Source organism: Solidesulfovibrio sp. C21 (assembly GCF_047785625.1).
Classification (GTDB): domain Bacteria; phylum Desulfobacterota; class Desulfovibrionia; order Desulfovibrionales; family Desulfovibrionaceae; genus Solidesulfovibrio.
The window spans coordinates 1-55,690 of sequence record NZ_JBLODY010000008.1 but is presented as its reverse complement, the minus strand read 5'-3'; the positions used below and the strand labels follow the sequence as shown (position 1 = coordinate 55,690).

The window sequence follows — 55,690 nt, the reverse complement described above, 5'->3', positions numbered from 1 at the left end:
CCAACATCTAGGAAAGGTCGATCTGTGTGGTCCTTGGAAGGGACGCCTGCGACAAGAGGCGGGAAGGCTACCGTGGCTATATCATTTCCCAAAAGGGGCTTGCTGTTGTGATAGATGAATTGCTCCTTGAGGGGCAAGGTGACAACCCAAGAGGGGGGCTTTACTGGCCCATGAAGATGGACCTCTGAGATCCCCTTGGAAAGATAATGAGTGTAGCCTTGTAACTCGAGTGCTGTCCTGCCGCCGACAACGAGGGCGTACCCGAGGAGCGTCTGGAGGGACGTGACGACCTGCTGCCAGCTCAATTGGCCGCGTGGTCGTCGGTAGACGCGTCTCGCGGGCTGCTCCAGCCAGCCTGCGACCACGTATTTGGCGCGCAGGGAGGAGGAATAGCCAGCGGCTGAGAGCCAAGCCGAGTCGACCAGAAGCCCTTCCGGAAGCTGCCGTTCGAGCTGGTTTAATTTTTTCGTTATTTGCGTCGCCATAATACCCAATCTACCCCCATTCCAAACCAAAGACCAGTTTGCGAAAGGATGTTTTTGCACACTAACAAGACGCAAAAATGGTACGAAGCGAACCACGAGTAAGCGAAATTGGGCTAGGGCTGATCGGCCTAATCATGATTGTAAATTCCTTTGAAAGTAGTAGCTCCTGTAGTATCCGCATTCTTTATCTATTCGTAATTAATCGTCCTAGTTAGATTGACCAGGCATTATTTAGGATTAAGGCTAGTGATGTCATGAATAAATTATACAAATAAAATTAATATATTGAGAAAGCATACGATGCCTCCAGTCGGCCGCTCTCTTTTTTTTGAGGTTGATTAAAAAAGGAATTTCTTGCATATAAACCACGTCGTCCCTGAAACTCCCCGCTGTTTCCCGGATGGAACATTGGGGAGTGAAAAACCAACACAGGAGATCAGACCGCCATGCGGACACCGCGAAAACTGACCCCCGAAGAGGAGGAATTCATGAACACGCTCATTTCGAACCTGCCGCCGGTCATAGCCCGCAAGGAAGTCAGCCGATTTCTCGGAGGCGTAGTGGCCACTCAAACCCTGTCCAATGCCGATTCTGCCGGGATGGGGCCCGAGATCGCTTATCGCGTTGGGCGGGTGGTCACCTATAGAACCGAGTCATTGGCCCGGTGGATCGTGGATCGTTTCGGCGTGGTCCGCATCGCCAACCTCAAAACCCTGTAGCCCCATTTGAAGGACGCAGGTTATGCACGGCAGCTCGCGTCGCATCAGGAATCAGGTGGGCATAGCGCATGGTCACGGCCCTGGGCTTCGAGGAGCACCAGCGGCATTGCGGGGTGCACAAGAACACGGCCAACCTGCACATGCACGTGGCCTACAACATAATCCACCCGGAGCGGCTGACCCGGCATGAACCGTTTCGGGATTACCACACACGGGACCGAGTTTGTCGTGAACTTGAAAAGCGTTTCAGCCTGATGATTGATAACGGTCGAGGTCAAGGCGGTGCGCAACTCCTGTGCGACAGCGCCGCCACCATGGAGGCGCATACCCCATGATGGTGACGCTCAAGGTGCGGCAGGTCTTCCAGGGAGGCGACGTCAAGGCCCAGGCACTCGCCCAGACCGTGAACTTCGCCGTCATCCCCTTCCTTGCCTGGGGCATCGGTCAGGTCTTCTTCGCGCAACGGCCGTTTATGGCGCTCGGCCTGTTACTGGCCGGGCTTTTGCCCACTAGCGGCATGACCATTTCCTGGACCGGCTTTGCCAAGGGAAACGTCGCCGCCGCCGTGAAGATGACGGTCATCGGCCTTGTCGTGGGTTCGCTGGCCACGCCACTTTATGTGCGGGCGCTGATGGGAACGGCCATTGAGGTCGATATGGCGGCGGTGTTCCTGCAGATAGGCATCATCGTGTTTTTGCCCATGGCCCTGGGCTACGTGACCCAGCGTCTGCTCGTGCGCAAGTATGGCCAGGAGACGTTTCAGAAACGGTTCGGACCACGTTTTCCCCCCTCGGGGTTCTTGGCATCGTGTTCGTGGCCCTGGCGCTCAAGGCCAGGACCATCATGCAGTCCCCGGAAGTGTTGCTGACCATCCTCGCCCCGCTCGTGCTGCTGTACGCCGTCAATTTCACCTTGAGCACCTTGGTGGGCAGGCGCTTTCTGGCTCGCGGCGACGCCATCGCCATGGTGTACGGTTCCGTGATGCGCAACCTCTCCATCGCGCTTGCCGTCGCCATGAACGCTTTCGGGGAGCAGGGGGCTGACGCCGCCCTCGTGGTGGCGGCGGCCTACATCATTCAGGTGCAGTCCGCAGCCTGGTATGTGCGTTTAACCGACCGGTTTTTCGGCGCGTCCGCCGGGAAGCCCGTGACCGCCTAACACATCAATCCGTATGGAGGAAGCCATGCTGCCGCAATACCGAAAAATATTGTATGCGACGGATTTGTCCGCAACGGCCCGCCAGGCGTTGCGCCACGTGGCGGCGCTCGAGGAGTGCTTCGACGCCGCCGTGACCGTGTTGCATGTGCTGCCCGACCCGCTGGAGCTTTTCAGCGAACAGGCGGGCATGGATCTCGAGCAGGCCTTCGGCGAAGACGGCGCGCATTGGATTGGCCAGGGCGAGTACGTCCGCGCGGGCAAGGCCATGCGCCAGCGCCTGGCGGCGATCGCGGCCGAGGATTTTCCCACCGGCCCCCCAGCGCGCCATTTCGCCGAGGCAGAAGTGCGAATCGTCTGCGGCGATCCGGCAGAGCAGATCATTCAGGAAGCCCGGAAAGGCGGCTATGACCTCATCGTCATGGGGACCCACGGCCATGGCCGGTTGTTCGGCATGGTCCTCGGCAGTGTCGCCCAGCAGACGATCAGGGAGAGTCGGATTCCGGTTCTCGTGGTCCCATTGCCTGATGAATGATCGCGACGAGTGGCCTCACGCAAGAAAAGGGCATCCGGGGTTCCGGATGCCCTTTCCCATGGCGCGGCCACGCCTCTCCGGCCAGGGCCCGGAGCGCGCGTCAGGCCTTGCTGCCGGCCGGACCTTCCGCCTGGATCGCGGGCCGGACCGTGGGCCGGGCCGGGAGCAACGCGGCCAGGCCAAGGGCCACGGCCAGGGCGAGATGGCTCCAATCCAGGTAACGCACGGTATGCGGACCGAAAAGCGGCCAGACGCCGTTTTGCAGCTCCCGCAGGAGGCCGCTGGCGAGGACCCCGGCGAAAATAACGACCCGCAGGGCCCGGATGCCGGACAGACGCGGCCGGTTCCGGCCCCAGCCGAGCCAGGAAACGGCAAGGCTTGCCGTCAGGACAAGCAGGATGGCGGCCAGGGCCAGATGCAACGCGGCCGTCATCCGGTAATCGCCCAGCCAGTGCAGGCCCGGCAGGGAGGCGATGCCGTAGCGCGCGAAAATGGGCATCTGCCCCATGCCGGTCAGGGCCAGCCCCAGGGCCAGCCACAGGATCAGGCGTTTTTGCCACCGGGGCAACAGCGTATCGCGATTAGTCATGGTCGTTCTCCGTCCTGGCGGCGCTGCCAGTGTCGGGCTTTTGGGCCTTGCCGCGGCCGAGCAGGCGCAGCAGGCCGGCTGCCACGCCGGCAACCGGCGCCCACAGCACGGTCGTCGCCAGATTGGCCTGCTCGCCCATGACGTCCGGCACCTGCCCCAGACCCGGTTTGCCCGGCCCCTTGGCCACGGCCTTGTCCAGCTCCGCGAAGGGCACGGGCGAGACGTAGATGGTGTTGGTGCCGCCGTTTTCCGTTTCACCGTAAAGAAAGCCGCCGATCTTACCGGCCAGGGCATGGGCCTCGGCCACGATCATGGAACGCGGCCCGATGGTCTGCACCGCGTTGGGACAGACTTCGATGCAGGCGGGCTTTTCGCCGGTCGCCATGCGCGCCTGGCAGCGGTCGCACTTGTACATGACGCCGTTGCCGGCAAACGACGGGGCCAGGTCGAGATAGAGCCCGACGCCGGTCTGCCGCTGGGGAATGTGCCAGGGGCACACCGTGCGGCATTTGGCCCCGCCCAGACAGATCGAGTCGTCGATGCGCACGGCCCCGTCCGGGAAAGCCGCGGCCGCCCCCCAGGGGCACAGTTCGGCGCAGGGCGGATGGGCGCAGTGCATGCATCGCCGGGGGATATTGACGGTCAGGTCCCGGCCGTCCTTGCGCACGACGGCGGTCTGGATGAACAACCAGTTGTACGGCGTCAGCCGGTCATCCACATCCCGCTTGTCGGAAAAATCCTCGACCTTGACCCGCGACGGATACATCGTCGGAAACGGCTTGACCGGATGGGGATAATCCTTTTGATGCGCCTCGCGGCAGGCCTCCACGCAGGCACCGCAGCCCACGCACTTTGTCAAATCGATCATGGTGGCCAGGGGTTCCTGCGAAGCCTCGGCATCCCTGGCCATAAGCCGTCCCGCCGGTCCTGGAGCGGCCATGGCCGCGCCAGCCGTGCCTAACGTAAAAAGAAAATGACGTCTGTTCATTGGGGCGATGCGGCCTCCTCACCGCGAATGGTTCCACATGGGCCGTTGGGGACGGGTCCCCCCCCGCCAATGATCCTTTATACACGGCCGCGCATGAATTGGCATTGATCCAGATCAATGCCGGGAACGTCCCAGGAAGGGGGCGTAGGACGCGCAGGGGAGGGAAGTCCGGGGAAGGGGTTGGTCCTGGCGGTGGGGCTGCTAGGGCTGGATCAGTTCGAGAAGAACTTACTGATATTTTAGTGTATTACCTGATGCAGCTTGCTTCACTTTTCCATTCGCAGCATATTCGCCTCCAAAAAAAGGCCTGTAACGAAAACTGTGTAAACCTCCATTAACTGCGTGTGTTCCCTATAAAAAATTGTTCAGGACGGTATTCGCCTGGGAGGTGCGCCGTGCCTTTTACACAAGGGATACCGGCTTCGCGGGAGATGTGAGACAGCAAATCGTCTATGTTGTCACAATAACCATTTCGGTTGACCCATTTCCCTTCTTCCTTGTGCGCAAACGTACATGTACACCAATGAAGAACTTCCGCGCCTTTTGATTTCAATATTTTTGCCAACGCGACAGAACGATCCCCGGGGCAGTGACAAGTCATGACGCCGACAAGTTCAGGATGGTCGATCCCCGCAAAACCTTGGGAACCACTGGCAAGGCAGGAAAGACAGCCGGTGGGGGCACGTCGTTTCATTCTTCTCGCAACGGATCAATCCAATTTTGGTCATGCCACACTCCTTGCGACAATCATCGATTGTCGATGCAATGCTCCAGGGTCATTGTTGGTGTTTGAAAATAGTCAGCCGCTTGACGCCTCGTATCTGTCTGTAATTTCCACCCTGGCTGACGCAGCGAAGCACCTTGTCTGGTTCAGAAACCACGGTGCCGCACAAGGCATCGACCCTGTGATCGAACAGCAACGGCGTGAACGGCACCGAATCTCCCAGCATGAGTACGAATGCGTCGGGCCGGCACAGGTGGATGAGCCCGTCAAACGTATGGTTGGTGATGGAGGTGCCGGTGATGGCAACGACATCGGCCTGTGGCAGGAACTCTTCAGCCTGTTCGGGGCCGAAATCGCCTTCATGAGGATTGTTTTCCAGAACCCAGAGGTTGGCGGCCTGTTGTCGGACCTTGGGAAGGAAGGGAAAATGGCCGATGACCGCCACGTTTTTTTCGGTCCCCTTTTCCAGGAGGATGTCTCCGGCATTACGCTCCACCATGACGGATTCGTCCACGGGCAAGAGGGAATTGATGGTGGCCATCCCAATGGCCGCTTCCAACAGGCTTTGCGAATGCACCAAGGAGACAAGTTCCTCGGCGTTTTTTTCCAGAAGGATACCTGGTTCCGCCACGAGGGGCGGCTCTTGGCGCAAGGCATCCTTGGGCAACGTCGCGGCCAGCCCGCAACGCCGGGTGACCACTGCGGTATGAAATACGCCCTGGCGAATATCCATGACCGGACAATCGTAGTCGAGCACGCATGTGAGTTCTTCAAGCAATGTCATGAACGTTCCTTGTGCTTGTTTGTTCCCGGAGGGGGGCAAAACTCAAAGGGCCTTGGCGCAAAACCGTTCCCAGCCCATGAGTGCCGCCGCGCCGGCGATGGTCGTGTCGTAAAAGATGATCGGGCGGTCATCGAGAAATGCGCCCACGGTATCGTTGGCCAGGGTGGACCCCGTAACCACGAGCAGATCGGCCCGAGCCAAGGCATCGTCCTTCGAATCCGCCGGCCGGGGGTTCGAATCCCTCCGGGCGCACCAAAAAAGTTCAAAAATCACAAAGCTTGAAGGCGACTTGTCGAAGACGACAGGTCGCCTTCCTGTTTTTTTGCGCCACGTGCTCCAACAAAGAGGCGCAACGATGGCCACCGGTTGCGAGTAGGGCGATCGCCGGGTCAGCGCCGCAGACGGCGTATGTCTTTTTGCGAAAGGATGTGCCTGACGACGAAATCTTTTCCATTGGGAATGTAGTCCGTGACCCACCGCATTGCGCCCCGCACGTCGCCGGCCATGACCATCCGCGTCATCGCGCGGTGATTGGCGATTTCGTTTTGCGTGTCATCCCGGTCGTTCTCGATGCAGGCAATAATGACCTGCAAGGTCCGCATCAGGCTCTCTTCCAGTTCGGCCAGCTTCAAACTGCCCGTAAGCCCGACCAGCGCCTTGTGATAGTTGATATGGGCATTGGCTATGGCGACCGGATCATCCAGGTCGGCCTGGGCTTCGTAGACGACCGTGCACTCTTCCAGGGCGCGCAACAGGCGTCCCGGCGTCGTGGGGATGCATTCGCAGGCCTTGAGCTCCAGAATCTGACGCGTCAGAAAGATATCGTCTATTTCCTCGAGTGTCAGCTTGCGCACGGACGCCCCCTTGTTCGGCAGGTGCGCCACGAGCTCTTCGGTCGCCAGAATGCGCAGGGCCTCCCGCACCGAACTGCGGGAAACGCCGAGCGAATGCGACAACGTCATTTCCTTGAGCTGGTCGCCGGGCAGAAAGGTCCCGTCGAAAATGGCGCGCCGCAAGGTCTCCGCAATCATGGCCACGCTGCTGGACTTCGCCCCTTCGGTCTCGCGGATCGTCATCAATATCCCTGAAGGTTATTTTCCCGCTTTCCAAACGACGCGGCCCCGGGAAAGGGACACGTCCACAAGTGGGGCGCCGATGGCCGTAGCCAACTGGCCCGGATGCTCGCAATCGAAAATGGTCACATCGCCGCGCTTGCCCACGTCCAGGGAACCCCGGTCATGGCTTTTCCCCAGGGCGTAGGCGGCGTTGAGGGTCGCGCCGACAATGGCCTCGGCCGGGGTGAGCCTGAACCACGAACAGGCCAGGGCCATGGTCAAGGGCAATGACGTGGCCTGAAACGACGAACAATAGTCCGTGGCCACGGCGACGGGCACGTTGTTCTTGATGAAAAGCCTTGCGTTGGCCTTTTTAGCGTCAAGATAGAACTGTTCCGCCACCGGCAAGAGCACGGCGACGGTCGTGGTGGCGCCCACGCCATTGATTTCGGCATCCGGCGTATACGTGAGATGGTCGGCGGAAAGCGCCCCGCCCTCGACCGCCGTACGCCATCCCCGCGAATCGGAGGACGCATCCGCATGGATGCGGACAGGTAATCCCAAAGAGGCTGAAGTATCAATCAGTTCTCTTGCCTGCGCCGCCGAGAAGTCGCCATTTTCACATGAGATGTCCTGGGACTGGGCAATGCCTTGCGCAAGCACCGCCGGCAGCATCTCGTTTTTGACCACAGCGACGTACTCTGCCGCGCTCCGTCCGTCCTGGGGCGCGATATGCGCGCCGAGAAACGTGCAGACGATATCCATGGGCGTGTGCGCGGCGGCCTGACGCAGCAGCCGCAGCAGCCGCAGTTCCCCCGGCGTATCCAGGCCGTAGCCGGACTTGACCTCGAGGGTGGTCACGCCCCCCGCCGCGATCTGCTCAAAGGCCCGCGCGACGTTGCGCAAAAGCTCGTCGTCGCCGGCCTGGCGCGTCTTTACGATGGTGGACCAGATGCCGCCGCCTTCGGCGCGAATCGCCCGGCCGTCGGCGCCTTCGAGCCGGCGCACGTACTCCCAGTGCCGGTTGCCCGCGAAAATGGGGTGCGAATGGCATTCCACAAGTCCGGGCAGAACCGTTTTTCCAGAGGCGTCCAGCACCGGGGCGTCGTCCCCGTAGGCGCGCAACACCTCTTGCGAATCGCCCACGGCCACGATGACGCCGCCGCGAATGGCCAGCGCGCCGTCGGCAACGATGTCGAGCTCTCCCTGGGCCCGGCCCGCCCTGGGCCGTTTCCCGTCCGTAACCCGCACGAGGCTGGCCGCGTGCGCAATGGTGATATCGCCGTTCACTGCATCCTCTTTGCCGCGTAGAGCGGCGCCGGGCGCCGGTCCTCGTGTCGCAGGCGCTTGCGCGCCCCGACGAGAACGCGCCGGCTCAGACGAGTTCCTGGAGAATGCGCGCCGTAATGCTCGTGGCGCTCAGGGTCGGCAGTCCGGACGTGTCGCGCACCGTCCGGCGCTGCAGCTCCGTAAACCCCATGTCGTCCAGTAGAATATAGTCCGCGCCGACCGTCTTCGCGCGAAAGGCCGCCCGGACCAGGGCCTCCTGTCCGTCGTAGGGCGAAGCCGCCGCCGTGGAAACCCGGGCCGCATAGGATTGCCACTGCGTCGGCGCCGCCTCCATGTCGGATTCCGGTCCGATGACGCACAGATGCCCGTGGCCCGCCAGGGCGGCGACCACGGAGCGGATGACCGTTATCGGTTCGATGAGCCTGGGAATGGCGCGTTTGAGCATCGGAAAACGCCCCGAGCAAAGCAGCAGCAGGGCATCGCACTCCGCTTCGAGCTTCCGTCCGGCGGCGATAAGGCGGGGCAGCAGCAGACGCTTGGCGACAAGCACGCCCCTGACGACGCCATCCTGCTTGCGCAGGCAGGTCTCGATGCCGGATTCTCCCTGCTCTGGGGCCAGCCGCGCCCAGTCGGCAGCACCCAGGCCGTCCAGGGCGCCGCGTTGCGTGAAGGCGATGCGATCCCCCAGGATGGCGCGAAACGTGGGTTCGATATCCGTGCGGGGCGCTTGGCCCAGGGTGAGTATGCCAAGAGTGACCATATGCGTCTTGCGTGGGAGGCCAGGACAAAGCGGAGCCACTCCCTGCGGGGGGAGTGGCTTCTTTCCGCGATGGCCGAGGCCCTAGTTCACGGCTTCGCCATTGAGGAGAGGCCGCTTAAGCGCGCCGGTCTCGGCGCCCCATTTCTTGAGGATCTTAAGGTAAGTACCGTCGGCGAAAACCTTTTGCAGCGCGGCGTACACCGCATCGCGGAGCTTGGCGTTCTCCTTGCTGAAGGCGATGCCGTAGGGATTGGATTCCAGCAGCGGCCCCACGGCCACAAAGGCGCTCTTTTGCTGCACATTGGCCCAGCCCAGGGCCTCGGGGCTGAGGGCGGAAGCCTGGGCCCGGCCCTGGAGCATCTGCATGCGCGCGGACGCCGCGGAATCCACCGCCATGATATTGATGCCGGGCTTGCCCTTGTCGACCAGATTTTCCTTGCTCCACTTCTGCATGGTGGTCAGGTAGTCCGTGGACGCGGAGACCGCCAGGGTCTTGCCGCTCAGGTCTTCCAGGCTCTTGATTTTTTCGGCCAGCGCCTTGGTGGTGAAACACTGGGTGCCGGAGTTGAAATAGTCTATGAAATCCATAGATTTGCGACGTTCCGCGCTGTCGGACATGCCGGAAAGAACCATGTCCACGCGCTTGGTGTTGATAGAATTGATCAACTGGTCGAAATTCTGGTCGTCAAATTCGATTTTGATGCCCAATTCCTTGGCAATGGCCTGGGCCAGTTCCACGTCGATGCCGTCCAGGGTGTCGGAGCCGGGGGCCTTGAATTCCATGGGGGGGAATATGCCGTTGACGCCGATGATGATCTTGCCGCTTTTCTGGATGGCATCGGGCAACATGTCGTGCAGCGATGCGGCAAGGGCCGTTCCGGAAAACAGCAGGGCAAAACCACACAACAACGAGGCGAGCTTTCTTTTCAGCAACGTCTTTTCCTCCAAATGATTCATGCCGCGCCCCGCATGCGCCATACTGTGAACCGGGCGGACGAGGCACGGTATCGACCGTCTCCGCCTTTTGCCCTCGGTACGCCGGATGCCCACGGCAGCCTACGTGAAAAAAAACCGCAACAGCCTAGGCTATGGTTCCAAGGAACGCCTTGGTGCGTTCGTGCCGGGGATTTTCAAAAACCTCCGACGGCGTTCCCTCTTCCACCACGGAGCCATGGTCCATAAGCGCCACCTTATGGGCCACGTTTTTCGCGAATTCCATTTCGTGGGTGACGATGACCATGGTCATGCCGCTCTCGGCCAGGTCGCGCATGACGGTCAGCACCTCGCCCACAAGCTCGGGGTCGAGCGCGCTCGTCGGTTCGTCAAAGAGCATCAGGTCGGGCTCCATGGCCAACGACCGCGCAATGGCGACGCGCTGCTGCTGTCCGCCGGAAAGTTGTTTGGGAAAACGATCCGCCCAATCCCGCAGCCCGACCTGCGTCAGGAGCGCATAGGCGCGCCGCTTCATCTTCCGGGGATCTTCCTTTTTGACGGTGACGGGGCCTTCGATGATGTTTTCCAGAACAGTCATATGCGGGAACAGGTTGAAGTTCTGGAAAACCATGCCGATCCGGGTGCGTATTTTGCAGAGCTCTTTTTCGCTCTGCTCGTACAACCGCCCTTTGCGTTCATCGAATCCGATCAGCGATCCGTCGACGTAGATCCGCCCGGCATTGATCGTTTCCAGATGATTGATGCAGCGCAGAAAGGTGCTTTTTCCGGAGCCCGAGGGGCCGAGCAGGCACAGCACCTCGCCCCTGTGCACCTTGAGGCTGATGCCTTTGAGGATTTCGTGGTCGCCGTACGATTTGTGGACATTGACCGTACGCAGCATGGGGACATCCTGTCGCATGGCTAGGCTCCGCACCGTTGTCTTTTGCCAATGGTGTTCGCCCTGAGGGTCCCCAGGAAGCTGCGTTGCGTGGCAAAGGCATGGCCGCGGGCGAAGCGCCGCTCGATACCGACCTGCACGACGCTGAGGATGGTTACGACAATCAGGTACCAGCCGGTGGCGACGATAAGCAGCTCCATGACCTTGGCATTGACGAAATAGATGATCTGGGCCTTGTGCAACAGCTCGGTGTAGGCGATGGCGCTGGCCATGGAGGACGTTTTGAGCAGGCCGATGAATTCGTTGCCGATGGGCGGCACGATGACGCGCATGGCCTGCGGCAGGATGATGCGGCGCATGGCCGTAAGGCGCGACATGCCGAGGGCGGTGGCGGCGTCTATCTGCCCCTTGTCGACGGACAGAATGCCGCCGCGCACGATTTCCGTCAGATAGGCGCCTTCGTTGAGGCCCAGCCCGAGCAGGGCGGCCATGAAGGGCGTCATCACGTCCACCATGCGGTATTGTGCGAAACCCAGATTCACCACGGGAAAGATGAGCGCCAGATTGAACCAGATCAGCAGTTGCAGATAGACGGGGGCCCCCCGGAACAGCCAGATGTACAACCTTGAAAACATGTTGGAGACGGGATTTTGGGAAAGGCGCATGATGGCGAAGGCCACCCCCAGCACCAGGCCCATGAGCATGGAGCAGGCCGTGATGAGGATGGTGCTGGCCAGTCCCTTGAGCAGCGCGGTCGAAAAAAAGAACTCCTCCACCACGGCCCAGTCGATCTGGCCCACCCTGAAAGCATTCACGATAAGCCCCAGCAGGCCTATGAGAAGAATGCCGGAAACCCACCGCCCGTAGTGGCGAAGCGGAATGATTCTGTCGTTGGTCGCCATTTCCTTTCCCAGGTCCGAAAGTCACGAAAATCGTTTGCCGCCTGGTCGCCGAGCGGAAACCGTAAAAATGTCCGACAATTTTTGTCAGACAACTTTTGCCCCGGGACGTTGTTGCCGTCAAGCCAAATTACGGAGTGATGACAAATATGACAAAACGGGACGGCTCCTTCCGGCGACACCCCGGTTCCCTGCCGCGCCCTCGCGTTTCCCGATCAGACCCGGCCAGGCCCGACCAGACCACGGCGCGGGCCGCCCATGTCGTCGGTCCTGTGAAAGACGATGTCCCGGCAGCCTTCTGGGACGTGGCAGCACATGCGCTCCAGGCACAATCCGGCCTGGGGGTGGCGTGGGTGCCGCGGCGGCCCTTGGCCGGCGTCAAAGAAGCAAAAGGAATATCTATAAACAGAAAAATGAAGGAAAACCGGTATGTTGTAAAGCAGGAACCCGCCCGTCGCCCACGACCGGGGCGTACACGCGGCCGCAACCGGTTCCTTGTACCGCGCCTCTTTCATCATTGCTGGTCTTAAGATATCAGTGCATTATCCGAAATGGCTGGGCAACAGTGACGTATTCGCCCCGTATGTCTTAACTAACATATTTTCAACCGAGCCGTTTGGCCCTCGGAGGGTGTCCCCGTCTGCCGTCGTTTTCCGCCTTTGCCGCGAGACATGGGCGCTCCACGGGATAGACAACCAGATTCCATATCAAGATACACATTCCGTACGCCTGCCAAGGCCGACAGGAGGGAGTAGTGAACGCCAAAACCGATCTTTGGGTCGACACCGACGTGTCCATCGGGTTGGAGCATTTCCCCGGTTTCTACCGGGACATCGACGACGCCCTGGCCCTGATCCTCCTTTTTAACAGCCCCCTGGTCACTCTTCGCGGCATAAGCTCCACCTTCGGCAATACCGACGCCAGACACGCCCACGCCATCGCCGCCAGGCTGACGGCACAATTCGGCCCCAAGGGCCTGCCCGTCCGACAAGGCGCGGCCGGGCCCATCAAAAAGGGCGCCCCCCTGCCGGCCTCCGACGCCTCCTGGGCCATGGCCGACGCCCTGCGCCAGGCCCCCATGACCATCGTGAGCCTTGGCGCGGCCACCAACATCGCCGTGCTCATCGCCTCCCACCCGGAACTGGTCGACAACATCGCGGGCATTGTGGCCATGGCCGGCTCGCGCTGCATGCCGGGGGAGGAATTCGTTGTCGGCCCCCGGCAGGTGAAGCCCTTTTGCGCCCTGAACTTCGAGGCCGACGTGGAGGCCTGGCGCATCATCCTCGAAAGCAACGTGCCGCTGACCTTCGCCCCCTTCGAACTGAGCCGCCAGGTCTGGATCACCGAGGAGGACGCGCGCGACCTGGAAAACACCGGCGATACGGGGTCCTACCTCGCGCCCCACATGTACAAGTGGGCCAGGGAATGGACGATGCTTTACGGCAGTCCGGGATTCAACCCCTTCGACGCGCTGGCGGCCGGCTATTTCCTGGCCCCGGAATTTTTCGGCGGCGAGGAGCTGCCCGTGGGCATCCTGGAACCCGGCGAGCAGGGGAACCACCGCGACGTGCCCTGCCTGGTCGTTTCGGACTCCATGGGCAACCACCGCCGGGCCACCTCGCTTCGCACCATAAATCAGGGCTTCAAGCCATTTTTCCTGGAGGCGCTTAGGGGCGGGCTTAGCATGGCCACATTGGTGATGGGCTTTTCCCATATCAATATCGTGGTCGACGACATGGACAAGGCCACGGAATTCTACGGTCGCGCCCTGGGCTTCCAGATGGCCTACAACGACGCCGGGGCCATCGACTTTCCAAACTACACGTCCCCGGCCTTTGCCCGCGACGCCGGGTTTCTGGACGGCAAGGTGGACGTGGACGTGCGCTTCCTGCGCCACCCCCAGGCCGGATTGTGCCTGGAGCTCATGTGCTACCACGTCCCCGAAGGTTGCCGGGACATCGTCTGTCACAGGACCGACGACATGGGCGGCCCGCGCCATGTGGCCCTGGAAGTGGCGGACATCGCCGCGGTCTTCGCGCATATCAAAAAACAGCCGGAGGTGCGGATGATAAACCCGTCCCCGGAGTACGGGCCGCCGGAAAACCTCGGCACATCGACCATTTCCTTTTTTTACTGGCTTGACCCGTATGGGGTGCAATGGGAGATGGAACAGGGGCGGCCACTGGGATTCGGCCGGGAAATAAGCGGCTAGGGTCGTGTTTCTGAAAAAAGCCCACGCGCCGTAGGCGACCGCGGCCTGCGCGACGGCCACGGATAAACCGTGATTCCCGGGGAGGGCACGGCCCGGGACGGCGGCGGGGAGGAGCATTGATGATCGGCCTACCTGGCTATTCCAGGTTCGAAACCATTCACACCGGCCGCAAGCATCGGGTGGTGTGCGCCGTGGAAGACGCCACCGGCCGACCGGTGGCGCTCAAGATGCCGGCCATGCTTTTGCCTTCGGGCAAGGCCCTGACCGTTCTGGAAAAGGAATACGAATATCTGGTCCGGCTGGACCTGCCGGATATCCCCCATGCCGGGCGTCTCATCCATACCGGGCGCTCCATCGTCGTGGTCATGGAGTGCTTCGAGTTCCCCACCCTGAAGCGGGCGGCCGAGGACCGCGCCCTGCGTCTGGCCGAACTGACGGACGTCTTGGAAAAGCTGGCCCGCATCCTGGTCCAGCTCCATGCCCGGGGCATCATCCACCGCGACATCACCCCGGCCAACATCCTCTACGGCCGCGCCGCCGGGCGGGTGGTGCTCATCGACTTCGGCTCGGCCATCGACATGCCCCAGCAGTCCTCGGCCGGGCTTCGGCCCGAGACCGTGGAGGGCACGGTGGCCTATATGTCCCCGGAGCAGACCGGACGCATCAACCGTCCCGTGGATTTTCGCTCCGACTTCTACTCGTTCGGCGTCACGTTCTACGAGATGCTGGCCGGGCGGCGGCCGTTTACCGGCGATGACGCCGGGGCGCTGATCCACAGCCACCTGGCCGTGATCCCGCCCGCCCCGCACACCCTCGATCCGGCCATTCCCCAGGCCCTGTCCGACATCGCCATGAAGTGCCTGGCCAAGGATGCCGGCGACCGCTACCAGAGCGCCGTGGGCCTGCACGCGGACCTGCACCGCTGCCGCGCGGACCTGGAGCGGCGTGGCGAGATCGCGCCCTTTCCCCTGGGCGAGGCCGATGCGCGCGACCGTTTCCAGTTTCCCGAGCGCATTGTCGGACGGAGCCGGGAGCTTGCCGCGCTGCAGGACCTCTACGAGCATGTCGGCCGGGGCCAAAGCGGCGTGGTCATGGTCCGGGGCGTCTCCGGCGTGGGCAAGACCTCCCTGGTCCAGGAGCTGAGCCGGGCCGTGGCCGCGAAAAAAGGCTACGTGGCCTACGGCAAGTACGACCAGTACAACCGGGCCGTGCCCTTTTCCGGGCTCATCCAGGCATTATCCTTGCTGATCCGTCAGATTTTAAGCGAAGGCGAGGCGCGCATCGCCTCGTGGAAGCGGCGCATCCTGGCCGCCCTCGGCCAAAACGGCCGGGTGCTGTGCGAGGTCATTCCGGACCTGGAAACGCTTATCGGCGAGCAGCCGCCGGTACATGCCCTGGATCCGGTGGAGGCCCGCACCCGCCAGGGCACGCTCTTTCGGCGGTTCATGGAAGCCCTTGGCCGGTGCAGCCATCCGCTGCTGCTTTTCCTCGACGACCTGCAATGGATCGACGCGGCCAGCCTGTCGCTTCTGGAACTCATGGGCAGCCTGCGCGGGGAAGGGGCCATCCTGTGCATCGGGGCCTACCGCAGCAACGAGGTGGCCGAGACGCATCCCCTGGCCGTGACCCTGGCCGCCATGCGCAAGCGGCAGGCCACCATCGCCGAGGTCCTCGTCGGGCCGCTGACGGAAGCCAACCTGCGCGGCTACCTGGCCGAGATGTTTCACCTGCAAACCGCCGAGGTCGCGTCCCTGGCCAGGGTCCTGCACGGCAAGACCGACGGCAATCCGCTCTTTTTCCGCACCCTTCTGACCTCGCTCTACCAGGATGGCCATCTGCGCTTCGACGCGGAGGTCCGGCATTGGGTCTGGGACGCCCCCGCGATCGCGGCCATGCCCTATGCCGACAATGTGGTGGAGGCGCTGCGGGCGCGTCTGGCCACCTTGCCGGCCGGCTGCCTGGAGCTTTTGCCCCTTGGCGCGCTGATCGGCAATCCGTTCTCCCTGGATGCGCTGGGGAGCTTAAGCGGCCGCGTCCGCAGCGATCTGGCCCGGAATCTGGCCCCGGCCCTGGCGCAAGGGCTCCTCACCTCGCCGCGCCGGGATGTGGAGCTTTACATCCAGCACTCGGCCGATCGCCTGGAGGACGTCACCTTCACCTTCTGCCACGACCGCATCCAGCAGGCCGCCTATGCCCTGCTGGCGGAGGAACGCAAACCCGGCCTGCATCTGGCGGCGGGACGACTGCTTTGGCGGTCGTTGCCGCCGGGAAAGGACGACAGCCGGCTTTTCGACGTGCTGGAGCACATGCGCAAGGGCGTGGCCCTGCTGACCGACCCCGGGGAGCGCCTTCGGGTGGCGGAGCTGGCCCTTGGGGCCGGGCGCAAGGCCAAGACGTCCACGGCCTTCGCCGACGCCGCCGAAATGCTGGACTTCGCCCGCTCCCTGTTGCCCGAATCGCCCTGGGACAGCGACTACGCCCTGTGGCGCGAAATTTCCCTGGATTTGGCCCAGAGCCTGTACCTGGCCGGCCGCTACGACGCAGCCGAGGATCGTTGCGCCGAGATCCGCGCCCATGCCGTCACGGACCGCGACCGGCTCCGGCTCTGTAACGTCCAGGCCAAGCAATACCATCATCAGGCCCGCTACGCGGAAGCCGTGGAGCTGGAATACCGGGCCCTAGTCCTGCTCGGGTTCGCGATCCCCCGCGAGGACGAAGCCTTGCTCTCCCTGTTCCAGGCGGAAAAGGCCCGCATCGAGCTATTGATCGACCGCAAGGCCGACGGCGATCCGGCCGCCCTCTACGACCAGCCCGAAGCCGTCGATCCCGACCATATCCTGGCCCAGGAGATGTTTTTCGACCTGTATGCCGACTCCTACCTCATCGGGCGGGGCCTGGTCTGTGCCGCGGTCTCGGCGGTCATGGCCCGTCTGGCCATGGAAGAGGGCAAAAGCCCGATGGCCTCGGTGGCCTACATCCATTACGCCTCAACCCTGTGCGCCATGGGCCTTTGCGCCCACGACTACCGCACCGGCCATGCCCTCGGCAGCCTGGCCGCCCGGCTGGCCGAGCATTACGCCGTCCCGGCCCTGCAAAACTATACCTACCACGTCTTTTCCCTGGCCGTGAACCACTGGCTCAATCCCCTGGGCACAAGCCACGGCTACTGGCTTTCGGCCTCACGGCTGGCCCTGGCCTCGGGCTCGCCGTACTCGGGCTACGTCCACCTGCAACTGGCCCACGTCCAGCTGGCCGCCGGCGTGCCCCTGGGCGAGGTCGAGGTGCAAGCCGCGCGCAGCCTGGAATTTCTGCGCGCCTCGGGCATGGACGGCATCGTCACCCTGCTGCGGCTTATCGTCGGGCAGCCGCTCAAGCACCTTCGGGGCAAGACGCGCTCCATCGCCAGCCTGGACGACGAGGCTTTCGACGGCGCGGCCCTGGCCGGGCAGTTCAAGTCCCTGCCGTTTTTCCTCGGCTCCCTGCGCTATTCCCAATTGCGGGTGGCCTGCCTGGCCGCCCCCGAGGAGGTCCTGCCTTCCCCCGAAACCCTGCGCCAGTGGATCGACGTGGTGGATGCGACCCAGCAGGGCCAGATCATGCTGGCGGACAGCTGGTTTTTCTACACGCTGCTGCTGTTGGAGCACGGCCGTCGGGCCGTCGGGAAACCCGAAGGCGGGTTGGCCGCGCGCATCGCCCTGGGGTGCGACAAGCTGCGCCTCTGGGCCGGGCTTTGCCCGGCCAACTTCCGCCACAAGCATCTGCTGGCGGTGGCGGAGCGGATGGCCGGCCCGGCCGGCCCGGCCGGAGAGACCCCGGAACTGGCGCTCATCCTCGACACCTACGACCAGGCCATCGACGCGGCCCTGCAATCGGCCTTCATCCAGGACGCCGCCCTGGCCGCGGAAAAGGCCGGCCGGTTTTGGCGCCGGCGCGGCAAGCCCCATCTGGCCAAGGCCTATTTCGAACAGGCCCTGGCCTTTTACGGCCGCTGGGGCGCCACGGGCATGGTGCGGCACCTGCGCCAGACCCACGACTCCCCTCTGGCCGCCGTCGCGGTCCGCGACAGCGTGCCGCACCTCGCCTCGGCGGGACTCGGCCTGGAAACGTCCAGCGGCACCTTTTCGGAAACCTTTTCCGAAGGCCTGGACCTGCTTGCGGTCATCAAGGCCACCCAGGCCATCTCCCGGCACATGGTCATGAACGACCTGGGCCGCGAACTCACGGCCATCGCCACGGAAAACGCCGGCGCGACCAAGGGCGTGCTCATCCGCAACAAGGAAGGCCGATTCGTCGTCACCAACGTGGTCATGGCCGACGCACCGGACCGGACGCCGGATGCGGCGGCGGAGGGGGAAATCCCCGTGGAGCTCTCGCCGGACATCTCCCCGGCGGTGGTCAATTTCGTGGCGCGCACCCGCAACTGGGTCATTCTCAACGGTCTCGACGAGGCGACCACGCCCGGCCAGGGCGCTTCGGCCGGGAGCGGGGAACAGGCCGCGCTTTTTTACCAATGCCCCTACATCGCGGCAAAAAAGCCCGCCTCGCTGTGCTGCCTGCCCATCATTTTGCAAAACGAGGTGCGCGGACTGCTGTATCTGGAAAACGCCGCAACCCGGGGAGCCTTTCGCAAGGACCGCCTCCAATTGCTCAATATCCTGGCCGGCCAGGCGGCCATATCCATGGAAAATGCCAGAGTCTACAATGAACTCAACGAGATGAACTGCAACCTGGAATCCCTGGTCCGGGCCCGCACCGCCGAGCTGCACGAGAAGAACAAGGAGCTCAACAAGAAAAACCTGGACCTCCAGCGCCTTTCCACCACGGATCAACTCACCGGCGTCTACAATAGGCGTTCCATCGAGGACCGGCTCGGCCACGAAATCGAACGCAGCCGCAACAACGAAAGCTCGCTGGCCATCATTCTTCTGGACGTGGACTCTTTCAAGGACGTCAACGATACCTTCGGCCACAACGTGGGCGACACGGTGCTTGTCGCAATCGCCAGGACCATCGGCAGCAATGTCCGCAGCACGGATTTCTTCGGCCGCTGGGGCGGCGAGGAGTTCCTGGTGGTGGTCTCGGAGTTCGTGAGCAACGTGCTGCCGTTTGCCGAACGGCTGCGCAAGGTGCTGGCGGAAAAACGGCATCCGGTGGCCGGCAAGGTCACCGCCAGCCTTGGCGTGGCCCTGTACCTCCCCGGCGAGACGACCTCCCAGCTGGTCAGCCGGGCGGACGACGCCCTGTACCGGGCCAAGGAAAACGGCCGCAACCGGGTGGAACTGGCGGTATAGAGGGAAGGGAATGGAGGGGAGGGGAGGAACCGGGGGGAAACCTTTCTTGCAGAAAGGTTCTCCCCCCGGGCCCCCTTTCCAAAGACTCCCAATAGGACGGGGTGTTATCGGTAATGCACCAATATTATTAAAAGATTTAGGAAGGGGAGAGCGCGAGAGGGGAGAACCCTTTGCAAAAGGGTTTCCCCTCTCGCATCTTCCTCTCCCGCATCCTTAGGAGATTTGTCATGGTCAAGCGTATCCTGTTCGTGCTCTCCGGCCATGCCGCCATGGGCGGCGGCAAGCCCGCCGGCTGTTATTTTCCGGAGCTGGTGCATCCCTATTATGTCATGGTCGAACGGGGCATCGAGCTGGATTTCACCACCCCGGGGCCGGACGGCCCGGTGCTGGCCCAGACCGACTTCAACGACCCGGCCCAGATACGGCTTCTCATGGACCGGCAGGCCATGGACCGCATCCTGGCCGCGCCCCGGCCGGACACGGTGGACGCCGCCAAATACGACGCCATCTTTTATACCGGCGGCCATGGCGGGCTCTACGATTTTCCCGACGATCCGTCCCTGATCGCCATCGCCGAAAACATCTGGTCCCGGGGCGGCGTTGTCTCGGGCATGTGCCACGGCCCGGCCGGGTTGCTCAATCTCAAGGACTCTTCGGGCGACTTCCTGATCAAGGGTCGCAAGGTGACGGGTTTTTCCCGGGCCGAGGAGGTGACCTTCGGCGTGCTCATGGACATCCCCTATGTCCTCGAGGACAGCCTTGTCTCCCGGGGGGCGCGCTATTGCTGCTACGGCGTCAATCAGGGGTTCGTGGTCCGCGACGGCCGGCTCATCACCGGCCAGAACTGGTATTCCTCCCAGCTCGTGGCCGAGGCCGTGGCCGACGCGCTGGAGGCCTGACGCCGCGTCAGCGTGTTCCGGGCTCCTTGGGCGTGTCCTGGTCCGCCCCTTGCGCGACCTTGGGCTTGTCCACGCCGAGCACCCGTTCCGCGAAGCCCTGCACCAGCACGTAAAAGACCGGCACGACCAGCACGGCCAGGATGGTGGAGGCGAGCATGCCGCCGAAGACCGCCGTGCCCACGGCCCGCTGGCTGGCCGCGCCGGCTCCCGAGGCGGTCAGCAGCGGCACCACGCCGAGGATGAAGGCGAACGAGGTCATGATGATGGGGCGAAAGCGCAATCGCGCCGCTTCCACCGCCGCCTGGGCGATGTCCATGCCCCGGGCGCGCCGTTCACGGGCGAATTCCACGATCAGGATGGCGTTTTTGCTGGCCAGGGCGATGAGGAGCACCACGCCGATTTGCGTGTAGACGTTGTTGTCCATGTGCCGGATCATCAGCGCCACCATGGTGCCGAGCAGGGCCAGCGGCACGACCAGGATGACGGCCGTCGGCGTGCACCAGCTTTCGTACTGGGCCGCCAGGACCAGGTAGACCAGCACCACGGCCAGGGCGAAGATCAGGTAGGCCTGGTTGCCGACTTTTTTCTCCTGGTACGACATGTTGGTCCACTCGGTGGCCATGGACGTGGGCAGGTTGGCCTTGGCCATCTGCTCCATGAGGGTGAGCGCCTGGCCGGAGCTGAAGCCCGTGGCGGCGGAACCGTAGACCGAGGCCGCGGTGTAGAGGTTGTAGCGGGTCAGCACCGTGGGCCCCAGGATGTCCTTGATGGTGGTGACCGCCGATAGGGGCATCATCTCGCCCTTGTTGTTGCGGACCTCGAGCTGCATCACGTCCTCGGCCTTGAGCCGGAAACGCGGCTCGGCCTGGGCCCGGACCTGATAGACCCGGCCGAATTTGTTGAAGTCGTTGATGTAGGTCGAGCCCATGTAGGTCGACAGGGTGCTGAAGAGGTTATTGAACGTCACGCCCTTGTACTGGACCTGGGTGCGGTCGATGTCGGCGTAAATCTGGGGCGTCGACGCGTTGTAGGTGACGTTGAGCGGGGTGAGCCCGGTCTGGGTGCGCCCGACGCCGATCAGCCCGTAACAGGCGTTTTGCAGGGCCACGGGCCCGAGGTTGCCCCGGTCCTCCACCATCATCTGGAAGCCGCCGGCCTGCCCAAGGCCCTGGATGGCCGGCGGGATCATGACGAAGGCCACGGCGTCCTGGAGCGTGGCCAGCCGCGCCTGGAGGTAGCGGACGATGGTGGTCTGGTCCACGCCCTTGGGCCGTTTGTCCCAGTCGGTGTAGGTGACGAAGACGGCGGCCATGTTGGGCTGGTTCAGGGAATCGAGGATGGACATGCCGCCGAAGGTGATCCAGTCGGCCACGCCGGGCGCGTCCTTCAGGAATCCGTCGATCTGCTTGATGACCGCGGCCGTGCGCGAAAGCGACGCCGCCGGCGGCAGCTGGACGCTCACGATGGCGTAGCCCTGGTCCTCTTCCGGCAAAAAGCCGGTGGGCAGGGAGGAGAAGCCGATAAACGTCACCGCGATGAGGACGACGTAGCCGATCATGGCCGTCTTGGCGTGGTGGACCATGAAGCCGACGATGGCGGCGTAGACGTTTTCACAGCGCTGGTAGACGGCGTTGAATCCCCGGAAGAAGGCGTTGGGCTCCTTGGTGTGCGGCTTCATCCACAGGGCGCACTGGGTGGGCTTGAGGGTCGCGGCGTTGAGCGCGCTGATGACGGCCGTCGCGGCGATGACCAGCGAGAACTGGCGGTAGAGCTGGCCGGTGATGCCGGGCATGAACGAGGCCGGCAAAAAGACCGAGATCAGCACCAGGGTGATGCCGATGATCGGGCCGAAGAGCTCCTTCATGGTGAGAATCGCCGCGTCGTGGGGGGTGCTCCCCTGTTCGATATGGTGGGCCGTGCCTTCCACGATGATGATGGCGTCGTCCACCACGATGCCGATGGCCAGGATGATGCCGAAAAGGGTCACCAGGTTGACGGAGAATCCCAGCATGGCCATGGCGATGAACGCGCCGAGGATGGTGACCGGCACGGTGGTGGCCGGCACGAGCATGGCCTTGAAATCCTGGAGAAAGAGCATGATGACCAGAAGCACCAGGATGCCGGCCTCGATAAGGGTCTTGTAGACGTCGTGGATGGACTGCTTGACGAAGCGCGTGGTGTCGAAAGGAATGTTGTAGACGAGCCCGGGCGGGAAATCCGCCGCGATTTTCTTCATGGTCGACTTGATGAGGTCGGCCGTCTGCAGGGCGTTGGCCCCGGGCAGCAGGTAGATGGCGATGATGCTGGCCGGCTTGCCGTCCTTTTCGGCGAACAGGTCGTAGGTCTTGCTGCCGAGCTCCACCCGGGCCACGTCTTTTAAGCGCAGGACCTGCCCGGTCTGGTTGAAGTCGGTCTTGAGGATGATGTTTCCGAACTGTTCGGCGTCCTCCAGGCGGCCCTGGGTCTGGATCATGTACTGGAAGTGCATGTCCTTGGGGGCGGGCTGCTGGCCGATCTGGCCGGCGGCTACCTGGACGTTCTGCTGGGAGACGGCGTTGACCACGTCCTGGGCCGTGAGCCCGTAGGTCTTGACCTTGTCCGGGTCGAGCCAGATGCGCATGCCGTATTCGTCGCTGCCGTTGACCGTGACCGAGCCCACGCCGGGGATGCGCGAGAGTTCGTCGCGCACGCGCAGGTAGCCGTAGTTGGACAGGAACAGGCTGTCGTAGGTGTTGTCCGGCGACTCCAGGGTGACGCACATCAGGATGGCCGTGGACTTCTTCTGCACCGTGACGCCCTGGGCCTGCACCTGCTGGGGCAGGCGGGCCAGGGCCTGATTGACGCGGTTCTGGACGAGCACGGTGGCCATGTCCACGTCGGTGCCCACCTCGAAGGTCACGGTCAGGGTGTAGGAGCCGTCCGAGGCGCTGTTGGAGCTCATGTAGAGCATGTTTTCCACGCCGTTGACCTGCTGCTCGATGGGCGCGGCCACGGAATCGATGATCACCTGCGGACTGGCGCCGGGAAAGCTGGTCGTGACCTGGACCGTCGACGGCGTGATGTTCGGGTACTGGGCCACGGGCAGCCCGAGCAGCGTGACCACGCCGAGCAGCATGATCAGCACGGCGAGCACGTTGGCCAGGACCGGCCGTTCGATGAAGAATTTGGAGAACATGGCGCGCGGCCCTTATTTTTTGGCCCCGGCGGGCGGCGTCTTGGCCGCGTCGGGCGCGGCCTGGGGCGATTTGGGCGCGTCCGGCATCGGCTCGGCCTTGCCGCCCGCCCGGACCCGTTGCAGGTCGCTGACGATGACCCGCTCGTTGCCGGTCAGGCCCTTTTCCACCACGAGCATGTCGTTTACGGAAAAGCCGATGGTCACGGGCCGTTGTTCGACCACGTTCTTGTCGTTTAAGAGCAGGACGAACCGGCCGAGCTGGTCCTGGCCGACGGCTGTATCCGGCACGAGCAGAGCCTCGCGTTCCTGAAGCGGAATGCGCACCCGGGCGAAAAGGCCCGGGGCGATCTTGCCGTTGGGATTGGGCAGCTCGCCGCGCAGCAAAATGGTGCCGGTCTTGGGGTCGATGCCGAGGCCATAGTAGTCCATCGCGCCTTTGTAGGGATAGTCGGTCGAGCCGCTGAAACCCATTTCCAGGGGAATGTTGACGTGGCTGCCCGGCGCGACCTTCTCGTTGCGGCTGGCTTGCAAGCGCAGCATGTCGCGTTCGCCCATGGTGAAGTAGACGTACATGGGGTCGTAGCTGATGATGGTGGCGAGCAGGGTCTTTTCCCCGCCGCCGACCAGGTTGCCCACGTCCACATCGCGCCGGCTGACCCGGCCGTTAAAGGGCGCCGTGACCCGGGTGTAGGAGAGGTTTATCTCGGCCAGCTCGATTTGCGCCTTGGCGTTTTCCACGCCGGCCTTATACTGCTCGCGCTGGGCGTCCCATTTGACCACGTCCGTGTCCGGGCCGGCCTTTTCGCGCAGCAGGTTTTTGGCCCGCACGTACTCGATTTCGGCCTGATGGAGTCCGGCCAGCTGGCTTTGCAGCCCGGCCTTGGCCTCCAGGACCTTGGCTTCGTAGGGCTCGGGCTGGATGACGAACAGCAGTTGCCCTTTTTTGACGAAGGCGCCGTCCGTATAGGCCTGCTTGACCAGGAAGCCCTCGATGCGGGCGCGCAGATCGACGGAATTGACGGCCTGGGTGTTGCCGGTGAACTGCAAGTATTCCGTAACCTTTCGGCGCTCGGGCGGGGCCACCTTGACCTTGGGCGGGGGCGGCGCCACGTATTCGTTGCCGCCCTTGCAGCTGGCAAGGGAAAAAAGCGTGGCCACGACAGCGACCAGGGCGACCAGGGCCGGAACGATTCGTTTGTGGTGCATGGGCATGGGCAGTCCACCGCGGTGATGGTTAGGATTCACTACATGTCCGGCGCATACCAGAGCATGTTGCGCTTTTTCGGGTCTGTGATCTTGGCCGGATCTTCCCGTATCTGCCGGCCCCACCAGGTGCGCTTTTCCATCTCGTGGCGCACGGCCTCGGGCACGTAGGGCAGGCCTTGGCGCACCTGCCAGCCGCCGCCAAGGGCCCGGTAGAGGCTGACCAGGGAGAGCACGACCTGCCCCTGCATCTGCACGAGGTCATCCTGCTGCTTGAGCAGCTGCTGCTGGGCCACCAGCACGGTGGTGTAGTCGGTCTTGCCTTCGCTGTACTGGATAAAGGCCAGCTCGGCCGAGCGCTTGGCCGCATCGGCCGCCTTGGCCAGGGACACCACCTGGGCGCTGGCGCCGATGTAGGCGGCCAGGGCGTCCTCCACCTCGCGCAGGGCGGTCAGCACGGTCTGCCGGTACTGGATGAGCAGGGCCTGGAACTTGGCGTCCTGCACCCGCACATTGTCGATGATGCGGCCGTAGTTGAAAAGATTCCAGCCGAACTGGGGCGAGAACTGGGCCGTGAAGCCGTTGTTGGAAAGCAGGTCGGACAGCTTGAACACGCCGATGTTGCTGGCCAGGAAACCGATGCTGCCGGTCAGCGAAAACGAGGGGAACAGATCGGCCTTGGCCACGCCGATCTGGGCGCATTGGGCCATGGCCGCGTACTCGGCCGCGCGCACGTCCGGACGCCGGCGCAGCAGGTCGGCCGGCACGCCCACGGCGATTTCCCAGGGCGGGGCGGGGATGCCCTTGGAGTCGCCGAGGCCCTCCGGGGCCTTGTCCGGGGGCAGGCCGAGCAGCACGGACAGGGCGTGCCGGTTTTTCTTGATGGCGCTTTGAAACCCGGGGATGGTGGCTTCTGTCGAGAGCAGCATGGTTTTGGCCTGCTGCACGTCGCGTTCGCTGGTGGCCCCGTAGCGAAAGCGGGCCTCGGCGATCTTGAGGCCTTCCGTTTCCAGGACCACGTTTTCCCGGGCGATTTGCAGCTGCGCCTGATTGACGCGCAAATCCAGGTAGGTCCGGGCCACGTCGCCGGCCAGGCTCACCAGGGCATTGTCGTAATCGGCGGCGGAGGCGCGCATGGCGGCGTCGGCCGATTCGATGCCACGGCGGTACTTGCCCCAGAAGTCCAGCTCCCAGGCGGCGCTTAAGGCCACGGTGTTCTGCCAGATCTGGTCGGGCGAGGTGGACTTGGATTCGGTGCTCGGCTGGGGCCAGCTGGGGCCGAGGTGGCTTTCCCGGGAGTAGGCGTAGCTGCCGGAGGCGGCCTGGGATTGCGGATAGAGTTCGCCCACGGCGATGCCGAGTTGGGCCCGGCCCTGGATGACCCGCAGCCCGGCCACGCGCAGGGGCAGGTTCTGGTCGAAGGCGGTCCGGACGAGTTTGGACAGCTCCGGGTCGCCGAAGACGTCCCACCATTCCTTTTGCACGGCAAGCCCCTGTTTGACGGCGGCGTCACCCTCGGTCCAGGTGTCGTAGACCGTTGCGTCGGGGCGCTTGAAGTCGGGGCCGAGCTTCATGCAGCCGCAAAGGCAGAGCGCCAGGAAAAATGCCGCGCACAGCCAGAGCCTGGTGAGGGTTACGTACATCGATGCAGGACCTATGGCCTCGAAGGCAGGGTTGTCTGGAATGTCCCGGTGTCGCCGAACAGATGCCGTCTCGCCACTCCCCGAGCAACCCGTTTTCCGGGGAGGACAAAAAACGGTCACGGTCTGAGGGTATATTTCGATAACAACGTATATGTGTTATCGTCAAGACGGGGTATGGAAAATTCAGGTCTTTCGATGAAGTATCGCCGAGGTGTCCGCCGTGAAGCGTCCCGGGCCATTTTATCCGCGACCAGGCGGGGCCGTGGCTGCTTTCCCTGTGCCCCTGTCGACCGGCCTGTTACTATGTTGCCGACGGACGCTGCCTTGCCGCACCGCTGCCTGCCGGCGGGCTACCTCCCGCGCGGGCCGGCGTTATTTTCCTTGTATGCGCCGCATTGGGCCACGCCGTCCGGGATATGCGGCGATCCGACGACATGTTCCGATGCAGCGACATCGCCCGCGAGCCGCGTTGCAGCGGCTTCATGATAGGTCTCGCTCCATGCGCAGCGCGATGGTTGCACGGAGCAGGGCCTCCAGGCCGAGTTCGGCCCTGTCGAGGCGGACGCAATGGGCCGCTTCGGGAAGCATAACGGTCCGCAGCCGGTTGGTGCGCAGGGCGGTCATGCCCACGACCACGCACAAGGAGCGCCACAATGCAGGTTCGAGACCAACGACCCGATGACCTGCCGGCCGGGGCTGGTCCCTGCTCGAGCGTCCCCAGGGCCCGGGCCGTTTCGTCAGGGCCCCCTATCCCTACGACGGCAGGGCCGTGATCTGGATCATGGACCCCGCCGGGCTTGACGCGGACGGCAACCTGCCCCGCATATCCCCCCCCTTCCTAAAATAATCTCCCCACCGCGACGATGGCCATGCCGAGGGCCACCGGTCCGAAGAAACCGCGCGTTTTGATGGCCAGGGCCAGGGCGGCCAGTCCCGCCCACAGAGTCAGGTTTTCCAGGCCCAGTTGGAGGTGGTTTTCCTGGAGGAAGAGGGCCGGCGCGGCGAGCGCCGCCAGCACCGCCGCCGGCACGTGGGAGAGAAAACGGATGACCGGGGCCGGCAGCGTGCGCCCGGAGAGGACGAGCAGCGGCGCGCAGCGTGTGGCGTAGGTCACCGCCGCCATGGCGCAGATGATGCAGAAGATGCCTATTTGTCCGTCCATGCCGCCACCGCCGTGCCGCAAGCCGCGCCGGCGAGTCCTGCCGCGAGTGTTCCGAATCCCGAAGCCCCGTGAAGGGCTGCCACAAGCGAAAATCCCGCCCCGGCCAGGGCCGCCGCCACATGGGAAAGCCCCTTGAGCTGGCCGGCCAGAAGCGCCACGAACATCCCGGGCAGCGCGAAGTCCAGGGCGAAGGCCCGGCCGTCGCCAAGCGCGTCGCCGACGATCACGCCGAGCGCCGTGCCGAGGACCCAGGCGGACTGGGCCAGCACGTTGATGGCCAGGGTGCGTTTCTTGTCCGTATCGCCCCGGCCGAAGCGCGCCGCGTGCAGGGCGAAGCTTTCGTCGGTCAGCTCGAAGGAAAAAGCGGCCAGCTCCCGCTTGCGCCAGCCGGATAAAAGCGGGGCCATGGCCGCCGAAAAGAGTACGTGGCGCAAATTGACGGCCAGGGTGGTGATGACGATGGAAAGTCCCGAGGCCCCGGCCGCGAAAAGTCCTACCGCCACGAGCTGGGCCGAGCCGGCGTAGACCAGAAGCGACATGGCCAGGACGTTTATCGCGTCAAGTCCGGCCTTGCCGGCGAGCACCCCATAGGCCATACCAACCGGAATGTATCCCAGGGCGATGGGCAGGGTCTGGCCCACGGCCGCGCGCCACACCGTCTCGGGGGCACCGGCATGTTCTCCGCTATACGACATACAATCCTCTTTTCGGGAGAGAAACGTCACACGCCATGAAAGTTGTCGCCTTCGTTCTTACGGCCCTGGGCCTGGCCTACTGCGGTTACCTCGTCTCCATGTATATCGCCCAGGACGGCATGGTCTTTCCCGGCCGGGCGGCCGATGCGGCCCGGGAACAGGAACTCGGCCGCTACTACGCCGGGTTGCAGCCTTTCGACGTCACGGCCGCCGACGGTACGAAGCTGACGGGTTATTATCTGCCTCGTACGCGGGACGGCCAACCGGCTCCGGCTGTGCTGTATTTTTGCGGCAACGCCGAGCAGCAGTCCGGATTTTTCCTGTGGTCTCCAAACGAGTTGCAGCCCTACGGCGTGGCCGGCGTGGACTACCGGGGCTACGGCCATTCGGCCGGGAAATCAACGGAAAAGGCTCTCAAGTCCGACGCCCTGGCCGTGTACGATGCCCTGGCCAAAAAGCTTGGCGACAATCCCCGGATCCTGGTCATGGGCCGAAGCCTGGGCACGGCCCTGGCCGCCTGGGTGGCGGCGCGGCGTCCGGTGGCCGGGGTGATCCTGGTCACGCCCTTCGATTCGTTGGTGTCCGTGGGCCAGCAGTCCCACCCCTTCGCGCCGGTGCGGCTGCTCATGAAATACCCGTTCAACGTGCTGCCGGACGCGGCCAAGGTGCGCGCTCCCACGCTTTTCCTCGTGGCCGGAGAGGACACCTTTGTTCCGCCCGTCCATGCCGAACGTCTGGCCGCGGCCTGGAAAGGCCCCAAGGAGGTACGCGTCATCGACGGCGCGACCCACGGCAACATCGTGGATACCCCGGAATATTGGGCGAACGTGCGCGATTTCGTCAAGGAACGCTTGCACTAGGAAAGGGCGCGGGGCCCCTTACGCCCCTGCGTCCCGTGGCCCTGTCGGCCGTATTCCCGCCCGGACCAAACCGCATACGAAGGAGGACACAACATGGCGCTGCCGGTATCCGACCAATTGCTCGAACGATTGATGGAAGAGGATGTCCCTTACGGCGACCTGACGACGAAGATACTCGGCATCGGGCACAAGCCGGGAAAAATCGTTTTTTCGACGCGGGAGCCCACGGTGCTGTGCGCCACCGAAGAGGCCGCCGGGATATTGCAGAAATTCGGAGCCGAAATACGGCTGGCCAAGCCGAGCGGGGAATATCTCCCGGAAGGCGTCGTCTTTCTCGAAGCGCAGGGCACCGCCGCCGCGCTGCACGCGGGCTGGCGTCTGGCTTTAAACCTCCTCGAATACGTGTCGGGCATCGCCACGCGCACCCGAAGAATCGTCGACATCGCGAAGAAGATCAATCCGGACATCTCGATCGCCCCGACCCGCAAGTCCTTTCCGGGGACGAAAAAACTGGCGATCAAGGCGGTGGAATGCGCCGGCGCGCGCCCGCACCGCCTGGGGTTGTCCGAGTCCATTTTGATTTTCAAGCACCACATGGCCTTCCTGGGCGGTCTGGAAAGCCTGTGCGCGGACATCAAGCGGCTTCGGGTCGAAGCGCCGAGCATGAAGCTGGCCATCGAGGTCGAGGACGAAGCCGGGGCGGTGTCCGCGGCAAATGCCGGCTTCGACATCATCCAGGTCGACAAGATGACCAGCGCCGGCCTCATCGAACTGATCGGCAAGGTGCGCGCCATAAATCCGGCGATACTGATCGCCGCCGCCGGAGGCGTCAACGAGGCCAACACCGCGGAATACGCCGCGACCGGAGCGGACATTCTTGTGCTCTCGTCGGTCTTTTTCGGCAAGACCAGCGACATAGGAGCCCGCATCGTTCCTCTGCCGTGAGGGGGGCCGCGACTTGACGGTCAAGGTTCGCTCCTGGTAGCGGATGATCCGCTTTGTCGGAGCATCCATGTCCGCGGAAAGGGCTGCGCCCACGACATACTGATCGTATCCCCGATCCGTCCCTCCCTTTTTTGTCTGCAGCGGGCACAGACAACGAAAAAGGGAGTCCTCCATGCCGCAATCGCTCGACCGGACCCGAAAGGCTTTTCAACTCAATCTCGAACAACAGCGCAAACGCGCCAAGGACCTTTGCCGGGCGGTAAAAAGTGGCGACCCCGCTGCCCTTGCCCGCATTGCAAAGTGCCTGGCCGGCGCGGGCAAAGCGCCTCTCGCCGCCGTGCAAGCGTTCAAGCTTGCGGACGCCCAGCGGGTGATCGCCCGCGAACTCGGGCTCGGCGGTTGGCCGCAGCTCAAAGAGCACCTCGCCGCCATGGCAAGGGAACGGGCGGCCATGGGCATACGCGACGCGCCCGACCACGGTCCCAAAACGCTGCATATCCGCTGCGGCGGCGACATTGCCGAAGGGCTCCGCCAGGCCGGTTTCACCGGGGATTACCTGGAGTACGCCAATCCCTTTTGCCAGGGCCCGGTGACCGGGGAGCCCGACGACCCGGAGCGGCTTCTCGAGCGGGCCCGTTTTTTGGCGCAAAGCTACGGGGACCATCTCGGCATTGACCTGTCCCAATGCGCGGCGCGCCTCAGGCGTGAGGAGGACCGGCTCACCGCCGCCCCCCGCGACTACGAACGCGTCGTGTTGTGGTTCGAGCACGACAGCTTCGACCAGCTCATTTTGATCCGCTGCCTTTCCTTGTTCGCGGCGCATCGACCGCCTCTTTTGGATCTGGTTTCGGTAAACCGGTTTCCCGGATCGCGCCGCTTCCTCGGTCTCGGCCAATTGCCGCCGGAAGGGCTACGGCTTTTATGGGCGGGTCGGAACCCCGTATCGGCGCAACAAACAGCTCTCGGCCGCAAAGCCTGGAAAGCCCTGCAATCGCCCGATCCGACAGGGCTCGCCGCTCTCGCGGGCGAGGGCTCCGGCGTCCTGCCCGATCTTTCCCCGGCCCTGCGCCGTCATTTGCGGGAACTGCCCTCGGTCAAAAACGGCCTCGGCCTGACCGAAGAGCTCGTTCTCGCCGGTCTCGCCCAGGGCAGCCAAACCATAGGGGACCTCTTCCATGGCCTTCTGACGGATCGCGAGCCTCTGCCCTGGCTTGGGGACATCATGTTTGCGCATATCGTCGAAGCAATGGGAAAGGCGCTTAAGCCGCCGTACGCCATTTCGCCGGAAACGGCGTCGGAGCCCTGGCAGCGCCGTCTCCTGACGATCACCCCGATCGGATCGCAGGTGCTTTCGGGCGAAAGGGACTGGTTGACGCTCATGCCGCCAGAGCGATGGGTCGGCGGGGTCCGCATCACGCCCGGGGCGGACGCCTGGCGGTGGGACGAGGGCAAGCATTGGCCGGTCTTCGTCCGGCAGCCCACGGCAGCCTCCCCCCGGCTTCATTTGTAACATGCGCGGGCTTGCCAAAGCGCCGGGTTCATGTACCTCCTGGTATAGGAAAGACGAATCGCCGTTTTCCCTTTAGCCCGGAGGTCCGCCATGCGCGTTGACGACCATGCCCATGTCTTCACCTTCAAGACGTTTCTGACCCGTGCGGCCGAAGCCGATCTCAAAGTCCGCCTCATGGCCTGGCACCTGTCCGAGGCGGCAGCCAATGATGCGATCAAGCTGGCCAAGGCGGTGCTGTTCGGCGATGCCGCCGAGGCCCGTCTGGCCGTGTTCGCGGCGACGTGGGGTCTTGCCGGCAATCCCGTCCTGGAATTTTTGCGCCGGGGCTGTCTGCCGGATATCGACGACGTGACGGATGCGCTCATGGCCGATACGACGGCAGCGGCGGGGGAGGACGACGCCCTGGCCGTGCTGCTCATGATGGACGTGGTGGACGGCGACTCCACGCCGGAGGAACTGGCCCTCTACGAAACCCAGTTCACGGAAACGGTCGCCCAGGCCGAGCGCTACCCCGGCCGGGCGTTGCCCTTTGTGATGATCAATCCCCTGCGCGGCAACGCCGCCCTGGACTACCTGCGGCGCGGCCTCGACGAGGGGCGCTGCGTCGGGGTCAAGCTCTACCCGTCCCTCGGCTACACCGTCACCGACCCGATGATCCCGAAGATCCTGCGCGCCTGCCAGGACGCCGCCGCGCCGATCATCATGCACTGCAACGACGCCGGGTTTTGCGGCCCGGGCTACGACTGCACCTATTGCTCGCCCATGGCCTGGCAGGACGTGATCGCGGACTACGACGTGCGCTTCGATTTCGCCCACTTCGGCGACCACACCGAAGGCAAAGCGGCCAGCGACACCCATCCGTCCTGGCGCGATTTCATCACCACGCTCATGGATCGATTCCCCGGCCGGGTCTACGCCGACGTGTCCTACCAGTCCGGTCCACTTGGCACGCCGGAGGAGCAGGAAGCCTATGTCGCCTGGCTCAAAGGCCAGTTGGCCGACGAGACGCGGGGCAGGCACATCCTGTTCGGCACTGACAGCTTTCTCATTTTTCTGGCGACGACAGCCAGGCACTATTGGGATTTCTTCAAGACCGCCCTGGGCGACGATTTTGGGCGCATCGCCGTGGAAAATCCGGCCCGGTTCCTGGGCCTGCCGACGGCGGGGACGGCCCCGGACCCGAATACGGCCCTCGGCCGGCATGTGGCTTATCTGCAGGAGCGCAAAAACGCCCCGGACAGCCGCTTCGGCCAGGGGGCGGCCCCGGCCGGCTGGTTGGCCGGCCTGCTATGAGGCTTCGACCGGGGCGTCGCAGGAGGAGGGCAGGGGGCCGGAATCGCGCACGCCCGGCCCCGGGCGTACTTTGGACAGGATGGCGTCGGTCAGGTAGCCGAGCCCTTCGCGGCTGCGGGCCGATACCGTGATGGCCTCGGGGAAGGCGTTTTTGAGCGTCGTCTTGAGGTCGTTCGGCACGGCGTCCCATTTGTTGAGCACGAAAATCCGGGGGATGTCGGCAAGGTCCATCTCGCGCAGGATTTCGGCCACGGCCGTGGCCTGGTTTTCCACCTCCGGGTGGGAGGCGTCGGCCACGGCCACGAGCAGGTCCGCCGCTTCCAGCTCTTCCAGGGTGGCCCGGAAGGCTTCCTTGAGCTCCTTGGGCAGTTCGCGGATGAACCCCACCGTGTCGGTCAGGATGATCTCGCGGTCGCAGGGAAAGCGCAGCCGCCGGCTGGTCGGGTCCAGTGTGGCGAAAAGCCGGTTCTCGGCCAGCACGGCGCTGCCGGTCAGCGTATTTAAAAGCGTGGACTTGCCGGCGTTGGTGTAGCCGACGAGGGACACGATCGGCAGCCCCGCCCTGGCCCGGCCGGCCCGGGCCGCGGCCCGGCGCTTGCGCAGGTTTTTGAGCTCGTCCTTGATGCGGCCGATGCGTTCGCGGATGCGCCGCCGGTCCACCTCGAGCTTGGTTTCGCCCGGGCCCCGGCCGCCGATGCCGCCCATAAGCCGCGACATGGCCCTGTCCTGGCGCACCAGGCGCGGTTGCAGGTATTTGAGCTGGGCCATCTCCACTTGGAGCTTGCCCGAACGCGTGGCCGCGTGCTGGGCGAAAATGTCCAGGATCAGCTGGGTGCGGTCGATGACCCGCAGCTGGGTCACCTCGGTGAGGTTGCGGATCTGGGACGGGGACAGCTCGCCGTCGAAGACGAGCAGCGAAGCGCCGCAGCGAAGCGCCGCCACCTCGATCTCGGCCAGCTTGCCCTTGCCCAGGATGAATTTCGGATTGACCGTCGCCACCCGCTGCACCACGGTCTCGGCCACGTCCAGGCCGGCCGTGTCGGCCAGGGCGGCCAGCTCGTCAAGCGAGGCTTCCTGGACGGGGCGCGGGCTGCTGGCGACGCTGACCAGCACCGCCTTCTCCCGTCCGGACGGAGCCGTGCCCGGGGCGGCGAGCTTTCCGCCCTCGCGGGCCAGTTCCTCTTCCAGGGCCGTGGCCAGGGCGTTGAAATCCTCCTCCACCTTGTCGAAGGGCAGGGGCGGCAGGATGTCGTAGGGCGCGTCCCCGGCTCCGGGCGGCAGCAGATGGGCGATGTGGAGCTTCACCGGCTGGGCGAGCTGGTTGACGGTCAGGGCGGCCACGCTGTCCAGGCGCAGGAAGAGCATGTCCGTCAGGTCCTCTTCGGTGAGGCCTTCGTCCGTCAGATGCACATGGAGCAGGCGCAGGCCGCGCAGGCGTCCGGCGCCGAGGCGGGCGCGGTCGAGTTCCGGGATGAGGATGCCCTTGGGCGTGCCGACCAGGATCAGCGCCGGCCGGCCCTTGCGGTCGAGGAGCAGTCCCACCTGCCGGCCGATGCCATAGGCGATGGCGGCCAGCTCCCGGGCCTGGTCCGGGGTGTAGCCGCCGACGGACGGGTAGCGGCGGGTGCCCAGGCGCTCCAGCGCCCGCATCTGGCTGGGCTTGAGGCCGACGGTGTTGCCTTGGACCTTGGCGGCGATGATGATCCCCTTTGGAAAAATGTTGGTTGGCCGGCGGTGGCGGTTGGTTGGTTGGCCGGTTGGTTGGTTGGCCGGCGGGGGTGATGGCCGTTTTCGATTCTTTGCAGCCACCAGCGTCCCCACCCGACCCATGCGCGGGAGCGATGGCGTCACTCGGCGCGTCCCAGGTGACCTTCGGGGGCATCCGCCCCTTGTGCGGGAGCGATTTCCAGCCGGGCGGGCGCTGTGCCCGGACAGGCATAACCCTAGTATTTCGTCCTCAAAGAAAGCGCGTCCATCGTTGGAGGACAACGCATTTGAAATCTCTTTTCCTTTAAAATACGTCAGTATTTGAAGGGATGCCCCCGGGTGAAAGTTTTTGAAGGGGGTCCAGGGGGAAACTTTTTCCAAAAAGTTTCCCCCTGGCCGCCGGAGGCAGCTTCTCTTCTCTTCTCTTTATTCTTAAACAATAGTCGCGTTGCCGTCGCGCAGCTTGCCGACCAGAAAGCCGATGGCGATGCCGAGGATACAGCTGCCGATGCAGCTGATGCCGAAGATGGACACCAGGTCGTTGACGTTGCCGATGATCTTGCGACCGAACAGGATGTGGAAAAATCCGTAGCAGATCCAGATGATCATACCGCCGTGGAAGCCGAAAAAGAGCCCGTCCATCATGCGGTCGTGCACTTCCACGGATTCGATGTATTTGTAGCAGATGATCTGGGCCACCACGCCGAAGAGGGTGATGGAGCCGAACGAGGCCAGCAGCTGGATGACCATGACCACGATGGTGGCGTGCCAGGGGTCGCCTTTGCGGATCGAGACGATGACGCCCGGCATGAGGCTGATGAGCCAGAGGATCGGAACACCGATCTCCTGGTAGCGTTTTTTTATGTATTCCGACATATTGGCAATAAAATGTCCCATGCTTGGTCCCATGCCCGTCCGGCCCCGGCGTAGCTGGTGCAGGACCGGGGTGATCCGAGTTGCCGACACGGCCTCGTTGTGGCGCGTCGAACCGTTTTGAAAAAGCAACACGTTTTTCCGCATGCGTCTCCGAAACCCCGTCCAGCGGGGCCGCATATGGAAAAATTACGTCCGCCCGCGTTGTCAAGCGCTTCGGAAAACGTCATACTGACAGCCTGTGCCGAATGCAACGCGTTTCCCGAACCCCGGCGTGCCGCGACCTCCGGCCGCCCGGCAACCCCGGCCGACAGCATGGAATATCCCACCACAGGCCGCGAGGGCGACAAATCCCGCCCGCCGCGTATCCTCATCGTCGACGACGAGGCCATAAACCTCGAGACGTTGGCCTGGATACTGCGCGAGGCCGGCTTCGAGCCGCTTCGGGCCGACAGTGGCCCAAAAGGCCGGGAGATGGCCAGCCGGGAACAGCCCGACCTCATCATCCTCGACATCATGATGCCCGGCGAATCGGGCTTCGAAACGTGCGGCAAGCTCACCGCCGATCCGGTCACCGCCGACATTCCCATTATTTTCATCTCGGGCCTTAACGACGTGGACAACAAGGTCAAGGGCCTGCGCATGGGGGCCGTGGACTACGTGCCCAAGCCCTTTGCCCGGGAAGAGGTCCTGGCCCGGGTGAAGGTCCACATCCGGCTGCGCCAGGGCATGCGGGCCCTGCTCGCCCAGCAGGCGGCCAAGCTGGCCCAGATCCGCGACGCCCAGCAGGCCATCCTGGTGGCCCCGGACGACCTGCCCGAGGCCCGATTCGCCGTGCGCTACGTGCCGGCGCTGGAGGCGGGCGGCGACTTCTACGACGTGTTTCCCTGGACGGCCACGGTCATGGGGTATTTCGTGGCCGACATCGCGGGGCATGACCTCGGCGCGTCGTTCGTCACCTCGTCGCTCAAGGTCCTGTTGCGCCAGAACACGGGGCCGCTGTTCACCCCGGTGGAGACGCTCAAAAACATCAACAGCGTGCTGGCCTCGCTGCTGCGCGACGGCAAGCATCTCACCGCCGCCCTGGTCTGCCTCAACCGCGTCCGCGGGAAGCTCACCCTGGTAAACGGCGGCCATCCGCCCCCCATCCTGGTCCCAGCCGGTGGGAGCCCCGCCAGCCTGCTGGCTGCCGACGGCGATGTGCTCGGGGCCTTCGCCACCGTGCAGTTCGGCCGGATCGAGCGGCGGGTCGCGGCCGGGGACCGGATCTATCTTTACACCGACGGTCTGATCGAACGGTTCGGCCCGGAGGCCAAGGCGCGCGAGCAGGGTCTGGCCGATCTCCTGGCCGCTTGCGTCGCCGTTGCCGGCCAGCCCCTCGAAGCGGCCGTGGACACGGTGATGCGGGGCATCCTGGACGCCGGCCGGCCGGCCGACGACATGGTTTTCATGGGGATCGAGGTGTGACGGCCATGTTTGAGATGGAGTCTTTCCCCGGCGGCATGCGCATCCGCTTTGCGGCCACCTTGCCCCTGCTCGACCGGGCCGTGGCCGAGACGGTGCGGTTCGTGGCCGGGCAAAACGCCAGCGGGAGCCTTTTCGACGTCAAGCTGCTGTTGCGCGAAGCGCTTTTAAACGCCGTGGTCCACGGAAACCGAAGCGACCCCATGCTCCAGGTGGACCTCGAGGCCCGGGCCTGCGAAGGGCGGCTGACCCTTGTCGTCGCCGACCAGGGGCCGGGCTTCGACTGGCGCGCGGGGCTGGCCAGCATGGCCCCGCCCGAGGCCACCAGCGGCCGGGGACTCACCATCCTCACCCTCTACGCCGACGACGTGCGCTACAACGCCGCCGGCAATGCCGTAACACTGACCAAGGCCGTACCCGGTCTGCACGGTCCGGCCGTTCCCCCGGAAGAGGGGGGCAACATCCAGCGGAGCATCACTATGGACGACATTCGCATCGAGGACGGCAAGGCTGTCCTCTCCCCGGCGGGAGACATCGTCGCCTCCGTGGCCGACGCGCTTCGAGCCAGACTCAAGGAGGTCCTGCAGGAAAATCCCGGCGGCCTCGTCATCGACCTGGCCAAGGTGGAACTGATCGATTCCGTGGGCATCGGCCTTCTTATCGCCGTGCACAACACGCTCGGCAAAAAAGGCGGCCGGCTGGTCCTTCGCAACGTCAACCCCGATCTGGCGGCGCTTTTGCGCACCATGCGGCTGGACAAGCATTTTCAAATCGAAGCCCCCTCGTGACGCGTCCTTGAAGACGCGGGCGGTATTATGCGATGATGCCAATCATATCTCTCTGCACCTTTTCCGAATAACAGGGATTTCCGGACGTCGAGGACACGACCCCAGCCGGAAGCGAGGCAGCCGTGGACGCAGTGGACGACGAAATCATGGCCATGTTCGTGGAGGATACCCGCGAACACCTGGCCGACATCGAATTGGCGCTCATGGACATGGAGCGCGGCGGGGCGGACATCGACGAGGAGCTCGTCAACAAGGTTTTCCGGGCGGCCCATTCCATCAAGGGCGGAGCGAGCTTTTTAAACCTCAACAACACCCGCGACCTTGCCCACAAGCTGGAAAACATCCTGCACATGGTGCGTAGCCGCGAAATGGTGCCCGACACCAGGGTGATAAACCGCCTGTTGGCCGGCTTCGACCGGCTGCTCGGACTGGTGGAGAACGCCGCCGGGAGCGACGCCGAGGACATCTCCGACATGCTCGCCGACCTGTCCGGGCTTACGACCGAGCACCTGCCCTCCGAGGCCCGGGCCGAGGCCGCCGCCGCCATCCCCATCGCCCTGCCCGGGGGCACGGTCGTTTTTACCGAGGACCAGCTCAGCCTGCGCCAGGCCACGGCCGGCGGCAAGAACCTGTACCTCGTGGAGTACGACCTCATCCACGACGTCCAGGCCCGGGGCAAGACGCCGCTTGACATCATCACCACCATGGAGTCGAGCGGGCTGATCGTCGACTGCCGCATGGAGCTGGCCGCCGTGGGCGACCTGGACGCCCCGCCGGTCAACCGTATCCCCTTTTACGTGCTTTTCGCCTCCATCGTCGAACCCGACATCGTGGGGTATCTCTTCGCCCTGGGGGCCGACCGCATCCATCCCCTGGACGTGGCCGCGCTGGCCGAGGCCGCCGCCGCAGCCGCTGCGGGCGGCGATGCGGAAGCGGTCCACGAGACCTTCGGGCCCTGGGAACTTACGGTGCAGGGCGCCGTGGCCACGCTTTCGCTCCCGGCCGGAGCCCTGGCCGAGGCCGGGACCGCCAGGGAGGCGCTTGTCGCCGCGCTGGCCCGGGGCGCGGGAACGTCCCTTGTGTTGCACGATCCCGGGGAGATCGACCTGGCTTTTCTCCAGGTCCTGGTCGCGGCCGGCAAGAGTTTCGCCGCCCGGGACCTGCCGCTGGCCCATGACGCCGCGCCGCCCAGGGCCCTTGCCGCAACGGCCGCCCGGGCCGGCCTGACGCCGGCGTCCCTGGCCGAGGCCGGAGTGCCCGGAAAGCTTTTTTTCGCGTCCTGACGGGTCGCGCCAACGTCCGCCACGGAGGACAGACACGGATGGTAGGCAACGACGAGATGCGCGCCCTTTTCGCCGAGGAAGTGCAGGAAAACCTGGCCGAACTCGACGGGGCCCTGCTGGAGTTGGAAAAGACCCCCGGGGACAAGGACCTTGTCGACCGGATATTCCGGGCCGTGCACACGCTCAAGGGCGCCTGCGACATGTTCGGCATCTCCGGCGTGGTCGCCCTGGCCCACGATCTGGAGTCGCTTTTTTCCCAGGTGCGCGAGGGCTGGCGGCGGGTGGGCAAGGACCTGCTCGACGTGGCGTTTCTGGCCAAGGACCGGTTCACGTCCATGCTCGGCGGCGAGGACGGCCCGGTCGGCGGCGAGGACCCGGAGCTTGCCGCCCGGCTCAAGGCGCTGTTGCGCTCGGTGGATATGCCGGGCGACGCCCCGGCGGCGGTCCAGGTCCCGGACGCCGCGCCGGTCGAACCGGAGGCGGTCGTGACGCAAAAACGATCCTGGCGCATCCGCGTTGCCCCGTCCGACCCCGGCCATCTGGCCAAGGCCGATCCCCTGGCCCTGCTCGATACCCTGCGGGCCATGGGCGAGGCCTCGGTGCGCTGCGACCTGACGGGGGTGCCCGATCTCGAGGCGCTGGCGCCGGATGATTGCACCTTGCGTTTCGAAGTGATCCTGACGGCGGACACCGGCACCGTGCCGGACGCCGAGGCCCTGCGCGACACGTTTTTTTATCTGGAGAACCCCGCCGACGTGGTGATTACGCCCTGCGAGCCATCCGAGGCGGCCGCATCGTCGGAGGTCCTGGAATGGCCCGATATCCCGGCCCCCGAGCCCGAGGCCCCGCCTGTGGCGGAAGTCGCGCCGCCGGCCGTTTCCCCGGCCGGGCCGGCCCCGCAGCCGGGCAGGCCTTCCCCTGCCGTCCCCGCCGACAAGCCCGAGGGCAGGCACCAGCCGGCCGCGAAAAAGGAAGTCATGCAGAGCCTTCGCGTGGACGCGGCCAAGCTCGACGACCTGGTCAATCTGGTCGGCGAACTGGTCATCGCCCAGGCGCGGCTCACCCAGCTGGCCTCGGGGCTGGCCCAGCCGGCGCTGACCAGCGTGGCCGAGGAAATCGAGCGGCTGTCCAACGAGTTGCGCGACAACACGCTCGGCATCCGCATGCTGCCCATCGGCACCACCTTCAGCCGTTTCCGCCGGCTGGTGCGCGACCTGTCCGCGGAAATGCACAAATCCATCGAGCTGGTCACCGAAGGCGGCGAAACGGAGCTCGACAAGACCGTCATCGAGCAACTCAACGATCCCCTGGTGCATCTTTTGCGCAACAGCATCGACCACGGCATCGAGCCGCCCGGGGAACGGCTGGCCGAGGGCAAGTCCGAAACCGGGTCCATCGTGCTTGCGGCCGAGCACGCCGGGGGCGAGGTGGTGCTGTCGATCATCGACGACGGCCGGGGCATGGACCCGGCCCGCATACGGGCCAAGGCCGAGGAAAAGGGGCTCGTGTCCCCGGAGGCGCGCCTGACCGAGGCGGAGATCTACAACCTCGTCTTTCTGCCCGGTTTCTCCACGGCGGAAAAGATCACCAACGTCTCGGGCCGGGGCGTAGGCATGGACGTGGTCAAGCGCAGCATGGACGCGCTGCGGGGCAAGATCGACATCCACAGCGAGCTCGGCAAGGGCTCGCGCATCACCATCAAGCTGCCGCTGACCCTGGCCATCATCGACGGGTTGCAGATCAAGGCCGGCGAGGACCAGTACATCATCCCGCTGTCGCTGGTGGAGGAGTGCGTGGAGCTGCCGCGCGAAAACGCGGAAGCCGCCGGACGCGGCCGCACCATCCATCTGCGCGGCGAGATCGTGCCCTACATCCGGCTGCGCGAGGCCTTCGAACTGGCCGGCGACGCCCCGGCCATCGAACAGGTCGTGGTCACCCGCTTCGAGGGCGAACGGACCGGCATCGCCGTGGACGAGGTCATGGGCCAGCAGCAGACGGTCATCAAAAGCCTCGGCAACTACATCGGGTCGGTGGCCGGCATTTCCGGGGCCACCATAAACGGCGACGGCACCATGTCCCTGATCCTCGACGTGCCGACGCTTGTGGCCACGGTCAAACGCGCCGTCGCGTAGGAGGCGAAGAGGGTGCGAGAGGGGAACACTTTTTGAAAAAAGTGTTCCCCTCTCGCGCTCTCCCCTCCCCAAAACTTTTAACGGTAACAGCTTGTTATTGTTAAAATTATTTGGAAAGGGGGTCAGGGGGGGACCTTTCGAAAGACAAGGTTTCCCCCGGTTGTCCCCGGCCCTTCCCTGCCCCGCATTGACCCGAAGGCGTCGGGCGGCTATGTTCGTGTATCTTTTACCCAGAGCCCAGGCATGATCAAAGACCCCTACGCCAAATTCGCGGACTTCATCGCCCGCCAGAAGCTTAAAATGACGCCCCAGCGGCGCAGGATTCTCGAAGTCTTTCTGTCCGAGGAGGGCCACGTGACCTCCGAGGAGCTCTACCAGAAGGTCAAGCGGGAATACGACGGTATCGGCCAGGCCACGGTCTACCGTACGCTCAAGCTTCTGGCCGATTCGGGACTGGCCAAGGCCGTGGAATTCGGCGACGGGGCCATGCGTTATGAGATCCTGTACGGCCAGAGCCACCACGACCATCTCATCTGCGAGTCCTGCGGCATCAACGTGGAGGTGGTGGACCCGGCCATCGAGCGCCTCCAGGAAGAAGTCGCCCGCCGGCACGGCTTCAAGCTCACCGGCCACAAGCTCTACCTCTACGGCATCTGCCCGGACTGCCAGAAGAAGGCCGCCGGGAACGGCTAGCGGTCAATGCGAGAGGGGAACCCTTTTTGAAAAAAGTGTTCCCCTCTCGCGCTCTCCCCTCCCCAAAATTTTTGCCGGTTACGGCTGTGGGAACGATAACACTCCGTAACCGTTAGAAGTCTTTGGAAAGGGGGTCCGGGGGGAGAACCTTTCTTCAGAAAGGTTTCCCCCCGGTTGCCTTCATCTCTCTTCTCTTCTCTCCTCCTCCTCACCCCCCGGGCGGGCGGCGCACTCGGCGAAGACCCGGGTGTGGCAGCAGGCGCAGCGTTCGGGGTCGAGGCGCGAGATGATGCCGGCGATGGCCGTGGACTTGTCGGGAAAGACATTTCGCGGCCCGATGCGGGCCAGGCAGCCGCCACGCCGCAGCAGCTCCAGCACTTCCGACTTGAGCGAGCAAAAAAAGATCTCCCGTCCCGAGAGCCGCATGGTCCCGGCCTCGTGAAACAGCATGTGGCAGCCGCCGGCATCGATGAAATTGATGCCCGAGCCGAGGATGAGTATGTGGCATTGTTCCGGGCTTTTTTCGGCGATGCGGTGCAATTCCTCGGCGATGTGGTTGACCGCGCCGAAAAAGATCGAGCCGTCCAGGCGCAGGATCTTGAGTTGCGGGCACTCGGGCAGGGGGCGGCGCTGCACGTTTACCAGCGCGCGGTGGGGCGAATCCGGGTCCGGGGCCAGGGTGATGAAGTGGGGATGGCTGGTGCGGCGCAGGTAGAGCAGGAGCGACAGGATCACGCCGGCGTAGATGGCGAATTGCAGCTCCGTGAAAAGCGTGGCCAGAAGCGTGGCCAGAAGCACCCCGGCCTCGCCCTTGTCCGTTTTCACGATGTGGCGGATGGCCGGCACATTGATCAGCCCGGCGGCCACGACCAGGATGACGCCGGCCATGGAGGCGATGGGCAGGGCGGCCGAGAGCGGGGCGATCAAAAGCACGATGGCGGCCAGGAAAACGGCCGAGAACACGGCGGCCAGCGGGGTCTTGGCTCCGGCGTCGAAGTTGACGCCCGTGCGGGTGAACGACCCCGAGGTGGCGTAGGCCGAAAAGAAACTGCCCACGACGTTGGCCAGGCCCTGGCCGATGAATTCCTGGCTGTTGTCGATGTGCTGGTTGGAGCGGGTGGCCACGGCCCGGGCGATGGACACGGCCTCGGCCAGCCCCAGCATGCCGACGGCCACCGCGCCGGGGACCAGGATGCGCAGCGTGTCCAGGTCGAAGCGCGGCAGGGACAAGGGGGGAAGCGAGGCGGGCAGCGCGCCGACAAGCGTCACGCCGTGGGCCGGGCCGTTGATGGCCATGGAGACCAGGCTGCCGATGACCATGGCCAGAAGCAGGGCCGGGGCCTTGGGGTTTAATTTGCGGATGGCCACGGCGCAGAAAAGCGTGGTCACGCCGATGCACAGCACGCGCGGATTGACGTCCGGCAGGTGGCTTATCAGCGCGATCCAGGTGTCCAGGAAGGAGCCTCCCCGGGGCAGGGTCAGGCCGCAGAAATGGCCGAGCTGGCTGGTGGCGATGAGGATGGCCGCCCCGGCCATGAACCCCGTGACCACGGAGTGGGAGACGAAATTGACCACCCCGCCGAGCCGGGCCAGGCCCAGGCCCAGCTTGAAGATGCCGGCGAGCAGTGTCAGCGCCAGCACGAGGTTCAGGTAGTCGGGGCTTCCCGGCGCGGCCAACTGGCTGACGTTGGCGAAGATGACCAGGGAGGCGGTGGTGGTGGGGCCGGAGATGAGGTGGAACGAGGAGCCGAAAAGCGCGGCCACGACCACCGGCACCATGGCCGCGTACAGGCCGTAGACCGGCGGCAGTCCGGCGATGGCGGCAAAGGCCACGCCCTGGGGCAGCACGATCACCGCGCCGGTGATTCCGGCCCACAGGTCGGCGCGCGCCGTGCGGCGGTTGACCAGGGGCCACCAGGACAGAAACGGCAGGAGATGGGGCAGGGCGGCCTTGATCCGGTCGCGGCGGGTTTTGCGGCGGGGAAGTTCGCATTGCTCCATGACGACGTGCTCCGAAAAAGACGATTGCCATGACAATACCCCGGCGTCGGGGCAGGTCAACCCGTGGGCTTTTTGGAACAAGGCCTCGTTTCGTAATTGTCGCTGGCCCGGCGGCCCAAAACGGCATATGCCGGAGAAAACCGAAGTCCGCCGTTGCGATGGCATTGCCGGCGCGCGCGGACTTGATCGCGGGGGAGTTTCGCCATGCCCGATGCCGTGCTGGTCAGCGATTTCGACGGGACCATGACCGCCGACGATTTTTACCGACTGGTCGCGACGCGCCTGTTGCCGCCGGAAGCGCTTGCGCCCTGGGACGAGTACCGGGCCGGTCGGATGACCCATTTCCAGGCGCTCAAAACGATTTTCAGCCGCATCCGCGCGCCCGAGGAAGATGTCCTGGCCGTGGTGGCGGACATGGGGCTCGACCCGGGCCTTGCCGCCTCCCTGGACAAGCTGCGCCGGGGCGGCTTCGAGGTCGTCGTGGCCTCGGCCGGCTGCGACTGGTACATCCGCCGGCTTCTGGCCGGGGCCGGGGTGACCCTCGAGGTGCACGCCAACCCCGGGACCTACCGGCCGGGCGGGCCGCTGGTCATGGACGCGCCGCCGGCCTCGCCCCTGACCTGCCCGGAGACGGGCGTGGACAAGGCGGCGGTGGTGCGCGACGCGGCCTTACGGGCGTCGGTGGTGGCCTTTGCCGGGGACGGGTTCGCCGATCTGCCGGCGGCGCTGCTCGTGCCGCGGGAACGGCGTTTCGCCCGGGCCGATCTGGCCCAGGCGCTTGCGGCGCGCGGCGAGGGGTTCCGGACGTTTTCGGTCTGGTCGGACATCGCGGAGGCGCTTTTGGCCGGGGAGGCGGGGGCATGAAGACGATTTCCGTGCCGGGGCTCGTGCGCATCAAGCCCGGGGCGATCGCCCGCCTTGGCGTGTATCTCCGCCGGGCCGGGCACAGGCGGGTGCTGGTTTTGGTGAGCACGGGGCTGCCGGAGGCCATCGGCCGGGCGGCCCGGGCCGGTATGGCCGGCGAAGGGGTGGAGGTCGCGCACTGGGAGGAAGCGGCGGACAACCGCTTCGAGGACGCGGCCGCCGGCTTCGCCGCGCTGCCCAAAAAGATCGCGGCCGTGGTCGGCATCGGCGGCGGCAAGGCCCTGGACATGGCCAAGTACCTGGCCTTTCTGGCCAGGCTTCCCTACTACGCCGTGCCCACCTCGCTTTCCAACGACGGCTTTTGCAGTCCCCAGTCGAGCCTGACCATGGGCGGCAAGCGCCGGTCCCTGGCCGCGGCCCTGCCCCAGGGCGTGGTCATCGACGTGACGGTGTGCCTGTCCGCGCCGAAAATCCTGTGGCTTTCCGGGGTGGGCGACCTGGCTTCCAAGCTCACCGCCGTGTTCGACTGGAAGCTGGCCTTCCACCACCGGGGCGAGCCGGTGGACGATCTGGCCGCGCTTTTGTCCGACGCCACGGTGCACCAGTTCATGGACAGCCCGCGCTTCGACGAGCCCAGCCTGGCATTGCTCGGCACGGCGCTGATGCTTAACGGCATTGCCATGGAGATGTGCGGCTCCTCGCGCCCGGCCAGCGGCTCCGAGCACCTCATCTCCCACGCCCTGGACGCGACCGCGGCCCGGCCCCGGTTCCACGGCCTGCAAGTGGGCACGGCCGGCTACATCGTCAGCCGGCTTCAGGGCGGACAGCAGACCGACACCCTGGCCCGGCTCTTCACCGAAACGGGCTTTTTCGACGCCATCCGGGCCGATCCCTTTTCCCGGTCGGAATGGATCACGGCGGTGCGGCTGGCGCCGGCCGTCAAAGACGATTTTTTTACGGTGCTTTCGCTGCGGGACTGCCTGACCGAGGTGCTGCAAGCCATCGACCACGATCCGCTTCTGGCGGGATGCTTCACGGACTGACGGAATTCCGACGCCCCTTGCCAGGACGGCCTGGGTGCGTATATGAAATGAAGACCTCTCCAAGGATGGAGCCGGTTCCCGACGCCCGGGACCGCGAGGGCAGGCACGCTCGTGTCCCTGTCGCGGCGTGCCGCCACGCCCGGAGACCCCCATGGCCGCCATCCAAGCCGTCGCCAGCGCCAGTTCGGCCTACCAGCGGGAAGCCACGCGCCTTGTCGCGTCCACGCCCCAGGTCGGCGGCAAGGTTATCAACCGCGAAGCCACGGTTTCCTTCGGTCCGTTTCGCGTCAGCTACGCGGCCACGGACTACGAATTCGACCTGACCGGGGCCACGGCCCAGACGTCGTTCGCCGACGCCCTGGACGCGGCCGCGACAACCGCCCGGCTGGCCGATACGCCAAGTCAATCCGATGCAAGCTTCGGGCCGACGAACGCCATAAGCCGCCGTCTGGCCCTGGCCGGCTACCAGGCCGCCGCCAATGCGCCGCAGACGTCCGGCGCGAGCATGTTTTCCGCCACGGCCTAAGAAAACCCGCCTCAGATCCGGTGCAGCTCCGGGCGCATACGCCCGGTGATCGCCTCGCCGCGCAGATAGCGCCCGATGTTGGCAAAGGCCGCTTCGTAGCTCAGGCGCGGCCATTCGGCCACGTCGAAGGAGTTGTGCGGGCTGGCCAGCAGGTTCGGCAGCGTCAGCAGGGGATATTCCACCTCGAAGCGGCCGTGGCGAAGCGGCTCCACCCACCAGGACTCAATGCCGGCCCGAAACGCCGGATGGTCGCGCAAGTGCTCGTAGAGGGCCTTCTGGTCGAGGATTTCGCCCCTGGCCACGTTGACCAGAATGGCGTCCGGGGCAAGCAGGGCCAGCTCCCGCGCGCCGATCATCTCGTGGGTCAGCCGGGAATAGGGCAGGGTGAGCACCACCACCTGGGCGTCTTTCAGAATCGCTTGCAGGTTGTCGCGGGTGCCGACGTAGGCCACGGGCTCGTCGGTCCTGCCCGAGGTGTTCAGCGCGTAAATTTCCATGCCCAAGGCGGCAAGCAGCCTGGCCACGGCCTTGCCCGCGCCGCCGAATCCGAGCACGGCCGCTTTTTTGCCGGACAAAAGCAGGTTGGGGACCATCTGGTTGAACTCCCCGCGCCGCATGGCCGCGTCCTCCTCGCGCAAACGCTTGGCCAGGCACAGCACCATGGCCAGGGCGTGCTCGGCCATGGGCCGGGCAAAGGCCCCGGAATTGCCGGCCACGGTCACGCCTTCCGGAATCCTGTCGAACGGCAGGTCGTCGAGACCGGCCGAAAGGATCTGGAGCAACTGGCCCGGGTGCATGGCGGCCAGGGCGGTCCCCATTTCCTTGAAGGGCTTAAACGACAGCACCACCTTGGCGCTGGCCACGGCGGCGGCCCGGTCGGCCTCGGGCACGTCGGCAAAATCCCTGTAGCCGCCGTACGGGGCGGCCATTTCGTCCAGGAGCGGGCGGTTGGCGCGGGGACTGGTCAGGGTCACCAGGATGTCGGCCATGAAAACGTCTCCTTCCCCCGCAGCAGAAAACGACAGCCAGGGCGGGGGAAAAGGAGCTGGCCGGGGCGCGCGCCGAAGGGCGGCTCCGGTCGATTATCACAGGAACGAAGTCGGGAAAAGTCTTCCCCGCCACGGCCCAGGCCACGCGGCCCATGGGTGACAGCGGAGCGGTCGCGGTGCGAAACGACGGGCGTGTGCCTTTTGTCAGATGAAAAAAGAGATTGCGGCCGACGAGGCCGGCGGCGACTTCGGCCGCGCCGTCCATCCGGAGCGGTTGCGGTCCTTTTCGCAGTGAGGTTCCGGCCTTACGGCCGGCGATATGCGGGAAGTCATTCTTGGCTCGGTAGGCCTTTGCCCCCTTGTCCTTGTCTCCCTCCCAACAGGTTGCAAATTTTTAAATTCGTCCCCTGTTGAAAGTTTTTGAAGGGGGTCCAGGGGGAAACTTTTTTCAAAAAGTTTCCCCCTGGCCGCCGGAGGCATAATCCTCTTCCCTCACCTTATGCGTCTTGCAAATACGCGGCGATGGCGGTGTCGTAGGCGCTGGTCTTGGCGAAGGTGGCGGCGGCGGTTTTCTGGCGCAGGGGCAAGGGGGCGGCCATGGCGTTTTGGGCCAGGGTATCCATGACCTCGGGGTAGAAGGCCGGATCGGGCACCACCAGGATGCTGGAGAAGTTTTTGGCCGAGGCCCGAAGCAGGGTGGGGCCGCCGATGTCGATCTGTTCGACCATTTCGGGCAGGGGCAGGCCTTTTTCGAGGGCCTTTTCGAAGGCGTAGAGGTTGACCACCACCATATCGAAGGGGGCGATGCCGTGCTTTGCCAGGGTGGCCAGGTGTTCGGGGTTGTCCTTGTCGGCCAGGATGCCGCCGTGGATATGGGGGTGCAGGGTCTTGACGCGGCCGCCCAGGATTTCCGGAAATCCCGTCACGTCGCTGACGGCAGTGACGGGCAGGCCCGCTTCCATGAGCAGTTTGCGGGTGCCGCCGGTGGAGACGAGTTCGACTCCGGCGGCGCTTAAAAACCGGGCCAGTCCGGGCAGGCCGGATTTGTCCGTGACGCTTAAAAGCGCCCGTTTGACAGGCAGAAGTTCCATGGCGACCTCGCGGATGTTTTTCGCGGGGTGCCACACTCGCCCGGCCTTGGCAAGCCTGGGGACCGACCGGACCGCCCGGTCGTGGCGCATTTACCACGGCCGGGCGGCACGAAGGGGAGAAATCTGCCGGAAGGCGCTGGACTCAGGCGGCGATGCGCTTGAGTTCTTCGGCCAGGTCCCGGGCGGCGGCGTAGCGGGGGTCCTGGGTCAGGATGGTCTCGAGTTCGGCGCCGGCCTCGGCGTGGCGGCCAAGGCTCACCAGGCAGCCGGCCAGGGTGAAGCGCACGTCGTGCTTGGCCGGGTCGATGGCGAGGTAGTCCCGCAGGTAGGGCAGGGTTTCCTCGATGCGGTTCTCGGCGTGTCCCAGGCGCACCATGCCGAAGATGGCGACCAGGTTTTCCGGATTCTTGGCCAGGGCTCCCTTGAAGTGGGTGAAGGCCTCGGCCGGCTCGCCGCGTTCCATTTCGATGAGCGCCATGCCGGAAAGGGCCCGGTCGTCGGGCTCGATGGTGGAGGCCTTGCGGTAGAGCGTCATGGCCTGATCGAGCTCGCCGCGCTGTACGGCGATGGTGGCCAGCCCCAGATACGGATCGGGATGGACGCCGTTATTGGTCATGGCCTTGGAGTAGTATTCTTCGGCCTTGTCCAGGTCGCCCATGAAAAGATAGCACTCGCCGAGTTCCTTGTTGATTTCGTAGTCCAACTGCCCGCTCATGACGTCCCCTCCGTAGTCGACGCCCGCGTCTCAGGTCGCGTGCGCGTCGTCGGGTTGGCGCGCTTCCCTGCGCCGTGTTTTTTCGCGTCTTTCTTTTTTTACGGCTTGTGGCCGATGCCGGCAGCGCGTTCTGCCGGGCACGAGGGGTTAAGCAATCCGCGTGCCAGTGCCGGAAACAAAGGCCTGGCCGGAAAAATCCCGCTTTCGGAGAGGGGAGTTAGGCATGGCGCGCATATTTTTTTGAGAAAGTAAAACGCGACGGTCCGGTAAAAAATTCCCAGCTCCGGGCCGGGCGGCTGTCCCGATGGAACGCTTTTTGCCCAGTAGTCCCCCGAAAGCGATCGGCCGACGCACGGCGCGGCCACGGCAAAGCGAGGAAAAAGTCCATGAAATCAGTATTTCCCACAAATACGGACCTGCTCGGCAAGGTCATGGACCTGCGTCTGGAGCGTCAGAATGTCGTCATGTCCAACCTGGCCAACCAGGACGTGCCCGCCTACAAGGCGCACCGGCTGGAATTCGAACACGAGCTGCAATCCGCGCTCGGCCTCGAGACACAGGGCAAGCTGACGCGCACCGGCTCCAAGCATCTGTCCCAGGAGTTTTCCCCGGCCACTTTCGAGGGAAACATCGAGATGGGCTGGAAACCGCGCGTCGTGGCGGGCCTGGACAGCGTGAACATGGACAAGGAAATGTCGATCATGGCCAAGAACACGCTCATGTACAACGCCCTGACCGAGATCACCAAGAAGGGCTTCGAAGGCATGCAAAAGGTCATCGCCGAGGGAGGTAAGTAGACATGGACCTCTTTACCGCCATGGACATCGGGTCCTCGGGCATGTCCGCCCAGCGCACCCTGATGAACACCATCTCCATGAACCTGGCCAACATCCGGACCACCCGCACGGTCAACGGCGGCGGCCCCTATGTGCGCAAGTCCGTGATGCTCGAATCCACCCCCATCGATTCGCCTTTCTCCGACGCCATGAAGACCGCCCAGGACCGCGAGCTGGCCGGGGTCAAGGTCACGGGGCTCGTCAACGACAACCGCCCCTTCCGCATGCAGTACGAGCCGGGCCACCCCGACGCCAACGCCGAAGGCTACGTGGCCTACCCCGACATCAACGTGGTCGAGGAGATGGCCAACATGATCACGGCCATGCGCAGCTACGAAGCGTCGAGCTCGTCGATCGGCACCGTCAAGACCATGTTCAGCAAAGCCCTGGAAATCGGGCGATAACGGAGGCGCATCATGATTTCTCCCCTGGCGCTTAATGCCTACAAGACCGCTTTGTCCCAGACCGGGGCCATCGACGCCACGGTTTCCAAGTCCCTGACCAAGCCGGCCGCGCCGGCCGGGGGCTTCGGCCAGACGCTCACGGACTCGCTGACGACCGTCAACAATATGCAAAACGAGAAGGACGACATGGTCGAAGCCTTTGCCGCCGGCAAGAGCCAGAACGTGCACGAGTTGATGATCAATCTGCAAAAGGCCGGCATGGCCATGCAGATGACCACGGCGGTGCGGGGCAAAGTGCTCGAGGCCTACAAAGAACTGGTGAAGATGCAGTTCTAGGGACCCCGTTTCGATAACAGACGCGCTCCGGGAGAAACGCCATGCCTCCTTTCTTCAAGCAGAGTTTTGAAAAGCTCATCCAGTACTGGTCCAACCGTACCGCCACCCAGCGCTTGCTGCTTGGGGGACTGGCCGCTTCCACAATCGTCGCCTTCCTGGTCATGACCTATTTCCTCAACCAGCCGGAGATGCGCGTGCTCTACACCAGGCTGGCCCCGGAGGACGCGGCCCGGGTGGTGGAGCAGCTCAAGGCGTCCAAGACGCCCTACGAGCTGCGCGACAATGGCGCCACCATCATGGTCCCGGCCGAGTCGGTCTACGAGCAGCGCCTGAAAATCGCCGGTGAAGGCATCATGCACGGCCAGGGCGTCGGCTTCGAACTGTTCGACCAGCTCAAGGTCGGCCAGACCGATTTTGTCCAGCGCATCAATTACACCCGGGCCCTGCAAGGCGAGCTGGCCCGCACCATCACCGAATTTCCCCAGGTGGAAAAAGCCCGCGTCCATCTGGTGCTGCCCCAGAAGAGCCTTTTTATCGAGGAACAGAAGCAGGCCTCGGCCTCGGTGGTCCTGACCCTCAAGCGTGGCCAAAAACTTGACGCCAAGCAGCTCCAGGGCATCGTCAATCTGGTGTCCATGGCCGTGGAAGGCCTTACCCCCGAGCACATCACCATCACCGACACCACGGGCCAGTCCCTGTACCAGCCCCGCGGCGATTCGGGCCTGGGCGGCATGTCCACCAGCCAGTTCGAATTCAAGAACACCTACGAATCCAATCTCGAAAACCGCATCGAGCAGCTGCTGACCCCCATCGTCGGCCCCGGCCGGTCCATCGTCAAAGCCAACGCGGACCTTGATTTCAGCCAGCGCACCATCCGCAAGGAACTCTACGACCCCAACGTCACCGTGGTGCGCAGCGAGCAGAAAAGCGAGGAGAACACCTCCGGCACGGCGGCCGTGGACGCCTCCGGCCAGACCGTGACCCCGCGCGGCGGCGGCGCGGCCGTGCCCAACAACAATTTTCAGGGCTCGGGCTATTCCGGCACCCAGTCCAACCAGAAATCCAGCCGCCAGAACAGCACCACCAACTTCGAGATCAACAAGGAAGAGCAAAACGTCGTCACCCCGGTCGGCGACTTGAAGCGCCAGTCCATCGCGGTTATCGTGGACGGGACCTACGTAAAGGACAAGGATAAGGAGACCTACACCTTCGTGCCCAGAAAGGCCGAGGAACTCGAGCGCATCAAGCAGGTGGTGGCCCGGGCGGCCGGCCTCGACCCCTCGCGCGGGGACGAGATCCAGGTGTCGAGTTTCGAGTTCGGCGCCCCGGACGGCTCGGACCAGCCGAGTCTGGTCCAGACCATGCTGGAATACGCCCAGCGGCTGGGCAAGCCTTTCTTAAACGGCCTGCTGCTCTTCCTCTTCCTGATCCTGGTGGTGCGGCCGGTGGTCCTGGCGCTCATTCGCCCCCGGGTCACGGAAGAGGAGATCGAGACCCTCGAACGGCTGCCCGAAGGCGAGGCGCGGCTGGCCCTGGCCGAACCCGAGGAAGACGAGGGCTTGGGCATGCTCGAGGGCGGCAAGGAATTCGAGCTGGCCAAGAACCTGGCCATGCAACTGTTCGAGGAAAACATGGAGCAGTCCATGACGCTGCTCAAATCCTGGCTCAAGCAAGAGGCTTAGGATGGTATTGGAGAAGAACGTGCGAGAGGGGAAACCCTTTGTAAAGGGCCGTAGCCCCTCTCGCGCTCTCCCTTTCCTCAACTTCTTACCTGAAATTGCGTAACTGATACTTCGCTATTATTAAAAGTCTTTGGAAAGGGGGACCGGGGGGAAACCTTTCTCCAGAAAGGTTTCCCCCCGGAAGATCACCTCGGAGATGGCCACTATGACCGGACCGCAGAAAACCGCCGTCTTGTGCCTGGCGCTTGGCGAAAAGTTCACCGGCGAGGTGTTCAAACGCCTGGAGCGCAAGGAGATCGCCCGTATCTCCAAGGCCATGATGGAGATGGAGACCGTGCCCAGGGAGCAGGTCGAGGAGGTGGTCCGGGAATTCAACGAGACCATGCAGGTCGGCAAGGACATGGTCACGGGCGGCCCCGAACAGGTGCGCCGCATGCTGACCAAGACCCTGGACGCGGACACGGCCAAGTACATCATGGAGACCCTGGAGCTCGACACCGGGCCCACGCCCTTCCAGGAGTTGGTCAACGTCTCCCCGCGCATCCTGGCCCAGATTTTGCGCAACGAACATCCGCAGACCCTGGCGCTCATCCTCGGCCACCTGCATCCCGATCAGGCGGCCGAACTGCTTCAGAACCTGCCGTCCGGGGTGCGGGCCGAAGTGCTCATGCGCCTTTCCAAGCTCGAGGCCGTGGCCGAGGACATGCTGGTCGAGGTGGACAAGGTGCTGCAAAACCAGCTCATCGCCATGGGCGGCAAGGAAGGCAAGAAGGTCGGCGGCATTACGGCCGTGGCCGAAATTTTAAACGCCGTGGACCGCGCCACCGAGGAAGAGGTCCTCTCCGAGATCGAGGAAGAGTCCGCCCAGATGGCCGAGGACATCAGAAACCTCATGTTCGTGTTCGAGGACATCAAGGGCCTCGACGACCGGGCCATCCGCGAACTCTTGAAGGAAGTCTCCAACGAGGAACTGACCCAGGCCCTCAAGGGCGCTTCCGAGGAGCTGCGCGACAAGTTCTTCAAGAACCTCTCCGAGCGCGCCGCCACCATGATCCAGGAAGACCTGGAAATCATGGGCCCCATCCGGCTGGCCGAGGTGGAGGCCGCCCAGCAAAACGTGGTCAAGACCGTGCGGCGTCTGGAAGTCGAGGGCAAGATCGCCATCGGCCGCGGAGGCGGGGATGTCTTTATCTGACGGCGACGCCTTGGGCGTGATGACCGGTCGGGTGATCCTCGGCCCGGGCACCGACGGCGGCGAGGCCGAGACGACCGTCTCGGAGATGGAGTCGCGCCGTTCGCCCATGCATTTCGAGGAGGTCGAGGCCCAGTTCTGGGAGCGGGTGCGGGCCAAGGCCAAGGCCAAGGCGTCGGCCATCATCGCCGAGGCCATGGCCGAGGGCGAACGCCTGAAGGCCAAGGCCCAGGAAGAGGGCTATGCCGCGGGCGTGGCCGCCGCCGGCGGGCAGATCCAGGCCGAGTTGGCCCAGATGTCCACATCCCTTGGCTCCATGCTGGAGTCCCTGACCGCCGAGCGGGGCAAGCTGTGGACGGCGCACCGCCAGGAATTCATCAGCCTTTTGCGCCTGGCCGTGGAGCGCACCACCATGGCCGCCATCGACGCCCGGCGGGAAGAGATTCTCGGCAATCTTTTCAATGAATCCCTGGAACTCATGGATGCCAAGGCCAGCCTCACCGTGGTCGCCCATCCCGACGACGAACCGCTGGTGCGCGAGCTCATCGCCCGGGCGGCCCAGGAACGCGGTGGGCTCGACAAGGTCCTGGTGCGCACGGACCCCCAGCTTATTCCCGGCAGCCTGATTCTCGAGAGCCCGGACGGGCTGGTGGACAACTCCATCGCCAGCCGGTTTTCCGAGGTGGAAAAGATTTTCGACCAGCTTGCCGCTTCGGGAGACGACGGTGCCGGCGCTTGACGCCTCCGGGGCCATAGCCTTTCTGGAGCAACTCCGGCCGGCGCACACCTTCGGCAAGGTGTCCAAGGTGGTGGGGCTTATCGCCGAGGGCCGGGGGATTCGCGCCCCGGTCGGGTCGGTCTGCCAGCTTTTATCCGATGGCGGCGGCGGCGGAGAGGTGCGCGAGGTGCCGGCCGAGGTGGTGGGGTTTCGCGACGGGGCCTGCCTGTTCATGCCCTACGGCGACCTGCGCGGCATCGCGCCGGGAACGCTTATCCGCAACACCAGCACGCCGCCGCTTTTCCCGGTGGGCCGGCGCTATCTCGGCCGGGTCATCGACGCCTTCGGCACCCCCATCGACGACGGCGAACCCATATTCCCCGCGCGGTTCAATCCCATCTTCGCTCCCGCGCCCATGCCCATGGACCGCCCGCGCATAAACGAGCCCATGGATGTGGGCGTGCGGGCCATAAACGGGCTTCTCACCCTCGGCAAGGGCCAGCGCGTGGGCATCATGGCCGGCTCCGGCGTCGGAAAATCGACGCTTATGGGCATGATCGCCCGCAACACCAAGGCCGACATCAACGTCATCGGGCTGGTGGGCGAACGCGGCCGGGAACTGCGGGAATTTATCGAAAAAGACCTTGGGCCCGAGGGCATGGCCCGCTCGGTGGTGGTGGTGGCCACCTCGGACCAGAGTCCGCTTATTCGCATGCGCGCCGCCTACGCGGCCACGGCCATGGCTGAATTTTTCAGGGACCAGGGAAACGACGTCATCCTCATGATGGATTCCGTCACCCGTTTCGCCATGGCCGGCCGGGAAGTGGGCCTGGCCGCCGGCGAGCCGCCGACCACGCGCGGCTACACGCCCTCGGTGTTCGCCCAGCTGCCCAAGCTCCTGGAGCGGGCCGGCAAGAACGGCAAGGGCAGCATTACCGGCATTTATACCGTGCTCGTGGACGGCGACGACTTCAACGAACCCATCGCCGACGCCGTGCGCTCCATCCTCGACGGCCACATCGTGCTGACGCGCGACCTGGCCGACCAGGGGCATTTCCCGGCCATCGACGTGCTCAAGTCCATCAGCCGTCTGCGCTCGGACGTGACGCCCAAGGAGGCGCTGACCGCCGGCCGGGAGATGATCCGACTGCTCGCCACCTACCGGCGGGTGGAGGACATGGTCAATATCGGGGCCTACGCCCGGGGGGCCAACCCCGAAATCGACCGGGCCATCGACATGATCGGCCCCATCAACGGCTTCTTGCGCCAGGCCGTGGACGAAAGTCAGACGCTTGACGAGAGCTTTCAGGCCATCCTGGCGCTCATGAAATAATAGGCCCCGGGCGCACGCTTAGCTCGTCTTGCCGTTCGATCCGGAGACCGCCGAAATCTTGGCTTCGATGCGCTCGAGCAACAGGTTCTGGCGTTCCATGAGCTCCATGGCCCGGTTGATCTTCCAGTACCAGCACACGATTTCCCGACAGACCAGGAAGATGAGCGCCAAAATGGCCAGGGTGATCAGAAACGAGATCAACCCGCCGCCGTACGTGCCGTATTCGTAGAATCCGTGCATTTTTTTCTCCTTTGAGGGTGAGAGCCGGGGGGAAACCTTTCTGAAGAAAGGTTTCCCCCCGGACCCCCTTTCCAAAGA

At 64.4% G+C, this 55,690-nt stretch carries 52 protein-coding genes (1 of these 52 cut by a window edge); 27 read left to right on the top strand and 25 right to left on the bottom strand.

Annotation, left to right across the window (positions count from 1 at the left end; translation table 11 throughout):
* Positions 1-485, bottom strand: partial view of a type IV toxin-antitoxin system AbiEi family antitoxin domain-containing protein gene (locus ACMZ6R_RS04540; RefSeq protein ID WP_416109694.1) — the 5' portion only. 364 nt of this gene lie to the left of the window's left edge; only the first 485 of its 849 coding nucleotides appear in the window; the start codon lies at positions 483-485; the stop codon falls past the left edge of the window.
* A 446-nt stretch (positions 486-931) separates the two neighbouring features.
* Here ACMZ6R_RS04540 and ACMZ6R_RS04535 point away from each other — a divergent pair, with 446 nt between their 5' ends.
* The 5 genes from ACMZ6R_RS04535 (at position 932) to ACMZ6R_RS04515 (ending at position 2,894) form a co-directional block, all read left to right on the top strand.
* Positions 932-1,204 carry a hypothetical protein gene (locus tag ACMZ6R_RS04535; RefSeq protein ID WP_416109693.1) on the top strand — a complete coding sequence of 91 codons (273 nt, stop codon included), beginning with the start codon at positions 932-934 and terminating at the stop codon, positions 1,202-1,204.
* A 68-nt stretch (positions 1,205-1,272) separates the two neighbouring features.
* Entirely contained in the window at positions 1,273-1,539 is a 267-nt protein-coding gene (locus tag ACMZ6R_RS04530) for a relaxase/mobilization nuclease domain-containing protein (protein ID WP_416109692.1), read from the top strand.
* The gene (locus tag ACMZ6R_RS04525; RefSeq protein ID WP_416109691.1) at positions 1,536-2,072 is read left to right on the top strand and encodes an arsenic resistance protein; all 537 of its coding nucleotides are present in this window, start codon (positions 1,536-1,538) and stop codon (positions 2,070-2,072) included. Before ACMZ6R_RS04530 ends, ACMZ6R_RS04525 begins: the two co-directional genes overlap by 4 nt.
* Positions 2,048-2,362, top strand: coding sequence for a hypothetical protein (locus tag ACMZ6R_RS04520; protein ID WP_416109690.1), 315 nt, complete (start codon positions 2,048-2,050; stop codon positions 2,360-2,362). The genes ACMZ6R_RS04525 and ACMZ6R_RS04520 overlap by 25 nt, the downstream gene beginning before the upstream one ends.
* Before the next feature lie 25 nt (positions 2,363-2,387).
* Positions 2,388-2,894 (top strand): universal stress protein, encoded by a 507-nt coding sequence (locus tag ACMZ6R_RS04515; protein WP_416109689.1) that lies wholly within the window; start codon positions 2,388-2,390, stop codon positions 2,892-2,894.
* A 100-nt stretch (positions 2,895-2,994) separates the two neighbouring features.
* Here ACMZ6R_RS04515 and ACMZ6R_RS04510 read toward each other — a convergent pair whose 3' ends face one another.
* The 11 genes from ACMZ6R_RS04510 to ACMZ6R_RS04460 form a co-directional block, all read right to left on the bottom strand.
* Complete coding sequence (locus tag ACMZ6R_RS04510) at positions 2,995-3,483, bottom strand: hypothetical protein (protein WP_416109688.1); 489 nt, start codon at positions 3,481-3,483, stop codon at positions 2,995-2,997.
* Complete coding sequence (locus ACMZ6R_RS04505; RefSeq protein WP_416109687.1) at positions 3,476-4,471, bottom strand: 4Fe-4S dicluster domain-containing protein; 996 nt, start codon at positions 4,469-4,471, stop codon at positions 3,476-3,478. Before ACMZ6R_RS04505 ends, ACMZ6R_RS04510 begins: the two co-directional genes overlap by 8 nt.
* Before the next feature lie 334 nt (positions 4,472-4,805).
* On the bottom strand, positions 4,806-5,165 hold the full coding sequence (locus tag ACMZ6R_RS04500) for a CGGC domain-containing protein (RefSeq protein ID WP_416109686.1): 360 nt from the start codon (positions 5,163-5,165) through the stop codon (positions 4,806-4,808).
* Positions 5,166-5,247: 82 nt separating this feature from the next.
* Positions 5,248-5,979, bottom strand: a complete 732-nt coding sequence (locus tag ACMZ6R_RS04495; protein ID WP_416109685.1) for a Rossmann-like domain-containing protein — start codon at positions 5,977-5,979, stop codon at positions 5,248-5,250.
* A gap of 42 nt (positions 5,980-6,021) precedes the next feature.
* Entirely contained in the window at positions 6,022-6,180 is a 159-nt protein-coding gene (locus ACMZ6R_RS04490; protein ID WP_416109743.1) for a hypothetical protein, read from the bottom strand.
* Between the two features lie 188 nt (positions 6,181-6,368).
* A complete protein-coding gene (locus ACMZ6R_RS04485; protein WP_416109684.1) occupies positions 6,369-7,055 on the bottom strand; it encodes a GntR family transcriptional regulator in 687 nt (228 codons plus the stop codon).
* Between the two features lie 15 nt (positions 7,056-7,070).
* Entirely contained in the window at positions 7,071-8,324 is a 1,254-nt protein-coding gene (gene hutI / locus ACMZ6R_RS04480) for an imidazolonepropionase (RefSeq protein ID WP_416109683.1), read from the bottom strand.
* Between the two features lie 85 nt (positions 8,325-8,409).
* Positions 8,410-9,084 (bottom strand): AroM family protein, encoded by a 675-nt coding sequence (locus ACMZ6R_RS04475; RefSeq protein ID WP_416109682.1) that lies wholly within the window; start codon positions 9,082-9,084, stop codon positions 8,410-8,412.
* 81 nt (positions 9,085-9,165) lie between these two features.
* Positions 9,166-10,041, bottom strand: coding sequence for an ABC transporter substrate-binding protein (locus ACMZ6R_RS04470; RefSeq protein WP_416109681.1), 876 nt, complete (start codon positions 10,039-10,041; stop codon positions 9,166-9,168).
* Positions 10,042-10,165: 124 nt separating this feature from the next.
* Complete coding sequence (locus ACMZ6R_RS04465) at positions 10,166-10,936, bottom strand: amino acid ABC transporter ATP-binding protein (RefSeq protein ID WP_416109680.1); 771 nt, start codon at positions 10,934-10,936, stop codon at positions 10,166-10,168.
* Between the two features lie 2 nt (positions 10,937-10,938).
* The gene (locus ACMZ6R_RS04460) at positions 10,939-11,817 is read right to left on the bottom strand and encodes an amino acid ABC transporter permease (RefSeq protein WP_416109679.1); all 879 of its coding nucleotides are present in this window, start codon (positions 11,815-11,817) and stop codon (positions 10,939-10,941) included.
* Positions 11,818-12,568: 751 nt separating this feature from the next.
* On the opposite strand from ACMZ6R_RS04460, the gene ACMZ6R_RS04455 reads away from it, so the two are divergent.
* The 3 genes from ACMZ6R_RS04455 to ACMZ6R_RS04445 all read left to right on the top strand — a co-directional run bounded on the left by ACMZ6R_RS04455 (position 12,569) and on the right by ACMZ6R_RS04445 (position 20,216).
* Complete coding sequence (locus tag ACMZ6R_RS04455; protein WP_416109678.1) at positions 12,569-14,026, top strand: nucleoside hydrolase; 1,458 nt, start codon at positions 12,569-12,571, stop codon at positions 14,024-14,026.
* A gap of 119 nt (positions 14,027-14,145) precedes the next feature.
* The gene (locus ACMZ6R_RS04450) at positions 14,146-19,317 is read left to right on the top strand and encodes a diguanylate cyclase (protein WP_416109677.1); all 5,172 of its coding nucleotides are present in this window, start codon (positions 14,146-14,148) and stop codon (positions 19,315-19,317) included.
* A 227-nt stretch (positions 19,318-19,544) separates the two neighbouring features.
* A complete protein-coding gene (locus ACMZ6R_RS04445) occupies positions 19,545-20,216 on the top strand; it encodes a type 1 glutamine amidotransferase domain-containing protein (RefSeq protein ID WP_416109676.1) in 672 nt (223 codons plus the stop codon).
* A gap of 7 nt (positions 20,217-20,223) precedes the next feature.
* Here the strand turns inward: ACMZ6R_RS04445 and ACMZ6R_RS04440 are convergent, their stop codons facing one another.
* From ACMZ6R_RS04440 to ACMZ6R_RS04415, 6 genes are all read right to left on the bottom strand, one after another.
* On the bottom strand, positions 20,224-23,391 hold the full coding sequence (locus tag ACMZ6R_RS04440; RefSeq protein ID WP_416109675.1) for an efflux RND transporter permease subunit: 3,168 nt from the start codon (positions 23,389-23,391) through the stop codon (positions 20,224-20,226).
* A gap of 12 nt (positions 23,392-23,403) precedes the next feature.
* Positions 23,404-24,597 carry an efflux RND transporter periplasmic adaptor subunit gene (locus ACMZ6R_RS04435; protein ID WP_416109674.1) on the bottom strand — a complete coding sequence of 398 codons (1,194 nt, stop codon included), beginning with the start codon at positions 24,595-24,597 and terminating at the stop codon, positions 23,404-23,406.
* 38 nt (positions 24,598-24,635) lie between these two features.
* A complete protein-coding gene (locus ACMZ6R_RS04430; protein WP_416109673.1) occupies positions 24,636-26,237 on the bottom strand; it encodes an efflux transporter outer membrane subunit in 1,602 nt (533 codons plus the stop codon).
* A gap of 480 nt (positions 26,238-26,717) precedes the next feature.
* The gene (locus ACMZ6R_RS04425) at positions 26,718-26,891 is read right to left on the bottom strand and encodes a hypothetical protein (protein ID WP_416109672.1); all 174 of its coding nucleotides are present in this window, start codon (positions 26,889-26,891) and stop codon (positions 26,718-26,720) included.
* Positions 26,892-27,075: 184 nt separating this feature from the next.
* Entirely contained in the window at positions 27,076-27,399 is a 324-nt protein-coding gene (locus tag ACMZ6R_RS04420) for an AzlD domain-containing protein (protein WP_416109671.1), read from the bottom strand.
* On the bottom strand, positions 27,384-28,094 hold the full coding sequence (locus tag ACMZ6R_RS04415) for an AzlC family ABC transporter permease (protein ID WP_416109670.1): 711 nt from the start codon (positions 28,092-28,094) through the stop codon (positions 27,384-27,386). The genes ACMZ6R_RS04420 and ACMZ6R_RS04415 overlap by 16 nt, the downstream gene beginning before the upstream one ends.
* A 35-nt stretch (positions 28,095-28,129) precedes the next feature.
* On the opposite strand from ACMZ6R_RS04415, the gene ACMZ6R_RS04410 reads away from it, so the two are divergent.
* From ACMZ6R_RS04410 to ACMZ6R_RS04395, 4 genes are all read left to right on the top strand, one after another.
* Positions 28,130-28,954, top strand: a complete 825-nt coding sequence (locus ACMZ6R_RS04410; RefSeq protein ID WP_416109669.1) for an alpha/beta hydrolase — start codon at positions 28,130-28,132, stop codon at positions 28,952-28,954.
* 93 nt (positions 28,955-29,047) lie between these two features.
* Entirely contained in the window at positions 29,048-29,899 is an 852-nt protein-coding gene (gene modD / locus ACMZ6R_RS04405) for a ModD protein (protein ID WP_416109668.1), read from the top strand.
* Positions 29,900-30,071: 172 nt separating this feature from the next.
* On the top strand, positions 30,072-31,409 hold the full coding sequence (locus tag ACMZ6R_RS04400) for a DUF1835 domain-containing protein (RefSeq protein ID WP_416109667.1): 1,338 nt from the start codon (positions 30,072-30,074) through the stop codon (positions 31,407-31,409).
* 90 nt (positions 31,410-31,499) lie between these two features.
* A complete protein-coding gene (locus ACMZ6R_RS04395) occupies positions 31,500-32,702 on the top strand; it encodes an amidohydrolase family protein (RefSeq protein ID WP_416109666.1) in 1,203 nt (400 codons plus the stop codon).
* On the opposite strand, the gene hflX is transcribed toward ACMZ6R_RS04395, so the two are convergent.
* On the bottom strand, positions 32,697-34,352 hold the full coding sequence (gene hflX, locus ACMZ6R_RS04390) for a GTPase HflX (protein ID WP_416109742.1): 1,656 nt from the start codon (positions 34,350-34,352) through the stop codon (positions 32,697-32,699). The two genes, ACMZ6R_RS04395 and hflX, sit on opposite strands and share 6 nt — an antisense overlap.
* Before the next feature lie 489 nt (positions 34,353-34,841).
* The gene (locus ACMZ6R_RS04385; protein ID WP_416109665.1) at positions 34,842-35,429 is read right to left on the bottom strand and encodes a hypothetical protein; all 588 of its coding nucleotides are present in this window, start codon (positions 35,427-35,429) and stop codon (positions 34,842-34,844) included.
* Between the two features lie 168 nt (positions 35,430-35,597).
* Here ACMZ6R_RS04385 and ACMZ6R_RS04380 point away from each other — a divergent pair, with 168 nt between their 5' ends.
* The 5 genes from ACMZ6R_RS04380 (at position 35,598) to ACMZ6R_RS04360 (ending at position 41,642) form a co-directional block, all read left to right on the top strand.
* On the top strand, positions 35,598-36,749 hold the full coding sequence (locus ACMZ6R_RS04380) for a PP2C family protein-serine/threonine phosphatase (RefSeq protein ID WP_416109664.1): 1,152 nt from the start codon (positions 35,598-35,600) through the stop codon (positions 36,747-36,749).
* Positions 36,750-36,754: 5 nt separating this feature from the next.
* Positions 36,755-37,534 carry an ATP-binding protein gene (locus tag ACMZ6R_RS04375; RefSeq protein ID WP_416109741.1) on the top strand — a complete coding sequence of 260 codons (780 nt, stop codon included), beginning with the start codon at positions 36,755-36,757 and terminating at the stop codon, positions 37,532-37,534.
* Positions 37,535-37,656: 122 nt separating this feature from the next.
* On the top strand, positions 37,657-38,817 hold the full coding sequence (locus tag ACMZ6R_RS04370; RefSeq protein ID WP_416109663.1) for an Hpt domain-containing protein: 1,161 nt from the start codon (positions 37,657-37,659) through the stop codon (positions 38,815-38,817).
* Between the two features lie 38 nt (positions 38,818-38,855).
* A complete protein-coding gene (locus tag ACMZ6R_RS04365) occupies positions 38,856-40,949 on the top strand; it encodes a chemotaxis protein CheA (protein ID WP_416109662.1) in 2,094 nt (697 codons plus the stop codon).
* 243 nt (positions 40,950-41,192) lie between these two features.
* Positions 41,193-41,642, top strand: a complete 450-nt coding sequence (locus ACMZ6R_RS04360; protein WP_416109661.1) for a Fur family transcriptional regulator — start codon at positions 41,193-41,195, stop codon at positions 41,640-41,642.
* Positions 41,643-41,822: 180 nt separating this feature from the next.
* Here ACMZ6R_RS04360 and ACMZ6R_RS04355 read toward each other — a convergent pair whose 3' ends face one another.
* Entirely contained in the window at positions 41,823-43,643 is a 1,821-nt protein-coding gene (locus ACMZ6R_RS04355; protein ID WP_416109660.1) for a SulP family inorganic anion transporter, read from the bottom strand.
* 204 nt (positions 43,644-43,847) lie between these two features.
* Between ACMZ6R_RS04355 and ACMZ6R_RS04350 the strand changes: the two genes are divergently transcribed.
* The 3 genes from ACMZ6R_RS04350 (at position 43,848) to ACMZ6R_RS04340 (ending at position 46,076) form a co-directional block, all read left to right on the top strand.
* Positions 43,848-44,507: an HAD-IB family phosphatase gene (locus tag ACMZ6R_RS04350; RefSeq protein WP_416109659.1), complete on the top strand. Its 660-nt coding sequence runs from the start codon at positions 43,848-43,850 to the stop codon at positions 44,505-44,507.
* Complete coding sequence (locus tag ACMZ6R_RS04345; protein ID WP_416109658.1) at positions 44,504-45,550, top strand: iron-containing alcohol dehydrogenase family protein; 1,047 nt, start codon at positions 44,504-44,506, stop codon at positions 45,548-45,550. Before ACMZ6R_RS04350 ends, ACMZ6R_RS04345 begins: the two co-directional genes overlap by 4 nt.
* A 151-nt stretch (positions 45,551-45,701) precedes the next feature.
* A complete protein-coding gene (locus ACMZ6R_RS04340; RefSeq protein ID WP_416109657.1) occupies positions 45,702-46,076 on the top strand; it encodes a hypothetical protein in 375 nt (124 codons plus the stop codon).
* An 11-nt stretch (positions 46,077-46,087) separates the two neighbouring features.
* Here ACMZ6R_RS04340 and ACMZ6R_RS04335 read toward each other — a convergent pair whose 3' ends face one another.
* The 3 genes from ACMZ6R_RS04335 to ACMZ6R_RS04325 all read right to left on the bottom strand — a co-directional run bounded on the left by ACMZ6R_RS04335 (position 46,088) and on the right by ACMZ6R_RS04325 (position 48,871).
* A complete protein-coding gene (locus ACMZ6R_RS04335) occupies positions 46,088-47,065 on the bottom strand; it encodes a 2-hydroxyacid dehydrogenase (protein ID WP_416109656.1) in 978 nt (325 codons plus the stop codon).
* A 497-nt stretch (positions 47,066-47,562) separates the two neighbouring features.
* Positions 47,563-48,156 (bottom strand): IMP cyclohydrolase, encoded by a 594-nt coding sequence (locus ACMZ6R_RS04330; protein ID WP_416109655.1) that lies wholly within the window; start codon positions 48,154-48,156, stop codon positions 47,563-47,565.
* 142 nt (positions 48,157-48,298) lie between these two features.
* The gene (locus ACMZ6R_RS04325; RefSeq protein ID WP_416109654.1) at positions 48,299-48,871 is read right to left on the bottom strand and encodes a tetratricopeptide repeat protein; all 573 of its coding nucleotides are present in this window, start codon (positions 48,869-48,871) and stop codon (positions 48,299-48,301) included.
* Positions 48,872-49,257: 386 nt separating this feature from the next.
* On the opposite strand from ACMZ6R_RS04325, the gene flgB reads away from it, so the two are divergent.
* From flgB to ACMZ6R_RS04290, 7 genes are all read left to right on the top strand, one after another.
* On the top strand, positions 49,258-49,668 hold the full coding sequence (gene flgB / locus ACMZ6R_RS04320; protein ID WP_416109653.1) for a flagellar basal body rod protein FlgB: 411 nt from the start codon (positions 49,258-49,260) through the stop codon (positions 49,666-49,668).
* Positions 49,669-49,670: 2 nt separating this feature from the next.
* Positions 49,671-50,111 carry a flagellar basal body rod protein FlgC gene (flgC, locus tag ACMZ6R_RS04315; protein ID WP_416109652.1) on the top strand — a complete coding sequence of 147 codons (441 nt, stop codon included), beginning with the start codon at positions 49,671-49,673 and terminating at the stop codon, positions 50,109-50,111.
* A 9-nt stretch (positions 50,112-50,120) separates the two neighbouring features.
* A complete protein-coding gene (gene fliE / locus ACMZ6R_RS04310; RefSeq protein WP_416109740.1) occupies positions 50,121-50,447 on the top strand; it encodes a flagellar hook-basal body complex protein FliE in 327 nt (108 codons plus the stop codon).
* Between the two features lie 41 nt (positions 50,448-50,488).
* Complete coding sequence (gene fliF / locus ACMZ6R_RS04305) at positions 50,489-52,129, top strand: flagellar basal-body MS-ring/collar protein FliF (protein WP_416109651.1); 1,641 nt, start codon at positions 50,489-50,491, stop codon at positions 52,127-52,129.
* Between the two features lie 196 nt (positions 52,130-52,325).
* Positions 52,326-53,324, top strand: coding sequence for a flagellar motor switch protein FliG (gene fliG, locus ACMZ6R_RS04300; RefSeq protein ID WP_416109650.1), 999 nt, complete (start codon positions 52,326-52,328; stop codon positions 53,322-53,324).
* On the top strand, positions 53,311-54,060 hold the full coding sequence (locus ACMZ6R_RS04295) for a FliH/SctL family protein (RefSeq protein ID WP_416109649.1): 750 nt from the start codon (positions 53,311-53,313) through the stop codon (positions 54,058-54,060). Before fliG ends, ACMZ6R_RS04295 begins: the two co-directional genes overlap by 14 nt.
* On the top strand, positions 54,047-55,372 hold the full coding sequence (locus ACMZ6R_RS04290; RefSeq protein ID WP_416109648.1) for a FliI/YscN family ATPase: 1,326 nt from the start codon (positions 54,047-54,049) through the stop codon (positions 55,370-55,372). Before ACMZ6R_RS04295 ends, ACMZ6R_RS04290 begins: the two co-directional genes overlap by 14 nt.
* Positions 55,373-55,390: 18 nt before the next feature.
* Here the strand turns inward: ACMZ6R_RS04290 and ACMZ6R_RS04285 are convergent, their stop codons facing one another.
* A complete protein-coding gene (locus ACMZ6R_RS04285; protein WP_416109647.1) occupies positions 55,391-55,612 on the bottom strand; it encodes a hypothetical protein in 222 nt (73 codons plus the stop codon).
* Positions 55,613-55,690 lie beyond the last annotated feature (78 nt).

What these genes read in the sequence shown, in the direction of transcription:
- ACMZ6R_RS04535 (WP_416109693.1), top strand. Translation starts at nt 932, where the DNA reads ATGCGGACACCGCGAAAACTGACCCCCGAAGAGGAGGAATTCATGAAC.
- ACMZ6R_RS04530 (WP_416109692.1), top strand. Translation starts at nt 1,273, where the DNA reads ATGGTCACGGCCCTGGGCTTCGAGGAGCACCAGCGGCATTGCGGGGTG.
- ACMZ6R_RS04525 (WP_416109691.1), top strand. Translation starts at nt 1,536, where the DNA reads ATGATGGTGACGCTCAAGGTGCGGCAGGTCTTCCAGGGAGGCGACGTC.
- ACMZ6R_RS04520 (WP_416109690.1), top strand. Translation starts at nt 2,048, where the DNA reads ATGCAGTCCCCGGAAGTGTTGCTGACCATCCTCGCCCCGCTCGTGCTG.
- ACMZ6R_RS04515 (WP_416109689.1), top strand. Translation starts at nt 2,388, where the DNA reads ATGCTGCCGCAATACCGAAAAATATTGTATGCGACGGATTTGTCCGCA.
- ACMZ6R_RS04510 (WP_416109688.1), bottom strand. Translation starts at nt 3,483, where the DNA reads ATGACTAATCGCGATACGCTGTTGCCCCGGTGGCAAAAACGCCTGATC.
- ACMZ6R_RS04505 (WP_416109687.1), bottom strand. Translation starts at nt 4,471, where the DNA reads ATGAACAGACGTCATTTTCTTTTTACGTTAGGCACGGCTGGCGCGGCC.
- ACMZ6R_RS04500 (WP_416109686.1), bottom strand. Translation starts at nt 5,165, where the DNA reads ATGAAACGACGTGCCCCCACCGGCTGTCTTTCCTGCCTTGCCAGTGGT.
- ACMZ6R_RS04495 (WP_416109685.1), bottom strand. Translation starts at nt 5,979, where the DNA reads ATGACATTGCTTGAAGAACTCACATGCGTGCTCGACTACGATTGTCCG.
- ACMZ6R_RS04485 (WP_416109684.1), bottom strand. Translation starts at nt 7,055, where the DNA reads ATGACGATCCGCGAGACCGAAGGGGCGAAGTCCAGCAGCGTGGCCATG.
- ACMZ6R_RS04475 (WP_416109682.1), bottom strand. Translation starts at nt 9,084, where the DNA reads ATGGTCACTCTTGGCATACTCACCCTGGGCCAAGCGCCCCGCACGGAT.
- ACMZ6R_RS04470 (WP_416109681.1), bottom strand. Translation starts at nt 10,041, where the DNA reads ATGAATCATTTGGAGGAAAAGACGTTGCTGAAAAGAAAGCTCGCCTCG.
- ACMZ6R_RS04465 (WP_416109680.1), bottom strand. Translation starts at nt 10,936, where the DNA reads ATGCGACAGGATGTCCCCATGCTGCGTACGGTCAATGTCCACAAATCG.
- ACMZ6R_RS04460 (WP_416109679.1), bottom strand. Translation starts at nt 11,817, where the DNA reads ATGGCGACCAACGACAGAATCATTCCGCTTCGCCACTACGGGCGGTGG.
- ACMZ6R_RS04450 (WP_416109677.1), top strand. Translation starts at nt 14,146, where the DNA reads ATGATCGGCCTACCTGGCTATTCCAGGTTCGAAACCATTCACACCGGC.
- ACMZ6R_RS04445 (WP_416109676.1), top strand. Translation starts at nt 19,545, where the DNA reads ATGGTCAAGCGTATCCTGTTCGTGCTCTCCGGCCATGCCGCCATGGGC.
- ACMZ6R_RS04440 (WP_416109675.1), bottom strand. Translation starts at nt 23,391, where the DNA reads ATGTTCTCCAAATTCTTCATCGAACGGCCGGTCCTGGCCAACGTGCTC.
- ACMZ6R_RS04435 (WP_416109674.1), bottom strand. Translation starts at nt 24,597, where the DNA reads ATGCACCACAAACGAATCGTTCCGGCCCTGGTCGCCCTGGTCGCTGTC.
- ACMZ6R_RS04430 (WP_416109673.1), bottom strand. Translation starts at nt 26,237, where the DNA reads ATGTACGTAACCCTCACCAGGCTCTGGCTGTGCGCGGCATTTTTCCTG.
- ACMZ6R_RS04420 (WP_416109671.1), bottom strand. Translation starts at nt 27,399, where the DNA reads ATGGACGGACAAATAGGCATCTTCTGCATCATCTGCGCCATGGCGGCG.
- ACMZ6R_RS04415 (WP_416109670.1), bottom strand. Translation starts at nt 28,094, where the DNA reads ATGTCGTATAGCGGAGAACATGCCGGTGCCCCCGAGACGGTGTGGCGC.
- ACMZ6R_RS04410 (WP_416109669.1), top strand. Translation starts at nt 28,130, where the DNA reads ATGAAAGTTGTCGCCTTCGTTCTTACGGCCCTGGGCCTGGCCTACTGC.
- modD (WP_416109668.1), top strand. Translation starts at nt 29,048, where the DNA reads ATGGCGCTGCCGGTATCCGACCAATTGCTCGAACGATTGATGGAAGAG.
- ACMZ6R_RS04400 (WP_416109667.1), top strand. Translation starts at nt 30,072, where the DNA reads ATGCCGCAATCGCTCGACCGGACCCGAAAGGCTTTTCAACTCAATCTC.
- ACMZ6R_RS04395 (WP_416109666.1), top strand. Translation starts at nt 31,500, where the DNA reads ATGCGCGTTGACGACCATGCCCATGTCTTCACCTTCAAGACGTTTCTG.
- hflX (WP_416109742.1), bottom strand. Translation starts at nt 34,352, where the DNA reads ATGCGGGCGCTGGAGCGCCTGGGCACCCGCCGCTACCCGTCCGTCGGC.
- ACMZ6R_RS04385 (WP_416109665.1), bottom strand. Translation starts at nt 35,429, where the DNA reads ATGCGGAAAAACGTGTTGCTTTTTCAAAACGGTTCGACGCGCCACAAC.
- ACMZ6R_RS04380 (WP_416109664.1), top strand. Translation starts at nt 35,598, where the DNA reads ATGGAATATCCCACCACAGGCCGCGAGGGCGACAAATCCCGCCCGCCG.
- ACMZ6R_RS04375 (WP_416109741.1), top strand. Translation starts at nt 36,755, where the DNA reads ATGTTTGAGATGGAGTCTTTCCCCGGCGGCATGCGCATCCGCTTTGCG.
- ACMZ6R_RS04365 (WP_416109662.1), top strand. Translation starts at nt 38,856, where the DNA reads ATGGTAGGCAACGACGAGATGCGCGCCCTTTTCGCCGAGGAAGTGCAG.
- ACMZ6R_RS04360 (WP_416109661.1), top strand. Translation starts at nt 41,193, where the DNA reads ATGATCAAAGACCCCTACGCCAAATTCGCGGACTTCATCGCCCGCCAG.
- ACMZ6R_RS04355 (WP_416109660.1), bottom strand. Translation starts at nt 43,643, where the DNA reads ATGGAGCAATGCGAACTTCCCCGCCGCAAAACCCGCCGCGACCGGATC.
- ACMZ6R_RS04350 (WP_416109659.1), top strand. Translation starts at nt 43,848, where the DNA reads ATGCCCGATGCCGTGCTGGTCAGCGATTTCGACGGGACCATGACCGCC.
- ACMZ6R_RS04345 (WP_416109658.1), top strand. Translation starts at nt 44,504, where the DNA reads ATGAAGACGATTTCCGTGCCGGGGCTCGTGCGCATCAAGCCCGGGGCG.
- ACMZ6R_RS04340 (WP_416109657.1), top strand. Translation starts at nt 45,702, where the DNA reads ATGGCCGCCATCCAAGCCGTCGCCAGCGCCAGTTCGGCCTACCAGCGG.
- ACMZ6R_RS04335 (WP_416109656.1), bottom strand. Translation starts at nt 47,065, where the DNA reads ATGGCCGACATCCTGGTGACCCTGACCAGTCCCCGCGCCAACCGCCCG.
- ACMZ6R_RS04330 (WP_416109655.1), bottom strand. Translation starts at nt 48,156, where the DNA reads ATGGAACTTCTGCCTGTCAAACGGGCGCTTTTAAGCGTCACGGACAAA.
- ACMZ6R_RS04325 (WP_416109654.1), bottom strand. Translation starts at nt 48,871, where the DNA reads ATGAGCGGGCAGTTGGACTACGAAATCAACAAGGAACTCGGCGAGTGC.
- flgB (WP_416109653.1), top strand. Translation starts at nt 49,258, where the DNA reads ATGAAATCAGTATTTCCCACAAATACGGACCTGCTCGGCAAGGTCATG.
- flgC (WP_416109652.1), top strand. Translation starts at nt 49,671, where the DNA reads ATGGACCTCTTTACCGCCATGGACATCGGGTCCTCGGGCATGTCCGCC.
- fliF (WP_416109651.1), top strand. Translation starts at nt 50,489, where the DNA reads ATGCCTCCTTTCTTCAAGCAGAGTTTTGAAAAGCTCATCCAGTACTGG.
- fliG (WP_416109650.1), top strand. Translation starts at nt 52,326, where the DNA reads ATGGCCACTATGACCGGACCGCAGAAAACCGCCGTCTTGTGCCTGGCG.
- ACMZ6R_RS04295 (WP_416109649.1), top strand. Translation starts at nt 53,311, where the DNA reads ATGTCTTTATCTGACGGCGACGCCTTGGGCGTGATGACCGGTCGGGTG.
- ACMZ6R_RS04285 (WP_416109647.1), bottom strand. Translation starts at nt 55,612, where the DNA reads ATGCACGGATTCTACGAATACGGCACGTACGGCGGCGGGTTGATCTCG.